The organism is Alteromonas sp. KUL17, assembly GCF_006538305.1.
Taxonomy (GTDB): Bacteria; Pseudomonadota; Gammaproteobacteria; order Enterobacterales; family Alteromonadaceae; genus Alteromonas; species Alteromonas macleodii.
Window position 1 is genome coordinate 1 of sequence record NZ_BJKJ01000023.1, and the last position, 57,671, is coordinate 57,671.

At 44.5% G+C, this 57,671-nt stretch carries 50 protein-coding genes, 1 tRNA gene, 1 pseudogene and 1 riboswitch; of the genes and pseudogenes, 31 read left to right on the forward strand and 21 right to left on the reverse strand.

From position 1 onward, the window contains the following. Window positions 1–182: 182 nt before the first annotated feature. Entirely contained in the window at window positions 183–2,444 is a 2,262-nt protein-coding gene (locus KUL49_RS16575; protein WP_131138003.1) for a GNAT family N-acetyltransferase, read from the reverse strand. A gap of 59 nt (window positions 2,445–2,503) precedes the next feature. Between KUL49_RS16575 and KUL49_RS16580 the strand changes: the two genes are divergently transcribed. From KUL49_RS16580 to KUL49_RS16625, 10 genes are all read left to right on the forward strand, one after another. After that, window positions 2,504–2,929, forward strand: coding sequence for an acyl-CoA thioesterase (locus KUL49_RS16580; protein ID WP_012517742.1), 426 nt, complete (start codon window positions 2,504–2,506; stop codon window positions 2,927–2,929). A gap of 130 nt (window positions 2,930–3,059) precedes the next feature. Next, window positions 3,060–3,163, forward strand: a riboswitch (TPP riboswitch). A 55-nt stretch (window positions 3,164–3,218) separates the two neighbouring features. Continuing rightward, entirely contained in the window at window positions 3,219–5,309 is a 2,091-nt protein-coding gene (locus tag KUL49_RS16585) for a TonB-dependent receptor (protein ID WP_131138004.1), read from the forward strand. 17 nt (window positions 5,310–5,326) lie between these two features. Next, window positions 5,327–5,590, forward strand: coding sequence for a hypothetical protein (locus KUL49_RS16590; protein WP_014948708.1), 264 nt, complete (start codon window positions 5,327–5,329; stop codon window positions 5,588–5,590). After that, entirely contained in the window at window positions 5,590–6,234 is a 645-nt protein-coding gene (pnuC, locus tag KUL49_RS16595; RefSeq protein WP_131138005.1) for a nicotinamide riboside transporter PnuC, read from the forward strand. The genes KUL49_RS16590 and pnuC overlap by 1 nt, the downstream gene beginning before the upstream one ends. Further along, the gene (locus KUL49_RS16600) at window positions 6,191–7,042 is read left to right on the forward strand and encodes a phosphotransferase (RefSeq protein ID WP_242633869.1); all 852 of its coding nucleotides are present in this window, start codon (window positions 6,191–6,193) and stop codon (window positions 7,040–7,042) included. Before pnuC ends, KUL49_RS16600 begins: the two co-directional genes overlap by 44 nt. Before the next feature lie 211 nt (window positions 7,043–7,253). Further along, window positions 7,254–7,330 (forward strand) — tRNA-Trp (locus KUL49_RS16605). A 307-nt stretch (window positions 7,331–7,637) separates the two neighbouring features. Continuing rightward, on the forward strand, window positions 7,638–8,366 hold the full coding sequence (locus KUL49_RS16610; protein WP_131138007.1) for an alanine acetyltransferase: 729 nt from the start codon (window positions 7,638–7,640) through the stop codon (window positions 8,364–8,366). Window positions 8,367–8,374: 8 nt separating this feature from the next. Beyond that, window positions 8,375–8,875 (forward strand): ribosomal protein S18-alanine N-acetyltransferase, encoded by a 501-nt coding sequence (gene rimI, locus KUL49_RS16615; protein ID WP_131138008.1) that lies wholly within the window; start codon window positions 8,375–8,377, stop codon window positions 8,873–8,875. Window positions 8,876–9,003: 128 nt separating this feature from the next. Next, the gene (locus tag KUL49_RS16620; RefSeq protein ID WP_014975948.1) at window positions 9,004–9,300 is read left to right on the forward strand and encodes a hypothetical protein; all 297 of its coding nucleotides are present in this window, start codon (window positions 9,004–9,006) and stop codon (window positions 9,298–9,300) included. Window positions 9,301–9,529: 229 nt separating this feature from the next. Beyond that, on the forward strand, window positions 9,530–10,459 hold the full coding sequence (locus KUL49_RS16625) for a DMT family transporter (RefSeq protein WP_014948714.1): 930 nt from the start codon (window positions 9,530–9,532) through the stop codon (window positions 10,457–10,459). Window positions 10,460–10,466: 7 nt separating this feature from the next. Here KUL49_RS16625 and KUL49_RS16630 read toward each other — a convergent pair whose 3' ends face one another. After that, complete coding sequence (locus KUL49_RS16630; RefSeq protein ID WP_131138009.1) at window positions 10,467–11,369, reverse strand: LysR family transcriptional regulator; 903 nt, start codon at window positions 11,367–11,369, stop codon at window positions 10,467–10,469. A 187-nt stretch (window positions 11,370–11,556) separates the two neighbouring features. On the opposite strand from KUL49_RS16630, the gene KUL49_RS16635 reads away from it, so the two are divergent. The 4 genes from KUL49_RS16635 to KUL49_RS16650 are packed head-to-tail and all read left to right on the forward strand — an operon-like array spanning window position 11,557 to window position 15,499. Then, the gene (locus KUL49_RS16635) at window positions 11,557–12,756 is read left to right on the forward strand and encodes an MFS transporter (RefSeq protein ID WP_131138010.1); all 1,200 of its coding nucleotides are present in this window, start codon (window positions 11,557–11,559) and stop codon (window positions 12,754–12,756) included. A gap of 10 nt (window positions 12,757–12,766) precedes the next feature. Then, a complete protein-coding gene (locus tag KUL49_RS16640) occupies window positions 12,767–13,675 on the forward strand; it encodes a TIGR03571 family LLM class oxidoreductase (protein WP_131138011.1) in 909 nt (302 codons plus the stop codon). Window positions 13,676–13,696: 21 nt separating this feature from the next. Beyond that, window positions 13,697–14,533: a 2,5-didehydrogluconate reductase DkgB gene (dkgB, locus tag KUL49_RS16645; RefSeq protein WP_131138012.1), complete on the forward strand. Its 837-nt coding sequence runs from the start codon at window positions 13,697–13,699 to the stop codon at window positions 14,531–14,533. Window positions 14,534–14,563: 30 nt separating this feature from the next. Then, on the forward strand, window positions 14,564–15,499 hold the full coding sequence (locus KUL49_RS16650) for an alcohol dehydrogenase catalytic domain-containing protein (protein WP_131138013.1): 936 nt from the start codon (window positions 14,564–14,566) through the stop codon (window positions 15,497–15,499). Here the strand turns inward: KUL49_RS16650 and KUL49_RS16655 are convergent. The 7 genes from KUL49_RS16655 to KUL49_RS16685 all read right to left on the reverse strand — a co-directional run bounded on the left by KUL49_RS16655 (window position 15,494) and on the right by KUL49_RS16685 (window position 24,260). Beyond that, window positions 15,494–17,251 carry a diguanylate cyclase gene (locus tag KUL49_RS16655; RefSeq protein WP_131138014.1) on the reverse strand — a complete coding sequence of 586 codons (1,758 nt, stop codon included), beginning with the start codon at window positions 17,249–17,251 and terminating at the stop codon, window positions 15,494–15,496. The genes KUL49_RS16650 and KUL49_RS16655 overlap by 6 nt on opposite strands. 162 nt (window positions 17,252–17,413) lie before the next feature. Further along, a complete protein-coding gene (locus tag KUL49_RS16660; protein ID WP_131138015.1) occupies window positions 17,414–18,445 on the reverse strand; it encodes a DUF2955 domain-containing protein in 1,032 nt (343 codons plus the stop codon). Between the two features lie 30 nt (window positions 18,446–18,475). After that, complete coding sequence (locus KUL49_RS16665; RefSeq protein WP_131138016.1) at window positions 18,476–19,549, reverse strand: HlyD family secretion protein; 1,074 nt, start codon at window positions 19,547–19,549, stop codon at window positions 18,476–18,478. Continuing rightward, a complete protein-coding gene (locus KUL49_RS16670; protein ID WP_014948722.1) occupies window positions 19,546–20,001 on the reverse strand; it encodes a MarR family winged helix-turn-helix transcriptional regulator in 456 nt (151 codons plus the stop codon). The genes KUL49_RS16665 and KUL49_RS16670 overlap by 4 nt, the downstream gene beginning before the upstream one ends. A gap of 220 nt (window positions 20,002–20,221) precedes the next feature. Beyond that, window positions 20,222–20,950: a two-component system response regulator BtsR gene (gene btsR / locus KUL49_RS16675; protein WP_131138017.1), complete on the reverse strand. Its 729-nt coding sequence runs from the start codon at window positions 20,948–20,950 to the stop codon at window positions 20,222–20,224. Between the two features lie 2 nt (window positions 20,951–20,952). Then, on the reverse strand, window positions 20,953–22,644 hold the full coding sequence (locus KUL49_RS16680; RefSeq protein ID WP_039233207.1) for a sensor histidine kinase: 1,692 nt from the start codon (window positions 22,642–22,644) through the stop codon (window positions 20,953–20,955). Between the two features lie 122 nt (window positions 22,645–22,766). Continuing rightward, a complete protein-coding gene (locus KUL49_RS16685) occupies window positions 22,767–24,260 on the reverse strand; it encodes a carbon starvation protein A (RefSeq protein WP_014948725.1) in 1,494 nt (497 codons plus the stop codon). Window positions 24,261–24,606: 346 nt separating this feature from the next. Between KUL49_RS16685 and prfC the strand changes: the two genes are divergently transcribed. From prfC to KUL49_RS16705, 6 genes are all read left to right on the forward strand, one after another. After that, on the forward strand, window positions 24,607–26,196 hold the full coding sequence (prfC, locus tag KUL49_RS16690) for a peptide chain release factor 3 (RefSeq protein WP_014948726.1): 1,590 nt from the start codon (window positions 24,607–24,609) through the stop codon (window positions 26,194–26,196). Window positions 26,197–26,229: 33 nt separating this feature from the next. After that, on the forward strand, window positions 26,230–27,960 hold the full coding sequence (gene argS, locus KUL49_RS16695; RefSeq protein ID WP_014948727.1) for an arginine--tRNA ligase: 1,731 nt from the start codon (window positions 26,230–26,232) through the stop codon (window positions 27,958–27,960). Window positions 27,961–28,163: 203 nt separating this feature from the next. Beyond that, window positions 28,164–28,796 (forward strand): NADPH-dependent FMN reductase, encoded by a 633-nt coding sequence (locus tag KUL49_RS16700; RefSeq protein WP_131138018.1) that lies wholly within the window; start codon window positions 28,164–28,166, stop codon window positions 28,794–28,796. 285 nt (window positions 28,797–29,081) lie between these two features. Next, window positions 29,082–29,252 carry a hypothetical protein gene (locus KUL49_RS20860; RefSeq protein ID WP_165477917.1) on the forward strand — a complete coding sequence of 57 codons (171 nt, stop codon included), beginning with the start codon at window positions 29,082–29,084 and terminating at the stop codon, window positions 29,250–29,252. Window positions 29,253–29,263: 11 nt separating this feature from the next. Further along, a complete protein-coding gene (locus KUL49_RS20865; protein WP_165477918.1) occupies window positions 29,264–29,419 on the forward strand; it encodes a hypothetical protein in 156 nt (51 codons plus the stop codon). Window positions 29,420–29,486: 67 nt separating this feature from the next. After that, on the forward strand, window positions 29,487–29,675 hold the full coding sequence (locus KUL49_RS16705) for a hypothetical protein (protein ID WP_131138019.1): 189 nt from the start codon (window positions 29,487–29,489) through the stop codon (window positions 29,673–29,675). A gap of 107 nt (window positions 29,676–29,782) precedes the next feature. Here KUL49_RS16705 and KUL49_RS16710 read toward each other — a convergent pair. After that, a pseudogene (locus tag KUL49_RS16710) lies at window positions 29,783–30,833 on the reverse strand (DUF2891 domain-containing protein). Window positions 30,834–31,067: 234 nt separating this feature from the next. Continuing rightward, window positions 31,068–32,117, reverse strand: coding sequence for a PLP-dependent cysteine synthase family protein (locus tag KUL49_RS16715; RefSeq protein WP_131138020.1), 1,050 nt, complete (start codon window positions 32,115–32,117; stop codon window positions 31,068–31,070). Between the two features lie 301 nt (window positions 32,118–32,418). On the opposite strand from KUL49_RS16715, the gene KUL49_RS16720 reads away from it, so the two are divergent. Beyond that, entirely contained in the window at window positions 32,419–33,633 is a 1,215-nt protein-coding gene (locus KUL49_RS16720; RefSeq protein ID WP_131138021.1) for an endonuclease/exonuclease/phosphatase family protein, read from the forward strand. Window positions 33,634–33,735: 102 nt separating this feature from the next. Next, a complete protein-coding gene (locus KUL49_RS16725) occupies window positions 33,736–36,594 on the forward strand; it encodes a diguanylate cyclase (RefSeq protein WP_308805573.1) in 2,859 nt (952 codons plus the stop codon). 61 nt (window positions 36,595–36,655) lie between these two features. Here KUL49_RS16725 and KUL49_RS16730 read toward each other — a convergent pair whose 3' ends face one another. After that, the gene (locus tag KUL49_RS16730) at window positions 36,656–37,534 is read right to left on the reverse strand and encodes a DUF417 family protein (RefSeq protein ID WP_131138022.1); all 879 of its coding nucleotides are present in this window, start codon (window positions 37,532–37,534) and stop codon (window positions 36,656–36,658) included. Between the two features lie 247 nt (window positions 37,535–37,781). Here KUL49_RS16730 and KUL49_RS16735 point away from each other — a divergent pair, with 247 nt between their 5' ends. After that, the gene (locus tag KUL49_RS16735) at window positions 37,782–38,240 is read left to right on the forward strand and encodes a hypothetical protein (RefSeq protein ID WP_131138023.1); all 459 of its coding nucleotides are present in this window, start codon (window positions 37,782–37,784) and stop codon (window positions 38,238–38,240) included. Here KUL49_RS16735 and KUL49_RS16740 read toward each other — a convergent pair. The 3 genes from KUL49_RS16740 to KUL49_RS16750 form a co-directional block, all read right to left on the reverse strand. Next, window positions 38,237–39,289, reverse strand: coding sequence for a hypothetical protein (locus KUL49_RS16740; RefSeq protein ID WP_131138024.1), 1,053 nt, complete (start codon window positions 39,287–39,289; stop codon window positions 38,237–38,239). The two genes, KUL49_RS16735 and KUL49_RS16740, sit on opposite strands and share 4 nt — an antisense overlap. 79 nt (window positions 39,290–39,368) lie before the next feature. Then, the gene (locus KUL49_RS16745) at window positions 39,369–39,827 is read right to left on the reverse strand and encodes a hypothetical protein (protein WP_242633870.1); all 459 of its coding nucleotides are present in this window, start codon (window positions 39,825–39,827) and stop codon (window positions 39,369–39,371) included. Window positions 39,828–39,982: 155 nt separating this feature from the next. Further along, the gene (locus KUL49_RS16750) at window positions 39,983–40,894 is read right to left on the reverse strand and encodes a LysR family transcriptional regulator (protein WP_131138025.1); all 912 of its coding nucleotides are present in this window, start codon (window positions 40,892–40,894) and stop codon (window positions 39,983–39,985) included. Between the two features lie 107 nt (window positions 40,895–41,001). Between KUL49_RS16750 and KUL49_RS16755 the strand changes: the two genes are divergently transcribed. Further along, the gene (locus KUL49_RS16755; protein WP_131138026.1) at window positions 41,002–41,859 is read left to right on the forward strand and encodes an SDR family oxidoreductase; all 858 of its coding nucleotides are present in this window, start codon (window positions 41,002–41,004) and stop codon (window positions 41,857–41,859) included. Window positions 41,860–42,002: 143 nt separating this feature from the next. After that, entirely contained in the window at window positions 42,003–42,440 is a 438-nt protein-coding gene (locus tag KUL49_RS16760) for a DUF2177 family protein (RefSeq protein ID WP_131138027.1), read from the forward strand. On the opposite strand, the gene KUL49_RS16765 is transcribed toward KUL49_RS16760, so the two are convergent. Together KUL49_RS16765 and KUL49_RS16770 are read right to left on the reverse strand one after the other, a co-directional pair. Then, window positions 42,418–43,572 (reverse strand): acyl-CoA desaturase, encoded by a 1,155-nt coding sequence (locus KUL49_RS16765; RefSeq protein ID WP_131138028.1) that lies wholly within the window; start codon window positions 43,570–43,572, stop codon window positions 42,418–42,420. The genes KUL49_RS16760 and KUL49_RS16765 overlap by 23 nt on opposite strands. Next, the gene (locus tag KUL49_RS16770; RefSeq protein ID WP_242633871.1) at window positions 43,569–44,627 is read right to left on the reverse strand and encodes a flavin reductase family protein; all 1,059 of its coding nucleotides are present in this window, start codon (window positions 44,625–44,627) and stop codon (window positions 43,569–43,571) included. The genes KUL49_RS16765 and KUL49_RS16770 overlap by 4 nt, the downstream gene beginning before the upstream one ends. A 289-nt stretch (window positions 44,628–44,916) precedes the next feature. Between KUL49_RS16770 and KUL49_RS16775 the strand changes: the two genes are divergently transcribed. Further along, entirely contained in the window at window positions 44,917–46,002 is a 1,086-nt protein-coding gene (locus KUL49_RS16775; protein ID WP_014975972.1) for an alkene reductase, read from the forward strand. Window positions 46,003–46,227: 225 nt separating this feature from the next. Here the strand turns inward: KUL49_RS16775 and KUL49_RS16780 are convergent, their stop codons facing one another. After that, window positions 46,228–46,446, reverse strand: coding sequence for a hypothetical protein (locus KUL49_RS16780; RefSeq protein WP_014948746.1), 219 nt, complete (start codon window positions 46,444–46,446; stop codon window positions 46,228–46,230). Window positions 46,447–46,757: 311 nt separating this feature from the next. On the opposite strand from KUL49_RS16780, the gene prfB reads away from it, so the two are divergent. Together prfB and lysS are read left to right on the forward strand one after the other, a co-directional pair. Next, window positions 46,758–47,856, forward strand: a protein-coding gene (gene prfB / locus KUL49_RS16785; RefSeq protein WP_101563798.1) for a peptide chain release factor 2 whose coding sequence is annotated in 2 segments (ribosomal slippage) — window positions 46,758–46,832 and window positions 46,834–47,856 — 1,098 coding nt in all. Because the reading frame shifts where the segments join, the coding sequence is not laid out codon by codon here. A 23-nt stretch (window positions 47,857–47,879) separates the two neighbouring features. Then, the gene (gene lysS, locus KUL49_RS16790; RefSeq protein WP_014948748.1) at window positions 47,880–49,448 is read left to right on the forward strand and encodes a lysine--tRNA ligase; all 1,569 of its coding nucleotides are present in this window, start codon (window positions 47,880–47,882) and stop codon (window positions 49,446–49,448) included. Between the two features lie 40 nt (window positions 49,449–49,488). Here the strand turns inward: lysS and KUL49_RS16795 are convergent, their stop codons facing one another. The 3 genes from KUL49_RS16795 to KUL49_RS16805 form a co-directional block, all read right to left on the reverse strand. Next, the gene (locus tag KUL49_RS16795) at window positions 49,489–50,427 is read right to left on the reverse strand and encodes a ketopantoate reductase family protein (protein ID WP_131138029.1); all 939 of its coding nucleotides are present in this window, start codon (window positions 50,425–50,427) and stop codon (window positions 49,489–49,491) included. A 92-nt stretch (window positions 50,428–50,519) separates the two neighbouring features. Beyond that, window positions 50,520–51,272 carry a pseudouridine synthase gene (locus KUL49_RS16800; protein WP_131138030.1) on the reverse strand — a complete coding sequence of 251 codons (753 nt, stop codon included), beginning with the start codon at window positions 51,270–51,272 and terminating at the stop codon, window positions 50,520–50,522. After that, window positions 51,272–51,838, reverse strand: a complete 567-nt coding sequence (locus KUL49_RS16805; protein WP_014948751.1) for an Hpt domain-containing protein — start codon at window positions 51,836–51,838, stop codon at window positions 51,272–51,274. The genes KUL49_RS16800 and KUL49_RS16805 overlap by 1 nt, the downstream gene beginning before the upstream one ends. 337 nt (window positions 51,839–52,175) lie before the next feature. Here KUL49_RS16805 and KUL49_RS16810 point away from each other — a divergent pair, with 337 nt between their 5' ends. From KUL49_RS16810 to KUL49_RS16820, 3 genes are all read left to right on the forward strand, one after another. Continuing rightward, entirely contained in the window at window positions 52,176–55,061 is a 2,886-nt protein-coding gene (locus KUL49_RS16810; protein WP_131138031.1) for a pitrilysin family protein, read from the forward strand. A gap of 74 nt (window positions 55,062–55,135) precedes the next feature. Next, the gene (gene gshA / locus KUL49_RS16815) at window positions 55,136–56,734 is read left to right on the forward strand and encodes a glutamate--cysteine ligase (RefSeq protein WP_131138032.1); all 1,599 of its coding nucleotides are present in this window, start codon (window positions 55,136–55,138) and stop codon (window positions 56,732–56,734) included. Between the two features lie 67 nt (window positions 56,735–56,801). Further along, window positions 56,802–57,440, forward strand: a complete 639-nt coding sequence (locus tag KUL49_RS16820; protein ID WP_014948754.1) for a hypothetical protein — start codon at window positions 56,802–56,804, stop codon at window positions 57,438–57,440. Window positions 57,441–57,671 lie beyond the last annotated feature (231 nt).

Consider the following 57,671-nt stretch of genomic DNA (forward strand, 5'->3'; position numbering starts at 1 on the left):
ACTTAATTTAGTAAGTGAGCTTTTCTCGAATAGGATTATATTTATAGGGCTTTAACACCAATCCGCATAAATCATTAGCCTTTCAGCGGTATTTAAAATGTTCGTAATCGCGGCTTGTTAACGCAGGTGTAGTGGCTCTACGCCAAGCTGTTTATTTGTACTTTCAGGCTACAGACTTTCTATTAATTGAAAGCAGGCAGAAGTGCTTCTCTTATAATAATAGTGACTTCTTTTAACCCACGTGCTTTTAGGTTTTCTTCGTTGAATGTAGAAACAAGTTGCTTCGCATTCATATCTGAATGTGTAAGTACTTTTCTGAGAAAGCGCTTCGTGGTAATGATTTCAACAAGACGCCATAGCGTATACAGTATTGTGTTATTTGGCTTGTTCAGTTGAGTATTTGCGCTTGGTGTAGGGTGAGTCTCTGCATAACGCGCAATTTTATGTAATATCGGCCAAACATCATCTAAAGTGCGTGTGCCTTGGGTAAAATGTACTAACTTTTCTACATAGATTGTCAGTATGCTAATGGGCACGTTGTCTAACTGGTTATCGAATTTAAAGCTCTCTTTTAGCGCTACCAATTCAGAAAGCAGTCTTTTTGCTCTGTTGGAATGAGGATATAACGCTAGTGCACTGGTTTCGCCACTGGCTTTATTAGGCTTTCGCCCATAGTCTACAATCTCAAATCCATTTCTTGTCCAAAAGCTGTCTAACTTTTGTGTCGTTCCATAAGAAGTACAGATAGCGTCAATACTTTGCTTTTTGGCTTCATTACTAACTCTTTGTAGCAAGTAACTGCCCATACCCTTACTCTGCGCCACCGTATCGACGGCAATACGATTAATACGCCAATATCTAAACGTTGCTGTTTTTGCATCAGCAGACAACAGAGCAAGTCGCTGTGCACCTAAATGCCCTTTAGGACGACGTTTTCCAGACGCAATGCCCAATGCGGTATCGCTCAGGTAGTCGCTACCTTCAGTGTTTATGATTGCAGCACCTATCACGTTGTCGCTGAATTTAAGTATGGCAACAAGTACATCCGGGCTATCCATCAAGCGCATAAAATCATCGGGCGTAGTTTGATAATGGGCTAATGAAAGTAGCGACATTATTTGCTGAAGCGATTCTTCGGAAATGCTTTTAAACGAACTTATGGAAAAATCGTAATCTATCTGTGGGTTAATACTGTTTTTGAAATTAATCTTGCCAATATTGCGCGCCGCATCTCTGTTCTCAAATAAACAAGTCGTATTGAAAAAGGCTTCAATGGGATCATGTTCGAACCATCGTAACGGCGTTGATAGTCTTAAATGGATAGCTGATGGCGGTAAACTAGGGATGAGCTTGTGAATAAAGCCGCTGCCTGAGCCTTCATAACCCAAAAGCGTAGTACTAAGCACCCACTGCTTGTGGTTGGCTATGATCCGGTATACATCCGGGAGGGGGATTGAAGCCGCTTCATCAACAATTACAACGTCATACTTTTCATCTTCTGTGGTATATAACAAGGCACTGTCAGGGGGCACCCATTTTACAATGCCAAACGTCGCTGTCTCATTCTTATCACCAAGGCTTAGTTGGGCTTGAATGTTAGCGGTGGATGGTTTTTGTGTTTTGACACCGGCTATTTCGTGCTGTTGAATACGTGAAAGCACGTTCTTCACATTATCGAAGCGTTCACTGGTTAATAGTACATTTTTACCCTGTCTGATTAGGCTTTCAATGAATATACCTAATAATGATGACTTGCCTCTGCCTCTTGGGGCAGTAATTAGCGCGTTTAGTTTATTAAGTGAGTGTGCTTGATATAAACGACTGTATGCCTGCTCTTGCTCTTCTGATTTAAATAGTGAGCCTCTATAGACGTTTGATGTTAAGCCTTCGCTAATACGGTACATAGCCGTATCTGGAAGCGTGGTTTTTTCTTCAGTGTGAAATGCCACGTAGTCGTTGTTGCGCAGGTGCTTTATAAAACGTTCGAGGTATCGACTCTGTGTAAGCGTAAACCCCTCCGACAGGAACGAGACCGAAATATTGTTAACCCATTCACTCAATGCAGGGCAAATAAGTATTAAACAACCACTGCGTTTAACGATACCCGCCACTGCCATCACGTCGCCAGGTTTGAATGAATCGCGACAGTCTAATGTGGCAATGTCACATTCGCTCCCCAGTACTTGTTTGCGGTTCTTTCCCTTAAGTGTATCGCCAGTAAAATTCACAACGCTTATAGATGAAACTTCATCTACAAAGGCTTGAATGTTATGTTTGGCAGCTTCACAAAAATCATCATTGCCAGATATTACAAGCATTCTCCGGTGAAGCGGGCAAGTCACGTTTGATAAGTGTGAAGCGTGAGAGCTTTTTTTGCAGCCATTTTCGCCGCTATTTTCAAAATAGGGGTCTAATAGCCATTCGCGTAATTGAGTTAGCGCCATGAATCAGTTTTTTCGGTATAATCTAACGCTATAGTAGCGATTTATAATGAGGAATTCGAATGCGCTTTCTTTCTCGGCGTCTAGTTATGCCAAACGACCTTAATTACGCCAATTCTTTGTTCGGTGGCCGCGCGTTAGAATGGATAGACGAAGAAGCTGCAATTTGGGCTATTTGTCAGTTAGAGACTAATTGCTTGGTAACTAAGCATATTGGTGAAATTAGTTTTGAATCACCGGCTATGCAGGGTGATATCGTAGAGTTTGGTCTAGAAACTAAAGCTGTGGGCCGCACATCTATTACCGTAAGCTGCTTGGTACGCAACAAAGCAACCAAGAAAACCATCTGTTTTGCAGACGATATCGTTTTTGTAAAAGTTGACCCTGATACGCGTCAACCGACGGCACACGGCAAAACGTTGGAAGGTTTAAAAGCACAAACTGACGATGAAGTACGTCGCCTAAATATGAATATTGACGCTGAATAGCCCTAAGCTTTCAACGCCTTATATCATATATAAAACCTTACGTTAGCTTAACGTCTTATCTGCTTGACGGCGTGTATCGAACTGGTAGACTCCGTCGCAGAAGTTGAGTTTGCTAGTTTTAGCAGCGCAACACTATACCAAGGGGTGTCCGTTTTCGGTCTGAGATCCACATTCGTGGGAACCCTTAAACCTGATCCGGATAATACCGGCGTAGGGATGGTTCACAATATAGCCTTATCACCTGCCGTTAGACCCGGATCTTTTTTCTTAAATAAGAATAAGAGATCCCATGTATAAAACACTTTTCACACTTTCACTGCTTGCTAGTTCCGTTGCGGCCTATGCGCAACAAACCAATGTAAGTAACACTTCAGATAGCACGCCATCAGATATTGAGCGCGTCATCGTATCTGGTGATTTTCGTCAAACTACACTCGACCAGTTAAGTGCTAGCGCGACCATTTTAGATCAAGAGCGTCTTCGCAGTAGACAGCCGAGCCATATCGACAGTGTGCTAAACAGTATTCCAAACGTAAACTTTGCAGCTGGTGCGTCTCGCGGCCGCTTCGTGCAAATTCGCGGTATTGGAGAGCGTAGTCAGTTCGCCGAGCCTATCAATCCTTCTGTAAGCTTTATCGTCGATGAATTTGAATTTTCAGGCCTTGCTGCGGCAGGTCTTATTTTTGATACTAAACAACTAGAGGTGTATCGCGGACCTCAGGCTACCTTATACGGCACAGGTGCATTGGCCGGAGCGGTTAAACTCTCCAGTAATGACGTGGGTAGCGACGCCCCTGACTACGTTGAAGCCCGCATTGGGAACAAAGAGAGTTACCGTATTGAAGGCGCCACTGGTGATGATATCAACACGGATTGGGGCTATCGTGTTGCGCTGGTTCATAATCGCAGTGATGGCTTTGTAGAGAATACGTTCTTAAATAGAAGCGATACCGCGAATATCGATGAAACCGCACTGCGCTTTGCCGTTGAAGGTAGTGTAGATGAGCGAACCACACTTGCGCTTACTTATCGCTGGTACGATATCGATAACGGTTACGATGCATTCTCGCTAGACAATGACAACAAAACGCTGTCTGATGAACCTGGATTTGACGAACACCAAACCCACGCTGTTAGCGCGCGCTCTACAACCAATACAGCAGCGGGCGACTTTATTCTAATTGCCACCCATGCTTCTCACAATATTGCTTATGGCTACGATGAAGACTGGACATTCACAGGGTTTCACCCGTGGGGTTACACGTCTTTTGACGCCTATTATCGCGATGTAGAAACACAGACCGGCGAGATGCGTTTCGTGTCGTCTGACAGTGCCGCACTTTTTGATGGTATGACTGACTGGACAATAGGCGTATTTTATAAAAGCACGGAAGAAAAGCTGCTACGTCAATACACTTATTTGGATAGTGACTTTGCCAGTGAATACACGCCTACGACGACCGCTATCTATGCTCAGACTGAAAGTCGTTTGAACGAAAATTTAGTACTGGTAGCAGGGTTAAGAGTAGAAAACTACGATTTTGATTACGCTGACAACAACCAACTTACTCGCGCGTTCGACACCACCATGGTAGGCGGGAAAGTCGCGCTTCAGTATACACAAGGCGATCACTTCTATTACGGCAGTATTTCACGCGGATATAAAGGGGCAGGCTTTAACCCCGACAGCCGCGTGAATGACAATCAGCGATTCTTCGACGAAGAATATAACTGGAACTACGAAATAGGCGTTAAGGGCCCATTACTTACGCCTGACCTAATTGCTCGCGCTGCAATTTTCTATATGGATAGAAAAGATACTCAGGTGAGCGATTTTGACGTTATCACTCGTGATGACGGTACGGCAGGGTTCGTAGATATTATTGATAATGCTGATTTAGGAACAAACAAAGGAGCCGAGCTGGAGCTTAGCTGGATTGCTAGTGATGCATGGCAGCTAGATGCAAGTGTTGGATATCTAAGCGCTACCTTTGAAGGGTATACGCTTGCAGACGGTACTGAAGTGTCTGAGCAAAGACAGGCTCAATCACCTAAGTGGACCGCAAACCTGTATAGTGAGTACACACTTACAGATAACATGCTCTGGCGTGTAGATGTAGATTACAAAAGCGAATACCGCTTTTCTGACGGCCATGATGTAACCTCGCCAAGTACTACGCTGGTTAATTCGGAGATTGTGGTGTTACACGGTGATTGGCAGACATCACTGTGGGTACAAAATGCGTTTGATCGTGAGTTTTACACCCGTGGATTCGGTGGTTTCAGCAACGACCCTCGCGATGAGTATGCCTTCGATGAGCCATATTACCAAATAGGTAACGGTCGTCAGTTTGGCGTTACTGTTAAGTACGCGTTTTAAAATAAAAGGAAACAGACATGCAAGTTATGGTTGAACTGTCGTTGTACCCATTGGTTAACGAATACATTCCACCTATTCAAGATTTCATTGATAGGTTAAATAGCTATAGTGATATTGCAGTTTCAACAAGCTCAACCAGCACGCAGGTTACAGGTGACTATGGTGTGGTTATGAAAGTACTTGGTGAAGAAATGCAAAGGACCCATGAAGAAGTGGGGCAGGCTATTTTCGTGGCCAAGTTCTTAAACTTCGATGCCATGCAATCTAGAAAGTCATCTTAATGGCTAGCTTTTTTTCTGAGTTTACCTCACAAATTGCCGCTACTTCGCTTTTAGAGTGGGTAGCGGTTGTCCTCGCTATTGCCTATGTGCTGTTAGCCGCAAAACAGAACAGCTGGTGTTGGCTGTGCGCCTTTGTGAGTACCGCAATTTACACCTGGCTATTTTGGCAGGTGACTTTGCCATTTCAGTCTGCGCTTAACTTCTTTTATATGATAATGGCGGGATACGGTTATTATCAGTGGTCGAAAGGGGCGGAAGACGGCGATGTTAAGCCAGTGCTTCATTGGCCGTTCTGGGCTCATTTGCTCATTGTGCCGAGTATGTTATTGCTCGCTTGGGTTTTGTCTGAGGTGGCAGGCTCACAGTTCAATAGTGAGTACCTACTATTAGATGCGAGCATTAATTTATTGAGTGTAGTCACAACATTTATGGTGGCGCATAAAATCCTGCAAAACTGGGTTTATTGGTTTTTCATCAATTTAGCGTCCGCCTATTTATACCTGCAAGTGGGTTATGCATTATCTGCTTGCCTGTTCTTAGGCTATGTTGGTTTTGCGGTATTTGGGTATTACCAGTGGCTAATACAATATAAAAAACAAGGTGAACAGGTTGGATATCATCGCCACGCTGCAAAAGGCGCTTAATCTTAGCGACAGTGCGAAAATTTCGTCACACCCTGCAGGAGCGGTAAATCACGTTTACCGCGTTCAAGAGCTCGCAGATAGTCAGTTACCCTTGACTGCAAATAACCTTCAAAGTAGTGGGCAACCAAAGCCGGATCATAACCCTGTCGACTTAGCGGTGAAATGGATGGGCGAAGATGACTTTAGTGGGGTTAATCGTGCGCACCAATTTGCTTTGCAGCAACAGCTTTATAGGTTGGGAGTAGCGCCGCAACCTATATGGTTAAGCGATGATGAAACCATCTGGGTTGAGCAGTGGCTAGAGCACAGTGAAAGTGCGACGCTTTCAATGCTTGAGCTGGCCAACACCCTCGCTCGTATTCATTCTTTGCCCATTACCGCTAGGCCATTAGATTTAGCATCAAGATGGCAGCATTATATTAATGTTGCACAGCTCGATATGAGCAGTGAGCTTTATCTAAAAGCCCAATCATTGCGGAAACAAGTAATAAAAAGTGAACAAGACGATGACGACTATGTGTTATGTCATAATGACTTGCTAACTAATCACTTATTACTGAGCGCAGATAACTCACTCAAAATTATTGATTGGGAATATGCCGCCATGGGAAACCGCTACTTCGATTTAGCAAGTTGCTGCCTTATCAATAAACTTGAAATCAATGAAAGTAGAGAGCTCGTTAAGCATTACGCCAAGCTAATGAATATCGATGAGCACGACGCGATAGCGAAATTTGATCTGCACACCGAGATTGTCGCCATCACTAATGACCTGTGGTTTGCTGCGCTTAACGCCAATAAGGTCTAATTGTCATAAACTGCTCCGCATTTAAAAGTGACGCTGCATAGAAGTCGGTTTAAAAGCGGGCAATAAGACAAAACACAGGTGATGGATAAAGCCTATTTGGTGTTATTCGATTGAAAAAACAGCGCATTGCGTGTTAATTAAGCATGCAGTGCATGGTAGTGATAAAAAGGCTTTACCTTTTTAATGTCATCCGTATAATGCACAGCGCGCTAGGGGTGTAGTTCGAATTGGTAGAACAGCGGTCTCCAAAACCGATGGTTGGGGGTTCGAGTCCCTCCACCCCTGCCACTTTCTCTTCTTGTGAACGTTTACGTTCAAATCCTAAATCGTTTCTTTGTTAAATTCTTCTTAAATTTTATTGGTTTCTGTTGCTAGTGCTTAATTTGCTGCAGCTGTTTTATTTCCTCTTATACCATGGACTAGGCATTATAAATTCGCGAATAACCCTTATGAATTAACGCTTATGAATTAGCGCTTGAGCATTAAAGAGCAAGTACAATCCAAGCAAAAGAACGCGATAGTTATTCAACCAAGCCTGCAACTTTAGTAAACTAAACAAATATAATGAACTATTCACGTTAGGTGTTTTTACGCAATGTCTCTTACTTCATATCAGCAGGCGGTTTTACAAGAAATGGGGATCCCTGTTTGGATCACCAAAGACGCCTACACTGAGCTAAAGCAGGAAGACCAAGCGAAACAAAACAACGCCAATGCAGCACAACGCAACGTCGGCAGTACAAATAGTTCATCGACACAGTTACCCTACAGCCAAAACGCTCAAACCAATAAGCCGCCTTCAACGCCAATATCTCAAGAAGAAAAGCAATCACGGCTTGCTCAGTTGCGGGCAAATGTTGGCAGTAGCACGAAAGATAAGGCTAAACCTAAAGACGGCGGGGCAGCAAAACTTTCCACACCTGGCGGGTCGCACAATGACGGGAAAGCAGGGCAAACCGAAACAGGTGCTTCACAGTCACACAACATTTCGCCGTCTTTCGACAATTCGGTTACCTCGCAAGAGTCTTTAACAAAGTCTATTGGCGCAAAAGGGCCGGTATCGCCAGAAGGTATCCCGTTAAGTGCCGAACAGAAAGCGAAATCACAGCAATGGCTAAAAGACTTGCAGCTAGCCTGTGTTCAGTTGGGTATACCGTCACAGTGGGCTAGCACCATAATGATTGGCCGTACGCTATCGGTAACCGAAACGGCCATTATATTGCCAGCCACACCGCTAAAACTCTCAACTGTACAAAAACGGGAACTGTGGGCGCAGCTTATCAGCGCAGCACGCGAATTAAACTACTCCGCTAACGGCCAGTAGTTTTGTCGATGAAGTTAACAATCGTACCGCCACAAGGCTTTAACGAGCACATTGAACTTGCGCATGCTATCCATCAAGAGGCACAAGTGTCGCCTTGGAAACTAAGTACCTTCGCGGATTGTTTCACCAAACCCTATTACGGGGTGTTTGCCTTTGAAAATGACAAGATTGTTGGCTATGCCATCATGCTTGAAGTCGTTGATGAAGCTACGCTGATGGATATTGCGGTAGACAGTTGCGCAAGAGGCAAGGGTGTAGGTCGCGCTTTAGTTGATTTTGTCATTGAGACATCGGTAAAAAATGCAATGCGTGAAATGTGGCTAGAAGTGCGTGAAAGTAACCATACTGCTATTGCGCTTTATGAGAGCTCGGGGTTTGAGCATATAGAAACCCGCAAAAATTATTACACCGTAAAAAATAATGATGACGGGCATGACAAGAGTAATGGAAACAGCGCACAAAAAGAAAACGCTAAAATCATGAAGTGGACAAATCCCACCTTAGCCTAGTTTTTATATTCCTAGGCATATACGTTTCGCGTATATCAAAGCATTATCTGAACTCAGCATACGCTTCCAGACCATAGCCGTGCGTGTTTAAATTAGAACACGTCCCCATCAATCAAGGTATAAATAGCATGGCTAAAGTGCTCAACAAGGCTTTAATCTCATCAAAACGATTTGCCATAAATGTGGTTACCTACAAAGAGGGTCATAGTGTGTTAGAACATAATGACCCTATGGGCAGCGGGCGTTACTTTAAATTTAATGTAGTACTAAAAAAGCCGAAGCGCGGCGGTCAATTTTGGGCAGAGAAAGTCATCTTTAATCTCTTTAACCGCATTTACTTTTTTCGGCCAGATAAGTACATGCACAGCGTTAGCAAAATAGAAAAAGGGGAGCGGAAGCTGCTGTCTGTTGCATTGTACCTGTAGGTTATAGTGTTTATCAGTGATTAACCACCCGTATAGCAAAGTTTCCACAAGGTTTTAAAAAAATTGACCATTTGGTCGATAAGTTGGCGTCTTTGCACGGTCAGGAAGGTTTTAATCCCTTGCTAATTCACTTATATTTGCGCCCTCAAAATTCTCCGCCTACATTCAGCTTACCAGGCGGTAGAAACTTCTCTTAACGCAGTTCGTGTAATTGGATTTTTTAAAACGCATGTCTTCATCATCGGTGGCGGAAAAAGAGCAATCAAAAGGCATTAAAATGCTTTTGGTTGCGGTGTTGTGTTTAGGACTTAACTGGCCAGGCATGAAATTAGGGCTTGAGATTGTAGGGCCTGTATGGATGGTGTGCTTGCGCTTCTTGTTAAGCCTTCCCGTACTCGCGCTGTTTGTACTTATCACCAAAAAACGTTTACCGGTGCTCAATCGTAAAGATCGCTCGGTGGTGTTTGTCGTTGCCTTTTTCCAGTTTATCCTATCAATGGGGCTTATTACTGTCTCACTGCAGTTTATTCCTGCCGGCACGGCCAGTATTCTTATTTACACTACACCGCTTTGGATGCTGCTTATCGACACTCTGTGGTATCGGCAACGCCCGCCTTCTAAGCGATTAATTCTAACCGGTATATCTACCATTGGCTGTGCAATGATTTTATTTGCTTCGGGACAACCGGGCGCATGGCTACCGCTCTTTGGTATGTTGCTGGCATCTGCATTGTGGGCGGTCGCTATTCGAAGAGTGTCTTTTCATAAGTGGAAGGGAAGCGTCATTGAAGCTGTCTTCTGGCAGTTTACCATCGCAGGTTTCGCCATGCTTGCTATTGCACTGATAGTTGAACCAACACCTAATTTTGGGGCTTACGATATAAGCGATTGGTTACTATTGGCGTACATTGGGCCAGTGGCAACGGGTCTCGGTTTTGGCCTCATGGTAGCGGCGGGGCCTAAATTACCCCCAGATAAAATTGTTCTTATTAGTACACTCACGCCGATAGTGGGTTATGTAAGCTCTGTGATATTGCTTAAAGAAACGCTGCTGCCTATGGTTATGGCCGGTGCAATATTGATGATAGCCGCGCTAATAGTAAATGGCCTTCCTCAAAGCACACTTAAAAAGATATTAGGTAAAGGCCACGCGAAATAAAGGTAAGTTAAAGAGTTAGTCGAGGCTGTATAAAATCTAAGAACGCAGAGATACGAGACGATACTGCACTATTTTTATAGTATACCGCTTGTACCGACTCTCTGCGGTTTGGACTGACGATATCGTCGCGAAATAGCGCTACCAGCGAGCCTGCACTGATATCTTTGTGTACCATAAAGTGAGAAAGTAACGCGATACCTTGACCTGCCAAGCACAGCTGGCGAATAGTTTCGCCGCTTGACGCACGAAGACTGTACTGCAAGTTAATATCTTGCTTGAGCGGCCATTTATTTAGACTTGGTGAGTCGCTAAAGCCAATCAGTTTGTGTTTGTTTAGCGTGCTAATTCCATCCTCACCTTCAGATATGGGATATTTTTCAAGATACTGTGGGCTTGCCACAATATGCAGCTTACTTTTTCCTAAACGTCTAGCGTGCAAGTTAGAGTCGCTTAAATCACCAATACGTATTGCGATATCGGTTTTATGTTCCAACAGGTCGATAATGCTGTCGTGACTGGTGATATCGAGTGTTATGTCAGGAAATGCTTCTCGAAATTCACCCACTAACGGCGCTAGCTGGTGGAACACAAACGGGCTCGCAGCATCAACCCGAAGTTTTCCAGAAGGAGCCCGCTTTAATAGCCGTAATGCTTCTTCACCTTTTTCTAATATATTTAGCCCGTCTCTGGCATATTGCAGGAAAAGCTCACCTTCTTCTGTTAATTCCAACCGTCTGGTAGTGCGATTCAATAAGGTTACATCTAAGCCATCTTCTAGACGGGTAACCGCTCTACTCACTTTTGCAACCTGCTGATTGAGTAGATTGGCAGCACTGGAAAAACTACCTGTATCCACAACGGTTAGGAACGCTTCTAAATCTTCAGTTTTTTGATGAGACTGGCATCGCACACCTTATATTTTCAAATATCGCAAAAGTATTTTGTCATTAGTGCTGTTTTTTGCAAATAAATTTATCGTCAAACTGTACGCACTTTATTAATGGCTTTCAAAAAACGGTGTAGTTGTTCGTTCTAGAAGCCAATGGTGGCGTTGTTAATCAAGCCATCTCGTTAATTACTTTTTGAGGATAATTGAAATGCCTATTGCATTATTTGCGTTAACGTTAAGTGCGTTTGCTATTGGCACAACAGAGTTCGTGATAGTGGGGCTTGTCCCCACCATTGCTACTGATCTTGGCGTTACGTTACCAAGCGCAGGCTTACTAGTAAGCTTGTACGCCGTTGGTGTTGCCGTTGGCGCACCGGTTCTTACCGCCCTTACGGGAAAGTGGAATAGAAAGCATGTTCTGCTTAGCTTAATGGCGCTATTTGTGGCTGGTAATATTCTTGCCTGGCAAGCGCCTAGCTACGAGAGCTTAATTTTAGCTCGCATTTTGACAGGCTTAGCGCACGGTGTGTTCTTTTCCATAGGGTCAACTATTGCTACAGGGCTAGTGGCGAAAGAAAAAGAAGCCAGTGCAATTGCCATTATGTTTACAGGCTTAACCGTAGCCTTGGTTACTGGCGTACCTTTAGGTACCTGGATTGGTCAAAACTTCGGTTGGAGAGCAACCTTCCTTGTGGTTTCCGCGCTTGGCACGCTTGCGCTAATAGGCAGTGCGTTGCTGGTACCGAACAATCTTAAACAAAGTAAACCGGCCACCTTGAGTGAACAAATGAAGGTGTTGGTTCAGCCTCGTCTGGTATTAGTGTATCTAATGACGATATTGGGCTATGGCGGCACATTTACGGCATTCACCTATCTCGCGCCTATATTACAGGAAGAGGCTGGGTTTGCGCCCTCAGCTATCAGCTTAATTATGCTGGTTTACGGTGTATCTGTCGCGGTAGGCAATATTTATGGCGGCAAGCTTGCTGACAAAAAAGGCCCAATCCGCGCGTTAACAATCATCTTTTCAGCCCTAGCAGTCATCTTGTTTGCCCTGACGTTTACCATGGGCAGTAAAGTTGCCGCAGTGATCACCGTTTTAGTCTGGGGCGCCTTTGCCTTTGGCAATGTTCCAGGACTTCAGGTGTACGTTGTTCAATTAGCAGAGAAGTTTACCCCTAATGCTGTTGATGTAGCGTCAGGTTTAAATATTGCGGCATTTAACATAGGCATAGCAGTGGGTTCAATTCTAGGCGGTGCAATTGTAGATGGTATGCAGTTATCTGATACCGCGTGGATTGGCGCAATTATTTCTGTTGCAGCGTTACTTGTTACACGTTACAGCGGCTATTTAGACAAGCGCGCACTTAGTACTGTGAATACGGCGAATAACACAACGAGCGCGTAGGGAGGTCACAATGACGACAAATACCTTTGATAAGCTTGCACAACATACGTTCTCAGTAGGTGTAGAGCTTCCGCTAGATAACGACTGGGCGCATTTCGACGCCACAAAAGGTACGCCATTCGGCGTACCTGATATGACCGAGCATCACAGCCGTATTCAATTAGCCGACAAACTAGGGTTTAAAGCAGCGTGGGTACGAGATGTACCAGTTTACGACCCTAGCTTTGGTGACGCCGCTCAGGTTTTCGAAACCTTCACTTACCTGGGCTATTTAGCGGGTATCACTGACAATATTTTATTAGGCACAGCCGCTGTTGTTTTACCTCTTAGGCAGCCATGGCTTGTTAAAAAGGCGGCAGCAACGGTGCAGCAGCTAAGTAACGACCGCCTTATACTCGGTGTAGCCAGTGGGGATAGACCGGTTGAGTATCCGTTGTTCGATGTCGATTTTGACAGTCGCGGCGAGCAATTCAGGCAGTCACTGGAAATTGTAAAGCACGGTGAGAATTCCCTTAAGCCTGGCATGTCACTGTTACCGCGCTCAACCACGCCGCCTTTGTACGTTGCAGGGCTCGCTCAGCAAAGCCCTCAGTGGGTTGGAGAAAATATGGACGGTTGGTTGGCGTATCCAGGTACACCGAACGACCATGCAAAGCGCGTAGAACTATGGCGAAGTGTCGCGGGCAACAAGCCTTACGTTAGTTTTATTCATCTTAATTTGGTTGAAGACGATGAAGCGCCCATAAAACGCCACCGATTCGGGGTTGAAACTGGTGTAAATGGGCTTATCAAAGAACTCAATGCAATGAAAGATGCGGGGGTTGATCATATTGGCCTGCACTGCAGACGTAATACGCAATCAGTAGAAGGCGCGATGCAGCGCATTGCTGACAACGTATTACCTCACTTTCATAAATAACGGAACCAACAAGGAGGCATCATGCCGAATGTAAATCAGTCACAATCTAAAATTCCTTCGCTAGGTGTAGGCACGTTTCGCTTAAAAGACGACGAAGCCTATAACAGCGTGACAATGGCACTTGAAGTGGGTTTCCGTCATATTGATACGGCGCAAATTTACGGCAATGAAGAAGCGGTAGGTCGCGCTGTTAAAGACGCTATTGCAAACAATCTTGTTGCACGCGAAGACCTTTACGTCACCACCAAGGTGTGGAATGACAAGCTGAATAAAGCAAGCTTTGTGGATAGCGTAAAAGAGAGTTTGGAAAAGCTTCAACTGTCGTACGTTGACCTACTACTTATTCATTGGCCGTCACCGGAAAACGGTGAAAGCATGGAAGAGTACCTAGGTGAATTGCTGCGCGTTAAGGAACTTGGCCTGACAAAAGAAATTGGTATTTCTAACTTTACCGTGGCACAAATAGAAGAAGCGGTGAGTATCTTGGGCGAGGGCGTTATTTCCACGAATCAAGTAGAGGTACACCCTTATCTTACTAATGAAAAAGTGCGTGCAGCCTGTGAGAAGCACGGTATCACAGTGACAGGATATATGCCGTTTGCTGTTGGTAAAGTACTAAAAGACGAGACCATCATTGCAATTGCAGATAAGCATGGCGTGAGCACTGCTGAGGTAGTGGTAGCTTGGGAGCTGGCCCATGGTTTAGTCACTATTCCATCGTCGACTAAGCGCAAGAATCTGGAAACCAATTTCAAAGCGCTTGAACTTACCTTGAGCGCTGACGATATCGCAAAGATTGACGCGCTAGATTGTGGCGACCGTCAAGCTAACCCAGATTTTTCACCTGCGTGGGACTAATCGGAAAAATCACTGTGTTAAGGAGCTTTTATGCAAGCTAACGTTTGGCAATTTGAACAAGCTGGCGCATCACTGGTAAAGCAGGTACGCGAGTTTTCTGAGCCGAAGGCAGGGCGTATTGTCGTGCGCAACTATGCTATTGGCATTAACCCAGTTGACTGGAAGTTTATCGATGATAACCCGCGCGACTGGGAAAAAGGGCATATTCCCGGTGTGGACGGTGCGGGTGTTGTTGCCGCTGTAGGTGAGGGCGTTGATAACAGTCTATTGGGTAAGCGTGTGGCTTACCATCATAGCCTAGGTGAAAACGGAAGCTTTGCCGATCATAGTGAAGTGTATGCTAGCCGTGTAATGGTCGTGCCGGAAAGCGTTGATTTTGCACTAGCTGCTGCGTTGCCATGTCCAATGCTTACTGCCTGGCAAGCGTTCAGTAAAGTGCCGGTCCGAAAGGGGGCTGACGTGTTAGTCAGCGGTATGGGCGCCGTTAACAAATTGCTGGCGCAAATGCTTTCTCAGGCCGGTTTTAATGTACATGTTATCTCAGGGAGCTTTTCGCAAGAGCAAGCTGCGGAGATGGGCGTAAAAGCCATCCATCGCGGTAAGCCTGAAGGGCAAACCTTTTACGCGCTTTTTGATGCAAATGGTCCAGACTATGCGGCGTCACTTGTACCGCTTCTTGAAGCTAATGGTCACGTAGTGAGTATTCTAGGTCGTATTGAAGTGCCTGTTGATGCGCCTTTCACGCGTACTATCTCTTATCATGAGATAGCGCTAGGTGCGCTGCATGATTATGGCGATTTGTCACAGTGGCAGCGTTTGGTGAAAGACGGTGAGGCTCTACTTGAGCAAGTTGCTGCGCAAACGTTGGTTGTCGAAATACCTAACGTGTTTGAATTCGATAATTTGAACAACGCGCTGCAATTTTCAAAAGAAGACAAGCGAAAGGCAGTGGTTGCGGTTTCATAAAGCCGGAATGATTAAGTTTCTTCCCTTATCTTTGGCTACGTAAAGGGCTTTATCAGCTCGTCTGAAGGCTTCGACAATATCGTCGGAGCCTTCACATAAAGTCCAACCTATACATGCCCCTAACTTTCTATCGTCAATCGATGCAATGGCTAACTGGTTGATGGCACTGTGGACAGTTTCCAGTTGCTTTGCAAACTCGTCGGCTTGGGTGGTCTTGCTTGTATTGAGCGCTTTTACGCGCTTTGCAATGGCAAATTCTTCTCCACCATAGCGCGCTGCAACTTGCCACTCATCATTAAGCGGCGCAAGAATCTTAGCAATGCCTTTTAGTACTTCATCACCGACATCGTGACCAAATGTATCGTTGATACTTTTGAAGTGATCTAAGTCGATTAGTGCAATGGCTAGCGCATCATGATCGTTAAAGGTTTTATCAAACGTATTGTCTACGAACATATCCAGCGTACGTCGATTGGGCAATTCGGTTAAACTATCTTTGGAAGCTAGTTCGGCCAACGTGCTATTCGTTTGTTCAAGTGCAAGGGTGCGCTCTCTTACCAGCGCTTCTAATTTTGATGCCTGCTCACTTTTTAACTTAGCAGCTTCTTTTTGGGCGTCTCTTTCCCTTTGGACAACTTTCACCATATAGCTAGCGGTAAGTGCAACCATAAATAGGAATGTCATAACTAGCCCAGTCATAAAGGTGGCAACGGGTTCGAGGTAAAGGTCTACTTCAAAAAGTGCAATAATGGTAAGGATTAGCGTGCTAAAGGTTACAGGAAGCATAGCGGCGGCAAGCCATTTGGCTCTATCAGAGCCCCGTCTATGCTCTACAAAGATAACGATACCCGCTATCAGTATATAAGGGAAAAAGAGGAGTACAGGCAGTTTTAAGGCAATATCTAACCCCACTGTTTGCCATAGTAAAATACCCATCAGCGGAAGCACTATGCAAAAAGCTTTAATTGTTTTTGCCCCGTAAACCTCGTGGTTGTTTCGCGCGAGTGTCTGAAACAATACCCAAAATGCAGTAATCAATACCGAATAAATGCTTATGGCGTAGCTAATATCGTTCAAACCCGGCGTATTTGGCCACAGTAGTTCAAATGCGTAACCGAACACGCGGAAAAACCAAAATGTTGTCGCAAAAATAAATGATGCAAAACTCAAAAAAACTAAGTTACGGCTAGCAATATAGCCTAATACACAAAGTAGGGTAAGCAGCCCCATCGCGCCGAAAAATGCCATATCCCGCTGCAAGGTTTTCATGTAAAGGTTGCTGTAATACTCAGGCGTGGCGACCGAGAAACTGTATCTTAAAATCTCACCAGACATAGTGCCGGTAAACTCAGTATAAGAAGACGGCTGCAATACAGAGGGGAAATGATAGTTGGGCGTATTCACCGCTCGAGTACTGTAAGGTGCACTGTCGCCGGTTTCCCATTGATAATTGCCATCGGTGACAACTAACGTTTTCATTGCAGGGAAACTTATTGAAAACCAGACGGGAACTTGCGTATCTAACTGATTGTAAATACGAACTTTGAAATGCAAATACTGTGACGGCGACCTATCAATAACATCAGCGCTATAAAACCATTTTTCTTCGCCGGTTATAGTTGCTGAGTTACTTACCGCAAAAACTACATCGTTATCTAAAGACAACATAGTTTGTGAGTTATTGAAATTAGCTGCGTTGGCCGTTTGGCAACAGCATGCTATTACAAGCCATGCGAGCAATATTCGCAGCATTCATCGTCCTTGTTTTATTGGTTTTTTTATCTACAACTCAATATAGCACATAGTTTCAAAAATTTAGTACGCATTAAATAAAACATAAGTATAGGTAAATCGCCTATTTCTTGTAGCGTTTTTAGCGTGGATAACTAACTAAGGTCGTGAGAGAACGCGAAGCTAATAAAATGTGTGATGTCGTGTCGCTTGATAGGCATTGAGAGCGCGATGTACAACGTAAATAACACACAGGCTAAATGCAATGGCAACCACTACCGATGAAAAGCGATACAGCGCTCTATAAATAATATCCTGCTGAGGTGAGAGTGACTGGCCGTACAAAATGCCAAAGGTCGTTAGCACACCGAAGCCAGTACCAGCACCACCTCCGCCTAAGACATGTTGGCGGCTGATGAAAAACACCAATATCCATAAGCTAAAGCTAGCAAAAAATAACGTATCACTGTAATTGAGCAAAATGAGCTGGGCGAGCAAGGCAAGATTACAACCAATGAGTGTACCCAGTGTCCGTTGCCATCCACTCATCGTTGCGCCTTTCCAACAAAGTGGAAATAGTATCAAGACGCTCGCAGCTTGTGCTGATATCGAATCTACTAAGTCAAAGGTTTGAAACACAGCAAAGGATAATGTGGCGACTGTCGTACATAAGATAACTTCGTGACGAATACTCGCTTTATCTTTTGTCGCTTTGGGCAAAGGCGTGCGCGGCGCTTCATCGGGAAAAGCAATATGTAAGGCGAATGCAATTATCAATGCCAACAGAATTGCACCTATATTTGATATGACCAATGCATAGATATCTATTCCATCATTACTGTAGCTGGCAAAATGAAGTTGCAGCGATAGTCCTACAAGGGAAAAGGCCCCGAATAAATACAGCGTACCTTTACTCATCTGCCAAAACAAAAAAGCAAAAGTGGCGGCAACTAGCGGTGTGATCAGCAATGGGTGGCTGCCGAACAAGCCGTAGATCACTAAAACAGTAGCCGCAGGAAAAATGGTTGCGGCAAGAAATTGTCGAACAATGTGACCGTTTAAAACGGCTACCAGTCCAAGCAATAGAATGGGATACAAAGTGAAAAATATCGGATTAGGCCAATCCAACGCTTTCGATATAGCAAACCCTAACGTGGCACCTGACGAAATCCGAAGCATCTGCTGAACATCATTTTTACTTAGCTGTGATTCCATATTTTATGTCTGGTAAACCATAATTTAAGTTTAATAAATAAAGTGCAGCAGGCTTATAAAGTGGATTTGAATATTCGCTGCCGCCCTTTCAATAGGATTGTCTGGCACTATTTGTACGGTAGCGCGAGCACCACTGCTGAGATGTTTTAACGATATTTTTTGTTCATCAAGCTTAATATGGACACGTTGGCGCTGCGCATCGCGTACCCATCGGTTCGACTTCTCAACGCTTGCAAGGGTGCCGTTGGCAGCGAGTTGACCGTCACTTACACCAGCTTCAAACTCAGTTACTTTCGCTTTAAACACTTTGCCAGGTAGCGCATCGAAAACCACGTTAGCTTGAATGCCTTTCTTTACATTGGTTAGCGATTTCTCTCGAAAGTCTGCAACCACATCTAACGTGTTATCGACTACCGAGGCAAGCGGCGTACTTTGTTTAGCATAAGTACCCTGAGTTACCTGCATGTTTGCCATGACGCCGTTATGCGGTGCTTTAATTTTTGTATAGGCTAAGTTTAATTCTGCCCGTTTGACCGCATTTACCGCGTCTAAATATTTCAGGTTTTTGTCACCTTGCTTACCTCTTGCAACAACTTGCTGGTTTAGATCGGCTTCAAGCGCACTAATTTCAGCTTCAGCGCTTTTAAGTTGCGCGTACGCTTTGTCCACGTTTTGTTGAGATACCGCTTTAGTTTGAACTAAGGAATTGAGTCGTTGAAATTCACTGTTGCGTTCGTCGTAAACCGCCGATGCAGCCTCTATTTTGGCTCTAATCGCTTCCGCTTTCGCATCTATCTGGGCGTTCTCTAACTCCACATTTGCCAAATCAATTTGGGCCTTTTCAAGGGCAATTAGGTAAGGTGTCTCATCAATAACAAATAAAACCTGCCCTTCCTTGACGGTTTGGTTATTTTTGACAAGCACCTCATTTATCGGCCCATTTATCTGAGGAGAGATTTGGGTGACCTGATGATAGACTCTCGCCTGTGGTGTCATTGGCATGCGTATATCTGCAATAATAAAGTAGATAAAACAAATGACAAAAGCGACCAAAGCCAGCTTTATATACCTAGCAAATTCCTGATCTGGGGTTCGTTGACTCACTTAAGTGACTCCAATAATTTTGCGGCATTAACTTCAATTTTTTGAACACATTTAGCCATAATGCGTAACTCTTCTTCCGATACTCCAGCGTACACTTCATCTCGCAGTGCCATCAATGTACTTTCGATATCATTCATTCGACCTTTGCCCATATCTGTGAAGTAAAGTAAGCGACTTCGTTTGTCGTTAGTATCTGTAACGCGTTTGATTAACCCGGTAGTTTCGAGCTGTTTAATTGTGCGAGTTAAGCTAGGCATTTCTATTTCCAAGCTTTCTGCCACCATCTGTTGCGTACAGCCCTCACCAAGTAACGACATATGAATCATTACGCGCCATCTAGACTCTGTAAGGTCGAGATGAGCGACCGATTCAGTGACAGTTCTTCTGCACTTTTGGGCAGTGCGAGCAAAAAGCGCAATAAGTTGAAGTGGCATAGGTTCTGAAAATGACATGTAAAAACCGTTGATCTACTTAGCATGCTAACTATTTTATTTGTTTAGCATGCTAAGTAAATGCCATTGAGATGAGAAAGAGATTTTGCAAGTTGAGCGTGAATTGAACGGGTGAAGGCTCTCCATCGAGCAGGAAAATGTGGCTATTTGTCTTACGGTGCCTGAAAATCAGGCATACTCTCTCAGTCCTTTTTAAGTTAATACAGCCTTTGTGGTGTGATTAAAGCGTTAATAACGACTTTAGCTTTTTGAGATATCGACGGCTCACGGGAACTGAATCTCCCGTCTTCATTAGAAGCGTAGCAAGGCCATTATCCAAGAGTTTAATTTCCGCAACGCATGATAACCTCACCAAGTATTGCCGGTGACACCGAACAAGCGCGGTTCTCTCTTCTAAGGTTTTCAATGTGAGCTGCGTGTCTGCTTGTTGTTCTAGCGATCTAACATGTACGCCCGCCATATCGCTGTAAGCAAACTGAATATCAGATTCGGGTAGAAGTAATATGCGCTGATGACCTACGCAAGGAATATGTACTAACGTGGAGGAGGCAATAGCGTCAATGTCAGTTTGGGGCTGAGTTCTCTTTTTAAGCCTGGCAAGTGTTTTATCAAGCCGCTCTGGTTCCACAGGTTTGAGCAAGTAATCAAACGCGTTATCTTCAAATGCCTGAAGGGCATACTGTTCAAATGCGGTGACCAGCACAACATAAGGCATGGTGTCTAAATCAAGCATAGCCAGCATATCGAGGCCAGAGAGCTGGGGCATTTCTATATCAAGAAATATAACATCCGGACGGTGTTGTTTAATTAATGCCAACCCCTCTATTGCGTTCGCGGCTTCCCCTAAGACATGTACTTCATTGGTTTCGTTGAGTAACTGGCAAAGCTCCTCTCTGGCGAGCGGTTCGTCGTCAATAACAAGCGCGCGAAATGCTGAGTTCTTAGTCATTGTTAGCCCTGATGAGAATGGTAATGAGTGTGTGGAATGGAAAAGGACATCCGAGTGAACTGGTTAGTTCGACATTCGATCACCAGGCCTGCTTGTTGACCAAACTGATGAATAAGTCGTTTATCTACAATATCCATTCCTAAACCTGCGTGTTGCTCTTTTTTGGGTTTGTACAAGCCAGCATTATCTTCAACGAGAATGTGAATGTGGTTATCTGTTGTACATCGTACATTCAAAGTTAAATGCCCACCCTCTATTCGTTGGGCGATACCGTGTTTAACCGCGTTCTCTACCAGTGGCTGTAACGTAAAACTTGGTAGAAGCGCTGACATGGCAGCATCGTCACATTTGATGGCAACCTGCAGGCGTTCGGCAAAACGCGCCTTCTCGATTGCCAGATAAGCATTAACGTGGTCAATCTCTTCTTTTAGTGTCACCACCGCGGTGTTTTGCTTTAGGTTTATTCTAAAAAAGCGTGACAAGCTTAGCACGAGCTCTCTGGCCCTTTTGGGATCGCGACGAATAATTGCGCTAATCGTATTGAGCGCGTTAAATAGGAAATGAGGGTTGACCTGTGCATGCAGCAGCTTGATTTCAGACTGTGAGAGCAGATCTTTTTGCTGCTGATACGCGCCGTAAACAATCTGACTAGACAGTAATTGAGCGATACCTTCTGCCATTGACAGGGTAACCGTCGACATAAACTTCCGTTTGGGTTCGTAAAGCTTAATGGTACCTACCACCTCAGAGCCTGAGTGAAGTGGAATAATCAACACTGAACCCAGCGGACAATTTTTGTTTAATGTGCACTGATAAGGGCGCTCAGCGCCATCTAAATGGACTATTTTGTTATTGTTCAGTGACTCCATCGTACTTGATGACGATATGGGGGTGTTTGGTAGGTGATGATCGGCACCCGTTCCGATAAACGCCAGAATCTTTTCTTTATCAGTAATCGCTACCGCACCCACATTCGTTTCTTCATAGATAATACGTGCTACTTTTTCTGCATTAACTGGGGTGAATCCAGATGTGAGCACGCCCACTGAGCGATCTGCTATGGATAGTGCACGTCGTGAAAAAGTGGCAGAGTACTTTTCAAAAATCGTTTTTTTGTCAGATAAGATACTGATAAAAAGTGCGGCCCCCACAGAATTTGCAATGACCATAGGTGCGGCTATAGCGCTGACCAGTGCGTAAGACTTTTCAAAAGGCTCGGCAACGGTAAGCAGTATAGCCATCTGAAACAACTCTGCTATGAAGGTAATGACACCAACTTTCCATGGGTTGAAAAGATCTAGACTTTTGTTCTGGCGAACATAGTAAACGTGCATGAGGCCGCCGATAAGACCTTCCAGCGTGGTGGAAATAGCGCAGGCAACATCAGTAAAACCACCCAATGAATAACGATGGAGGCCGCCGGTCAATCCTACGGCAAACCCAACTACTGGACCGCCTAGTAATCCTCCTATAACTGCCCCAATGGCTCTGGTATTGGCAATGGCGTCGTCTATTTGCAGACCAAAATACGTGCCCAGAATACAAAAGGAAGAAAAAACTACATACACCAAGTAGCGGTGTTTGCGATGAGAAGAAATGCTGAGAATAGGAAGAAAAAGCGGTGTTTTACTCAGCATATATGCGAGCACAAGATACACACACATTTGTTGAAGTAGCGAAAGTATGAGTTCCATGCTTGCCAATATTACCGCCGGTTAAAAATGAGCCTCATTATAACCCATGTCAAAAGTACAAATTAAATAGCCGCCCTATATAAAGGGCGGCTCATCATATTACACGTGTTTAGTGTAGGCAGTTAAGCGTCTACCGGTTGGGAGGGCTTTTCAACATTCACAGATGATGGCTCAAGCGGCGCTTCACCTTTCCCCTTGGAAATTCGAATGACGTAAACCGTGGTTATTAGCGATGCGATAAGCCCGATGGTTGTCGATACATTCATCGCCATACCGAAACCCAAGGTGTCGTTGTTTAGAATAAAGGTAACGCAAACGGCCGTCATAAATATTGCTGGTACCGTAGTTATCCAGTGCAGTTTATTATGTCTTAGTAAGTATGCAGATGCGGTCCACAGCATCATGACGGCTGTTGCTTGGTTGGCAAATCCGAAGTAGCGCCAAATAACGCCGAAATCGACTTGGGTAAGAATACCGCCAAGCACAAACAATGGGGCGGCCATGAACAAGCGGTTACGTATACCTTTTTGTTCAACGTTAAAGTACTCGGCCATGATAAGACGACTTGAGCGAAATGCGGTGTCGCCAGACGTAATAGGAAGAATAACCACGCCAAGAAAAGCCAGTACGCCACCAACAACACCTAAAAGACCGAATGATGAGGCATAGACAACGTTTCCAGGGCCACCATTGGTAATAGCTGCCGATAGTCCTTCTAAATTGTCGAAGTAAGAAAGGGCAATGGCACACCAGATAAGGGCAATCACACCTTCACCTATCATTGCACCAAAAAACACAAAACGTCCGTTCTTCTCGTTCTCCATACAGCGAGCCATAAGCGGGGACTGTGTGGCATGAAATCCAGAGATAGCGCCACAAGCGATAGTGATAAAGAGCGCTGGCCAAAGAGGCATATCGTTAGGATTTAAATTCGTCAGCATATCACTTGCCGTGAATTGGCTAAGTATCGAGTGCTGGTCAGAATAGCTGGCCGCGGCTAATAATCCCACCGACATGAAAATAAGAAGGGCTCCGAAAAACGGATAAAAACGACCAATAATTTTATCTACGGGAACAATGGTAGCCAAAATATAGTAGGCAAAAATAATGGCGACCATGGTGCCAACTTCAACATGCCATGATGTCTGATCATTAACGAGGTTTGTGATCATGCCTGCGGGCGCTGAGACAAAAACTACACCTACCAATAGAAGCAGCACAATAGCGAACAAGTTCATAAAGTGCTTAGCGCCTCGGCCCAAATAACGGCCAGATAAGCTAGGCACAGATTCGCCATTGTTGCGAACTGACAGCATGCCTGAAAAATAGTCGTGAACAGCGCCAGCAAAAATGCACCCTAAAACAATCCAAAGCATGGCAGCTGGGCCATATAGTGCACCCATAATAGGGCCAAATATAGGGCCTACGCCAGCAATGTTGAGAAGCTGAACGAGATACACCTTCGGTGTAGACATGGGAACAAAGTCTACGCCGTCTTTTTGGCTATGTGCAGGAGTGGGGCGTGCAGGTGTGACGCCAAATACCTTCTCAACAAAGGCGCCATATATAAAGTAGCCAGCAATAAGCGCGGCTACGCAAATTAGAAACAATATCACAGGGCGTTGTCCTTATTTTTATAAATAGGGTTTATAAAAAGGGTCTGTCACTTGTGTTGTAAACGGTGTGTACAACAATGTTTGAAATAGGTTAACGATGTGAAAGTGTGTATGCATGAAAAAAAGCAGTGAGTGGTCGCATAGCAAATTAAGCGGTAGGGAGTATGTAATTTCGCTCTACTGTTACGTGCAGTAAAATGCTAAAATCCGCGCAATTAATTACCAAGCCGTATCAAGCGTTTTACCGCAATACTGAATTTGCGCGGAAAAGCATTGCTTATCCGTTATAAAACGCGCCTGTAAGTAATTGGTTTACAGGGATAATAGATAACGAAGATAAGTATTGATGTCAGATAAGAAGCTTCTAGAAGAGATTAAAAAGCGACGTACGTTCGCAATCATATCGCACCCGGATGCGGGTAAAACCACGATTACCGAAAAAGTATTGTTATTCGGACGCGCCCTGCAAACTGCCGGTACCGTTAAAGGTAAAAAGTCAGGTCAGCATGCTAAATCTGACTGGATGGAAATGGAAAAAGAGCGTGGTATCTCGGTAACCACCTCGGTCATGCAGTTTCCATATAGCGATCACTTAGTAAACCTGCTGGATACTCCGGGGCACGAAGACTTTTCTGAAGATACCTATCGAACACTGACGGCGGTTGACTCATGCCTTATGGTTATCGACGCAGCGAAAGGTGTAGAAGACCGAACCCGTAAACTTATGGAAGTCACCCGTTTGCGCGATACGCCGATTGTGACTTTTATGAACAAGCTTGACCGTGATATTCGCGATCCTATGGAACTGCTCGATGAAGTAGAAACCGAGCTTGATATCCTGTGTGCACCAATTACTTGGCCAATTGGCTGTGGTAAGAGCTTTAAAGGTGTATATCACCTTCACCGCGACGAAACTATTTTGTATCAAAGCGGCCAGGGTCACACTATCCAAGACGTGCGCATCATCAAAGGGTTAGATAACCCTGAGTTAGATACTGCAGTAGGAAGTGACCTCGCTGAAACCTTGCGTGACGAGCTTGAGCTTGTACGCGGTGCATCTAACGAATTTGAACAAGAGCTTTTCTTGGAAGGCCAGTTAACGCCAGTATTTTTCGGTACAGCATTAGGTAACTTCGGTGTTGATCATATGCTTGACGGTTTGGTTGAGTGGGCACCTGCGCCACTTGGTCGCGAAACCGAAGAAGGGACTATCGAAAGTACCGACGGTAAGTTCAGTGGCTTCGTATTTAAAATTCAGGCCAACATGGACCCGAAACACCGTGACCGCATAGCATTCTGTCGTATTGTGTCGGGCAAGTACGAAAAAGGCATGAAAATGCGCAACAGCCGTTTAGGTAAAGATGTGCGTATTTCTGATGCATTAACCTTCTTGGCTGGTGACCGTTCATTGCTAGAAGAAGCCTATGCCGGCGATATCATCGGCTTGCACAACCACGGTACCATTCGCATAGGGGACACCTTCACGTCAGGCGATAACTACCGCTTTACGGGTATTCCAAACTTTGCGCCTGAGCTATTTAAACGCATCCGCTTGAAAGATCCGCTTAAGCAAAAGCAACTGCTGAAAGGGCTGATCCAGCTTTCTGAGGAAGGGGCGGTGCAGGTGTTTAGACCCCTTGCCAACAACGATTTGATTGTTGGCGCAGTAGGTGTGCTTCAGTTTGACGTAGTTGTCGCTCGCTTGAAAGCCGAATACAACGTAGACGCGCTTTATGAGCATATTAACGTGAGCACTGCCCGCTGGGTTTACTCTGACAATGAGAAGAAGCTTGATGAATTCCGCCGTAAAGGTGAGCAAAACCTTGCACTAGATGGCGGCGATAACTTGACGTACATCGCACCTACTATGGTGAATTTACAGCTAGCGCAAGAGCGCTACCCTGATATTCAGTTCAAGAACACGCGCGAAAACTAAGCTAATAAAGATTAAACAAAGACACAATATATTATGAATATACATGCACTATTAGTTAACCGTTTCACTGAAGCTCTACAAGAAATGGGCGTAGAAAATGCGCCAGTGCCAGTTTCGCGCAGCGCTCGACCTGAATTTGGTGAGTATCAGTTTAACGGCGCGATGGCGCTAGCCAAGCAGCTTAAGCAAAAGCCGCGCGATATTGCAGAGAAAATTGTTGAGACTGTAAAGCTCGACGATATTGCCAGCAAGCTAGAAGTGGCGGGCCCTGGTTTTATCAACGTTCATTTAAATGACGAATGGCTGTCTAATCAGTGTGAGTTGTCACTAACCGACCCACGTTTAGGTATTGCTAAGTCAAAAGAACAAAACATTGTTGTTGATTACTCATCGCCTAACCTGGCCAAAGAAATGCACGTGGGCCATCTGCGTACTACTATCATCGGCGATGCTGTGGTTAAAGTACTTGAGTTCTTGGGCCACAACGTTATTCGTCAAAATCACATGGGCGACTGGGGCACACAGTTCGGCATGTTGCTTGCGCACCTTTCAGACAAGCTACAAGATGAAGTGGCTGAAACTGCACTCTCTGATCTAGAAGACTTTTACCGCGAAGCCAAAGTACGCTTTGACGAAGAAGAAGGTTTTGCCGACCGCGCCCGTGAATACGTAGTTAAGCTGCAGGGCGGTGACGCTCAGTGTCTGGCGCTATGGGAAAAGTTCATTGACGTGTCTATTGCTCACTCAGAAGAAGTGTACGACAAGCTAAACGTAAGCCTGACACGTAAAGATATTATGGGTGAGTCGGCTTACAACGACGATTTAGCCAACGTAATCAGTGACCTTAAAGCGAAAGGCCTTGCAGTAGAAGACCAAGGTGCGCAGGTGGTGTTTATACCTGAGCTTGCTGATAAAGAAGGTAACCCTGCGGTTTACATCGTTCAAAAGTCGGGTGGCGGCTATTTATACGCAACGACAGACCTTGCGGCAATGCGCTATCGCAGCGGCAAGTTAAACGCTGACCGTACGCTGATTCTTACCGATGCTCGCCAAGCACTGCACTTCAAGCAAACTGAAATTGTGGGCCGTAAAGCGGGCTTTATGAAAGAAGAGCAAACTTACGAGCATTGCCCATTTGGAATGATGCTAGGCAGTGACGGTAAGCCATTTAAAACCCGTACTGGCGGTACAGTTAAATTGGTTGAATTACTTGATGAAGCCGTTGAACGTGCTGGTAAACTTATCGCAGAGCGCGACAACGATTTAAGTGAAGACGAGCTTAAAGAAGTCGCTCACAAGGTGGGTATTGGCGCTGTGAAATACGCTGACCTATCTAAAAACCGCACAACTGATTACATGTTTAACTGGGACTCCATGCTAAGCTTTGAAGGTAACACCGCGCCTTACCTTCAGTACGCCTATACCCGTGTGAAAAGCTTGTTCAGAAAAGCGGGTGTGGATATGGCCACCATGCCAGTAGATATCAATATTGCTGAGAAACAAGAGCACGCGCTAGCTGTATTACTTATGCAGTTTGAAGAGGTGATTGGTACAGTATCTCGTGAAGCCACGCCTCATGTACTGTGTACTTACCTCTATGATGTGGCTTCAGCATTTATGTCATTCTACGAAGCGTGCCCGATGTTAAAAGACGGTATTGAGCCAGCCGTACGCGATAGCCGTCTAGCGTTGTCAGCTCTGGTTGCCAAGACGCTAGAGCAAGGATTAACCCTACTTGGCATCGAAACACTAGAAAAAATGTAGTGTTCGCGGTACAACATACATATTGATAACAAAGAGGCTGACATTGATTGTCAGCCTTTTTTTATGCCAATCGCATATGTACAAAATACGCAGCGTGTCGGTACTTATTGTTATTTTGCTATGTTAAACAGAACCGATAGAACGTTAGATTCTTATAAAAAGTCGATTAAAAATACATTTCAATATTAAAACAGGAAACCCTAATGACTAAGATCCTTGCACTAGCAGGTAGCACCAGAAAGGGCTCGTTCAACCAAGCCATCATGAAAGTAGCCGCTGACGGCGCGCGCGAAGCGGGGGCTGAAGTCACCGTAATTGACCTAGCCGATTACCAAATGCCGATTTTTAATGAGGATGAAGAAGCGGAGTTTGGTATGCCTGAAAAAGCGCAAGCATTCAAAGAACTATTAATGAGCCATGATGGGTTTCTTATTGCTTCACCAGAATACAACTCAAGCTACCCAGCACTTCTTAAAAACGCTATAGATTGGGCATCGCGTATGGGTGAAGGTGAAAAGCCACTACAGGCATATCGCGGTAAAGTAGCGGGTATTATGGCAGCTTCTGCTGGTGGGCTAGGCGGTATGCGGGTGCTCGTTGTACTTAGAATGCTACTTGAAAACCTTGGCACCATGGTACTGCCAAATCAAAAAGCAATCGCAAAGGTAGATACGCTAATGACAGATGGCGTTATTACTGATGAAAAAACGGTTAAGCAGCTTAAAAATTTAGGTAAGGAAACCGTTGAGTTAGCCAGCAAACTAAAAAGTAAGCAAGTAATTGCTTACCCTGTTCGAGGGCTAGCTGCTAAAGCAAAACCTTACGAACATGACTGAAATGTCAAAAAATACCAGCTCGTTTTAAGGGCCGTTTATACCCTCAATAATAAATGTGCCCTTAAACATGCCATCTTTGTCTCTCTTCATAACTGCTATTTTCTTGCGCGGCTGTTAGTCAGGTTTTTCATCTGTGAATTCCTTTAATTCGAAAGTTCTTTAATGCTGTGTTGTCTAAATATAATTGTGAAAAACACAACATAAGTACAGTCGCGACAGGTGCTGTTATGACATAACCTAGCAATGTGCATTTGCACATAATCTTATTTTAAAAGGAGTTTAATTATGGAAGTATTAAGTGTAAAAGAACTAGATGCAGTTGCAGGCGGCGGAGCTGTTGGCGAAATTATGTCTAGTATCGGCTATGGCGCAGGCTATGCAGCTGGCTATTTTTACAGCAATGTAATGACATCAAATCGATGGCTTGATGACCTCGCGAAACAGATTGCACTATAAGGAGAGCGAAGATGACAGTATTAAGTCAGGCCGAGCTAAGCGAGTGCAGCGGTGGTTTTTGGGGGCATGTGCTTACGTACATGGCAGTTGTTGACCTGGCCTACGACTTTGGCTCTGGCTTCGGTGACGGTCTGTACAATGGTATGCACCAGCATCAAAGTCAATAACTTCAAATAAACAGGCGTATGCCTGTTTATTTACTTTTGTATTAACTAAAAAATTTAGGCAGTTCTTATGGACAAGCAAAAGCTTAACAAAGCAACATTCTGGTTTTTAGTGGGAATTAACTTTATCTCTCTATTCCTAGATATTGTCACAACAAACGGCGCGTCAATTCTCGAACAATCAGAATTTCAAAACATACTGCTATTAGCCATTCTCTATAAGCTGTCTAATAAATTAAACGAGAAATGGCTTATGTAAGTCAGGTTTTAATCGGCATCGTGCTGAAAAGTTTAAACTGAAGTACACGACGAACAGAATTCATATGCTGCACCAAGCAGTGCAGCATATTCTTACTTCACCAGGTATTATTTAATGCCGCGCTTTGTTTCTAGGTATGCCGCAAAGCTTCCCAACCAGTGGCTTCCCATATAATGCATGTCAGAAAGGACCGCGTTTAATCCGGCATCCCGGTGTGCGTTCAGCGCTCGTTTTAGTACAGGAACGCGTTTATCGTTTGCGGGTAAGGCATGCATAATGCCCTCAATCATCCATGCTCTACTGATATTCAATCCGTCAAGGTGGGCCAACTTTCCGTCAGTTTTATCTGTGACGGAAGCTGGGGCTAACCACGTCGATGTGCTGTCATTTAGGTTTGGAAAGAAAGCGTTGAGCCATTGGCCGTAGTCTTATCTTCGATAAAACACGGCGCATTAAATCGGCCTGTGCTAAACAAGGTGAAAGAAAATCTTGACCTGAAGGTTCATAAGCAAGTGGGCAGTTTTTATCGCTTAAATAGTAGTGTTTCACTCTTGAGGTAAGTAATGCTTCAAATTCACTGTCGCCTGCAGCTTTAGCCCAATCTAGCATTAAACCAAACGCGAACGCGGTTTGACTGTGCTCGCCAGTGCGAATCGGATAGGCCAGTTTAGGAAGCCACGTACTCAATCTGGCTACAATTTCTTTTTCTAAAGGAAGCAGTGTTTGTAGCCAAGCTTTTGCTTCGGGTTGCGCAGACTGTCGTAGCTCTGAGGTTAATTGCAGAAACCAAGCTAGGCCGTAAGGGCGTTCAAAAGATGCATTATTGTCACGTTTTAGGCTTGCCAACTCCTTTTCTATATTATCTTTCGTGAAGCTGATATTTAATTTATCGACGATTAAATTAGCGTCGACCTTATCGTGTGCAGTGTTGAGCATTCTTACCAAAAGCCAGTGGCCATGAACCGATGAATGCCAGCCTAAGCAGCCATAAAAAGCGGGATATAGTTTGCTCGGAGCTTTAACATCTGCATCACTATTCATCATATGTTTAACGACATTAGGAAACTCTTGATGAATACAATTAAGAGCAAGGTTTGCAAACACATGCTCATAGTTATCGGCAGAAGCGCTTACCGTTGAGCTAGCAGAATAAGCAATGCTATTTGTAGCAGCGCCAGATTTAAAAGCATTAGTTGCGAAAGCAAGTGGTCCATAACTGTTAATTAAAGCAGCGGTGACTAATGTGCACGAAAGATTTTTTTCATTTTCATTGTAGGCTTATCAGAGCTTGTTTAAAGGCAATGTATATGGCTAATAACTGTGAATAAAGTGCTTCGCGATGGTTGGCGCGTAAGCACTTTAAATAGCATATTGCAGTTAACTTATGAGCAGTTAGTACGCTAATTCAATGTTGCTTAACTTATCTTCATAAGTCTGAGTACTTCCAATGGTTTTCGCTACCCATAGCGTGTCGTAATAGGTATTCGCGTAACGTTCGCCGCTGTCACACATCAACGTCACTATTGAGCCTGACTCACCTTTACTAATCATTTGCTGGGCAACGCTGAGTGCCCCCCACAAGTTCGTGCCGGTGGACGGCCCCGCCTTAATTCCCATAGTGTTGTTTAACCAGCGCATAGTCGCAATACTGGCGGCATCGGGAACGGCAATCATGTCATCTATTACGTCATGTTGAAAAGAGGCTTCCACTTTAGGGCGTCCTATCCCTTCTATGCGGCTACCACGGGTAGCAGTAAGTGTATGATCGTTGTTTTTGAAGCTATCAAAAAACACACTGAATTCTGGATCTACCACGACAAGCTGAGAAGAGAGACCTTTGTAGCGAATGTAACGCCCTATGGTGGCTGATGTTCCACCTGTACCTGCACTCATAACCACGGTGTGTGGAATAGGGTGGGGCTCGGCTTTCATTTGCTCAAAGATACTCTCAGCAATATTGTTATTGCCTCGCCAGTCTGTAGCGCGCTCTGCGAAAAGGAACTGATCCATAAAATAACCATTAAGCTCGTGAGCTACTTTGGTTGCTTCGCTGTGCATTTGCGTAGGGCAATCTACAAAGTGGCACTGCCCGCCATATCGCTCAATAAGCGCGATTTTACTTTGGGCGGTAGATTTAGGCATAACCGCAACAAACGGAACGCCAATCATTTTAGCAAAATAAGCTTCAGACACCGCGGTGCTGCCTGATGAGGCTTCAACCACAGTAGTTCCTTCCACAATTTTTCCATTACAAAGGGCGTACAGAAAAAGGGACCGGGCTAGACGGTGCTTTAGGCTGCCTGTTGGATGGGTGCTTTCATCTTTAAGGTAGATATCAATATCTCTAAAAGCGATCTGCTCTAATTTAATTAAGTGCGTATCAGCCGAACGTTGATAATCTGCATTGATAATATTGATCGCTTTTGAAACCCAGCTTTTCATAACTTTCTCTCATTCACCCAAAACGCGAAACGTTAAGCGTAGTTCGCTTAACGCTATCTGTATAAAACAAAATTAGAATACCAGTTAAGAACGAGTATTTGATTCTATTATTTTAGCTTTAGGGTATCATAGTAAAAAATATTTCTTTCATAGGTCTTATTATTGAAAATAAATTCCGTTTTTTGTAAGGGCGAGAGCATGGCCATCTTGTTGATACAACTATCTTTAATAAAACAAAAAAGTTCAGATAAGTCGCTAAAGTTGCTATCTTTGCATTTCGTTTTTACTTACAGGTAACAACATGAAAAATAGGGCGCTTTTCTGTGCGATAGCTCTTCTACCCGCATTATTCGTATCTACGCTGGCTAGCTCGCAAGAAGAGCAAATGCTTAAAGTTGCAACGTTTAATGTAAGTATGGAAGCCACTAACTACAAAGCGTTGGGTATGAAGCCAAGCGAGCAGGTACTTCAACACGTTCTTTCAACGGGTGAGCAAAGCCAAGTTAAAAACATTGCTGAAATTATTCAACGCGTTAACCCCGATATCTTAATGTTGAACGAATTTGACTACATTGCAGATAAGCGTAAAGGGGTAGAAGCATTTGTTAAGAAGTACTTAAATGTTTCACAAGGCGGCCTTGAGCCTGTGGATTATCCATACACGTATGTGGCCACAGTCAACACAGGGGTGCCCACGAAATTCGACTTAGATAACAATGGCAAAGCAGAAGGTTTTGGTGGCGATGCATATGGTTTTGGGCTTTATCCCGGGCAATATGGCATGGCGCTTTTGTCAAAATACCCTATTGATGTTGATGGTATTCGCACCTTTCAGACGTTTAAATGGCATCACATGCCTCATCCACAGTTTCCTATTATTCCCGATGAGAGCGGAAGTACTGATAAGGGCAAGCCATGGTACGACGTAGAAGAGTGGGCCGCGCTAAGGTTGAGTTCTAAGTCTCACTGGGATGTGCCGGTGAAAGTAGGAGGTAAAACCGTACACATACTTGCTATGCATCCAACACCACCTAATTTCGATGGAAGCGAGGATCGCAACGGCAAGCGCAACTTTGACGAAATTAGGCTTATGGCAGATTATCTTTCTCCGGATAAAGGGGCCTACATTTACGATGATAATGGCGAGAAAGTCAGCCTGTCAGAGAACGCGCGTTTTGTACTTGTTGGTGATTTTAACGCGGCGGATATTGGAGATAAACATCGCGAGGGTGTTATTGAACAGTTGACCGAGCACCCGTTAGTTAATAATGACGTCATTCCAACAAGCGCAGGCGGTGCAGGCGCGTCAGGTGCAGAGTTTAGTAACCGCTTTACTGCCTATTGGGGAGCCAGAGCTGACTATGTTTTGCCATCTCGATTTGGCTTCGATGTGAACGATGCTGGCGTTTTCTGGCCTGCAAAAACCAGTGACCTATATCGATTAGTTAAAGACCGTGAAGCCAGCTCAGATCACAGGTTAGTTTGGATTAGCTTGTCGTTGACCGACGATAACTAAAAACCACAATTTTTGTGTTAGTTAATAGATAGGGGTATTATTACACCGTCTATCTAATAACGTACCGAGAAGCCATTGAAGTTTGTGTCTCTCACTTTTGTGATGTGTTTGCTGTGGGTGATACCCATAGATGGCTTTTCGGTAGAGTCTTCTCAGCTCATGCCGCTCAACCGGTATTTCCCTCAATCGTGGGGAACGAAAGACGGGCTTCCTCACAATAGTATTCACGCATTAGCACAAACGTCCAATGGGTATCTATGGGCGGGTACTTGGGAAGGTGTTGCTCGGTTTAATGGTCAGCAGTTCACTGTATTTACCCGCGGCGCGCAAACAGGATTACCAGACTCCGGCATTCGAAGCTTGTATTACAACAAGCCTCGCGACGAGCTACTTGTGGCAGGAAACCGAGGCGGTGTAACGTCGCTTATCGCAGAGCAGTGGCATGCTCAAGCGCCCCTGTCTTCAATGGTTAATCATGCATTCAGAGACAGTAATAACGTGTTGTGGTTTGCGCTGGAAGACTCGGGGATTGCAATGAGAACGCCTGACGGCACGCAAAAAGAATACATTGTAAATTCGAGTGCTTACCGCATAATCGAAGACGGATTTGGCGTAATCTGGTTTGCAACAAATCAAGGCTTGTTCAAATACATAAACGATAAATTTCAGCTAGCTGTACCCGACCACAACATACTCTCTGGTCCATCATTTACTCTCGCTCTTGATAGCAAAAAACGTGTTTTAGTTGGCACAGAACACGGTGTTTGGCAGCAAAAAAACGGTACCTTTGCGCTACTTCACAGCTCACTTGCCGACAAATCAATTAGTAGTATTTTGCTTGATCATCAAAATAGCATTTGGGTAGGCACCATCAATCATGGCCTTTATCGTCTAAGTGACTTAGGCCTAGAAAAACTGGATGCGACAGCAGGTCTTCCCAATAACCGCGTTTTTTCACTGCTTGAAGATTTGGAAAAAAATATCTGGATTGGCACTAATGGTGGTTTGTTTAGGCTGCGTCGTGCGCTATTTACCACATTCTCGCAAAGCCAAGGAATGAGTGGAGACTTTTTGCGAACTGTTTTGCAAACGTCTGATGGCAAACTTTTATCAGGTGGAAGTGCTGGATTAGATATATTTTCCAATGATGCGTTTTCCAGCGCATCGCTCACTACGGGGGAAGCTTTTTCTGTACTCAGTTTGGCAGCAGTAACTGAAGAGGTAACGTTAGTTGGCACCTATACAAAAGGTGTGCTGCGATATGAAAATGACCAACTTACTCCTTACCTCAATAGACATTTAGGGTTACCGAGCAATGAAGTAAGGGCCATTCTTTTAGCGAGTGATAACAGTATTTGGTATGCCACGGCGCAAGGTATAGTTCAACAAACACCAGATGGAAAGCTAAGTCATTTTAATGAACAAAATGGGCTACCTGCCCATTTTTCGATGGGCTTGGCAGAAGATCGTGAAGGACGAATCTGGATTGCTACAGGGATAGGGCTCGCCTATATCCAACAGGGTATTGTGCACGTAGTTTCGTTTCCTGAACATTCAGATGCGCAGCACGCGTTCAGTTTTAGCGTTGTTGAAAAGGGAACTTGGATTACAACCGATCGAGGCCTTGCGTATTTTGACAATGCTACTAAGGCACTTAGTGTAATCGAAAAGTCGCAGGGGCTTCCCGTAGATAAACTGTTTTCAATCGGTATAGATCACAACAGCGGTGTATGGCTAAGTTCAAACCAAGGGGTCATTCTCACTTCACTATCAAGTCTTAAGGAGTGTCTGACATATCCAAGTGCATTATTGGAATTTGAACATTTTAAGGAAGAAAATGGCCTGGCGAGTATTCAAATCAATGGTGGATCACAGCCATCTCAGATTGTCGATGTAGACGGAAATGTTTGGCTTCCTACTGCGAAAGGGCTCGCTACAGTGACGCCTGCAAACCTTGCCATGTTGAGTGAATTCCCTATTCCGGTAAGTATAGAGGCGGTACTACTGGACGGTGCTGACCAGCAATTTGATACGGATAAAAGGGAAGTAGACGTAACGCCGTTAACCACGCGAGTTGCGTTTCAGTATGCAGGGTTGGGTTTCGCTATGCCTTCGCGTATAGAGTATCAGGCTATGTTAGTAGGATATGACCAAGATTGGGTTAACCGTCATCAATTTAGAATGACTGAATACACTAATTTAGCACCTGGTCGTTATCAGTTTAAAGTACGTGCTCGTTACATTGGAGGCACCTGGCAAGAGATTACGTCACCATTTTCTATTCGCGTGCTACCAAGCATTTATCAGACATTTGCTTTTAAATTCTCGGTTTTTCTTTTCTTCTGTTTTGTTATCTATGCACTTTATAAAGTACGTTTTCATCACTTGAAAAAATCAGAAATGATTTTAAAACAAAGGGTCGATGAACAAACCAGATCACTAGAATTACAAACCAAGCAGTTCGAGTTCCAAGCAACTCACGATGATCTAACCGGCATTGCAAATAGACGAGCATTCGACCGCTGGCTTGTACAATATTTTGAAGAGGCTAAAGCGAAACAATCTCCTCTATGTCTTGCCGTTATCGATATCGACCATTTTAAACAGGTAAATGATCAGTACTCTCACTTAGTAGGGGATAAAGTCATTACTGAGGTGGCCCGTATATTAAATCGCGAAGTTCCGCATTATGCTAAATGTGCAAGGTGGGGCGGCGAAGAGTTTACTGTGTTGTTACCTGAATATGACTTGGTAAATGCAAGGGTAGCTATGGATCATGTTCGAAAAATCGTGGCAGCACATGATTTCAGTTTTATAGCGCAAACGCTGAAAGTCACAATCAGTATTGGTGTAGCAAGTGCAGATGGCGCGAGAGATCACGACAGAATGTTAACCCATGCCGACCAAGCACTTTACACTGCAAAAGAAAATGGCCGCAACCAAGTGACCATTTTCGAATAAACGATAAGTGGGGTAGTGGTTAATTACTACAACATCTTTAACCTGACTTTGCCGTAAAGCCTTACTGTGGCGATTGGCCCAACTGCGCTTCTTCGCGATCTCGTGAAACTGCCTCGAACAGCGTAAAGTAAGCCACCACAGCAAGATTAGCGACAAACCAAAGGTCTTTAATAACGAATTGACCTAGGCGGTTGACGATAGTCGTGCTGTTAAAGGTATCCGGCACAGTAAACAAAAACGTTTGTGTCATCAGAAAAACCGATAAACAAGCCAGTCCGCTCGCAATGATCACCGGCTTGTTCTTAGTAAAGATGCCCGCACCCAATAGCAGTGCAAAGAGGACATCAAACCCACCAATTACATTCGATGCTCCTTGAACGCTAAACACAGCATAGAGCCACGACATAAACGGTGATGTTTCAACTAGCCCCACAATCGCATTGGCTTCAAACTCGAAAAACTTCATGCCTCCTATCCATAATAAGACCATGGCTACAGGAGCAAAATTAAGGTATGTCAGTTGCTTGTGCGAAAATTTTTCGCGATAAAACAAGAATAGGAAAAGCGGTAATACTGCGAAGTACTTAATGATGCCTTGACCGCTGCCAATAATCGGGAAGCCCCCTAAATCGGCCATCCATCTTGTTGGTGACAATAACGTCAGCAATGGAATGGCAGTGACAAAAGCGGCATATAGTGTTATTGCTTTTGCTGAAACAAGGTTAAAACGTGCTGCAATGGTCATTAACGGTAGTAACAGCAATGCGATACCAGAAAAAGCACCAAGGGCACTCTCGCTCAACACAGTGTCTAACGAGTAGAAACTAAATGTAGCGATAAGTGCATTGGGGTTTGCACCCAATAAAAATGTTAGGCCAAGAACTGCGAAGCTAAAAGTGAGCAATGCGGTGACCATGTTTTCGGTTTGGTTTAGTGTCATAAAGCGTCCGTAAATACTGCTAGTTTTGCGAAGTGTATGTAGAGACCCGTCGAGGTAGCACTAAAATTTCATAGGTTTGATAATTTATTAGGCATAGCGCAATAAGCAAATAAGGATTTATCGACAAAATAAGAACTTATCTAATAGCGGTTGTCATAAGTAGCAGCGGTCTTAAATAAATTAGGTCTTAAGTAATGTGGGGCTTAAATAGTAGTGGGTTAAAAAGTAAAATAAAGTGAGAGAAAAAATGAAACAAGCAAGCAGTAGAGCACAGAAGCGTTTTAGGATCTGGTTAATAGCAGGCGTGTGTGCAGCGTTGTCTGCTTGTGGCGCTCAGCCCCCAGAACCTATTGATGAGCCAATCGCGAGTGTTGAAGACGTCGAAAGATTAGAGCAAGTTGTTGATACCTCATTGCCTTTGGTACAGCAGGCCTATTCCATTGAGTCCGAAAAAGTGTGCGATAAACACGGTGGTAACTGGAAGAAAGTAGGCCGACAGCAGGCGCATGCTTGTGTGCTCCCAGCAAACGATGCCGGTAATGCGTGTAATGACAGCAGCGAGTGCGAAGTGGCTTGTGTTACAGGAAACAATCAGGTAGAAGCAGGGCAAAAGGCCAGTGGCGTGTGTTTAGAAACTACCGACCTTTTTGGCTGCAGAGCCTATGTTTCAAAGGGCGTTGTGGAGCATACTCTTTGTGTTGATTAAATCAAAAGGGACGAGAGGCGTTTTATCCACGTATGACTCTGTCTTAACTTTTTGATTGATGCTTCAATATCTTTAGTCGTGTACTCATTGAAAACCTGAGAACTGGGGTATATTGCCGGCAATTCATTTAGCATTTGCTTCTGGTGCTCTGTTGCATCAAAAAGAACTGGCGTGCCTTTGGCAAGAGGAAATATCAATCGTTCATGAAGTGCAAATAGAAAGCCGGGAGAATTGTGAACGACATACTTGGCTTTCTCCATTTTTTTGAGCAGATCTGTGTAGGGTATTTCTTCATGATAGTCATGTTCAGGGTACTCTTCTGCGTATTTTCTAACGTTTCTTCCATAAACTGATAGACGTACACCCTTATCTTGATAATTGCTAAGCACCTGATTACGAGACAATGCTCTAATATAGCGATCTGCTTCGCATGTGATTTTATATACCTTCTCATCTAACGCTGTCGTAGGAGGTCTATTACCGTTGGGCAAAACGCCAATGGCCATTAAGAATTCATTAATACTTTTCACTTGCTCTAATGCTGGCTTTATTTGTTCGAAAACACCAAGTTCGATTAGAGCTTGTTTGGCGGCGTTCAAATCCATATAGCTGGCTGGAAATAATACTTCGTCCGTTCTATCAATATTCGCAACAACCGTATCGGTGATATCTTTGCTGCTGACAGCGTGGAAAAAGTCTTTCGCTGGGATATTAAGCAAGTTAGCAAACGCAGTATGTTCTTTTGCAATGCAGAGCAATTCATATCCCTTATACTTTTGCAGGTGTGGTAAAAGTAAAAGCGGATGGTCAACAGCTAGAGCATAGGTTTTGCCAAGCGCAAGCGCAGTATCCAAGCCAGAACCGTTCATGCAAATGCTAAACTTTATCTGACTATGATCTATCTTGTTAAGAATATTTGCTGCTAATTCACCGTCGTTCACAGGTAATACAGTGCATTGTTCTCCCAGTATGGCTAAGTCTTCTTGAATACCTGAGCTGAAGTGTGACAATACACCGTATTGATTGATAACACCGAATATTAGAATCATCCTAATCCTTCTTTATAGAGTTGGTTTTATTTTTTAGTTGAACATTAAAACATTCACTAAGCAATTTAGTGGTTTTGCGTTATGGGCTATTTTTTCTAGTAAAATTAAAAACATCATTATCTGAAGCTGTTTCATTACATTCGCCTAATAGGTGCAGTCTATCTTCGGTTTGATGTGTATCGATTTCTATATAGCCTGTTTGGCAATAACCTGTTTCATCCAATTTTTCATTAAGAGAGGCATAGAGTTGCTCAGTCATTCTATCACTGCTATCAGAAGATTTTTGTGATGAGCCTCCTCGGCTTTCTTGCCCTCCACGGCCGCCACGACCACCACCATCACCCCCTTGACCGCGACCGCCTCTGCCGCCACCGCCTTCTCGCGGTTTCATTAGAGGAATGCTAAAGGCGAAGAGCTTGGTACCGTCTTGCTTGATCTTCGTTTCAAAAAATATTTCATCCATGTCTAAAGGTGGTGGCCTATGAGCGCACGCACTGACAATCAAAGAGGTCGTTATTACTAATAGTGTTTTATTCATTTTATTTAACGCTTATTTGAACCACGTCACTTTGAGATTCAAACGCCTCTTTAGTTGCAGCACCCAGTGTAAGTTTTAAGTAAAGCATTTCGGTATGCAAACTTCATAACGAGCGTATCGTTACAAGCAACACTCATTACGTTATGCATTTTACATCAAAAAGAAGCGGCATTGCCGAAGCGACAAGTCTCAACCAGATAGTCAATAAGTGCTCGGGTACGGCTTGGCACATGCTTACGAGAAGGATAAACCAAGGTAAACAACAAGGTTTCACTTCCAAGTGACGGGAAAACTCGTATAAGTTCGTTAGATGCGACTTCTTTTTGCACAGTTGAAGGTAGCAGCGTAGATATTCCCAACCCTGCTTTGACCATTTCTTGAACAAGGTGAGGAGAATTACACAGCTCGTAATGTTTGGGTGTAACGTCGATTGGTGTGTTGTCCAGCGTTAGGTAATGCATGATTCGTGAATTTAACTGAGATAGCAAAATCCAGGTATGATTATTAAGTTCTGCAATAGTCTTAGGTTCACCATATTTTTTGAGATAATCAGGGCTAGCATATAAGGCGAATTGTTCTTGATATAAGACCCTACCGACGAGCGAGTCGTCTCGTGGCAAACCAATTCGAAGTCCTACATCAATATTCTGAGCGATAAGGTCGAGCTTATCCTCACTGCTCACTATGTGTAAATCTATTTCAGGATAGCGGCGCTTGAACTCAGGCAGCAACGGTAATAAAAACTTGTGTGCAATGTCGTTGGTGACTGTTATTGATACTCTTCCTTTTGGCGCTGTTTGACGCAGCTCTTCATCAATACCATGCAAAATCTCGTGGCACTTTTTCGCATGGGAAAATACAGCATTTCCCTCGTCAGTAAGCATGAGCTGTCGAGTAGTTCTTTGCAGTAATCGCACGTCAAGAGATGCTTCTAAACCAGCCACTTGCTCGCTAACTCTAGATCGACTGGTGCCTAAACGGCGGGCAGCTTCCGCAAAGCTTCCACATTCTACTACGCTGGCAAATATGGCGAGTGCCTTAAGATGTGAATAGTTAATTGTACTCATATTCGTGACAATTCGTTCTGTATATGTCTACTTATCATAACAGTGTTTCACGCACATAATCACCTCTGTGTTCAACCAGTACTCATTTAATTGATAGAGGATAGATTATGATTGCAGTAACCGGCGCTAACGGACAATTAGGTCAAAAAGTTATTCAAACACTGCTTAATACAGAGAAGGCAAACACAATTGTTGCACTAGTGCGCAACCCTGATAACGCACACGCATTAAAGCAGTTGGGAGTAGTAGTACGACAGGCCGACTATAATAACCCGGAAACGCTTAAGTCAGCTTTTGAGGGTGTTGAGAAGTTGTTGCTAATATCAGGTACAGAGTTTGGGAAACGCTTTGAGCAGCACAAAGCGGTAATAGATGCAGCTATGGCACAAAACGTTAGCCTCATTGCTTATACCAGTTTGTTGAAAGCAGATACGTCTCCTTTGCTGTTAGCGCAAGAACATAAACAAACCGAGGCTTACTTTAAAAATGTGTCAGCGCCTTTCGTGTTTCTTCGAAATGGGTGGTACACGGAAAATTACACCGATAATGTAGACAGCGTACTGCAGATGGGAGTGGTGGCAGGCGCTGCAAAGCAGGGAGTTTTGTCTACCGCTAGCCGACAAGATTATGCAGACGCCGCAGTGGCCGTTCTTCTATCATCGCAAAATCAAACAGGCAAAATTTATGAGCTTGCTGGCGACACGGGCTTTACGCTAATGGAGTATGCTTCCACCCTATCTGAAATTACCGGCGAAGATATTGGTTTTTTAGACATGGATGAGAGCGCTTATAGAGAAGCACTCATTAAAGCTGGGCTGCCTGAAGGTATGGCAGCAGCATTAGCAGATTCAGAGCATTACGCCGCCTCGGGGTGGCTCCAAGATAACAGCGGCACCTTATCATCACTACTTGGTCGTCCAACTGCAACTCTGCGTGCAACACTTGCTGCGAAAATGAAAAGCTGAGTATTTAAAAGCTAAGTGAATTACCATCCCATGCGCATTACCTTGAATTATCATTCAAGTGGTGCGCTTATTGTGCAACACTTGCGTATTCATATTTTAAATCACTTGCATCCGCAATTTGCTTATTTACAGGGATAGGTTCCATGCTTTCCAACATCACTCGCTTTGCGAAAAACATCGTCGTGTCGTTAATTGCAATCTTTGTGTGTTTTGGTGTGCTCGACTTCTTGTGGCTTGGCGTTATTGCGGATGGCTGGTATCAAAGTGAAATGGCTCCTCTGCTTAGAAGTCAATTTATCACGTGGCCTTGGGTGGTTTTTTACCTCATGTATGGATGTGTGGTGTTTGTACTTGCTGTGGTGGCGAACAGAGATAAGTCGTTACTTTATGCAGGGATCGATGGCGCGCTTCTAGGGTTGGCCAGTTATGGCGCCTACAATTTAACGGCGTACAGCATAATTGAAGGTTTTACTTTGTTTATCATGTTGATTGATTGGGCGTGGGGCACGTGCCTAACCAGCGCAAGCGCCATGGCCGGCTGGTTAGGGTTTCAACTGGTTAAGGGAAAGAGTAGCGAATAATGCGTTTTAACACGCTGGCGTATTGTTTTAAAAAGCCGCCAGTGTTGTAGTGCATGCCGTGTTCTTCGAATACGGCTTTTACCTTGGGTGCCATCTCTCGGTAGCGTCTGGCTGGGATATCTGGAAACAGGTGGTGCTCAATTTGAAAGCTTAAATGCCCAGTAAGCACGTGAAACAGGTTTCCGCCCTTTATGTTCGATGAGCCAAGCGCTTGTCGGTAGTACCATTGCCCTCGGGTTTCATTAACACAATCTTCTTGTTTAAACGTTTCCACGTCGCCAGTGAAATGGCCGCAAAAGATAATAGTAGATGTCCATAAATTGCGTAGTAAATTGGCGATAAGGTTGCCGGTAAATACCCATAAAAATAACGGCCCAGCTAACAAAGGAAATAGTACATAATCTTTTACTAACTGACGTGCGCCTTTACTAAAAAAGCGTTTCTTAAGTTCATTATGGGTAACCTGATTCTTACGGTTGTCCTTCTTTTTTCCAAAAAAGACCCGCTCAGCGGCCATTTCGTGATACGACACACCCCACTGAAATAAAACACTAAGTACGATGTAAGTCGCAAACTGCCATAGGTTTTTTACACGCCATCTAAAATCGTTAGACAGGCGAAGCAAGCCGTAGCCAAAGTCTCTGTCTTTCCCAATAATATTGGTATACGTGTGATGCTCGTAATTATGAACGCGATTCCAGCTCGCACCATCGCAGGCAATATCCCACTCATAGCCTTTCGAATTAATGTGTTTGTCGTTCATCCAATCGTACTGGCCGTGCATTACGTTGTGGCCTATTTCCATATTATCGAGAATTTTTGCTGTAGCTAAACTCAATACGCCGGCAACCCAGAGCAGCGGTTGAATGAACCCCAACATTAAAAGTATCCGTCCGCTCCACTCGCAAATTCGCTGAACAAGAATAATACGTCGGATATAGGCCGCATCTTCAGCACCCACTTTTCGTTTAATGTCAGCTTTAATTTCATCAAGCTGAGCGGCAAGTAACTCGTAGTTCGGTTTCTCTTTAGTGCTCGTTGACCGAATAGCTTTGGTTTCACTTATCGGAGAATGCGCCTGTTCGATGGCTTCTTCACGGTGTTGGTTGTCTATTGCAACGCTGGTGTTCATAGTTGAATCTCCAAATCAGTAACGGCTTGTGATACACACAGCTGAATAAGTTGCTCTGCGCTATCTGAAAGCTCACCCGTGCGGGTATCTCTCACTACGCCCCGTTTCTTAACACATTGGCATTGATGACAAATTCCCATGCCACAGCCATAAGTCACAGGTTGTTCTGCTTGCTGAAGTTGTATAAGTAGGGTTTGCTGATTGTCGACAGTTAAAGGTTGGCCGTTGTGTACCAAGGAAAAGGTTTCACTTTGGCTAAGACTAGAACTGCTTAGGACAGGAAGCGCAGCGAAGTGCTCGCTCGAAACAGGGACGTTGATCGTATTTGCATAACTTTCAACTTGCTCGAACATGGCATGTGGACCACACACTAACCAGTGTGCATTGGCAAAGTTACACAGATGCGCTTCTACGTCTCCGTCTTTTTGCTTGCTCAAAATATCATAGGTGAAGCGCTCACAGCGCTGACTGAACGCTGATAATTCATTGAGTAATACATGCTCGTCCGGCTTAGCAAAATAAAGTAAGTGTACCGGTGTATGGTTTAGCTGCGCGTTGTTGACGGCATCGTCAAGCATGGCAATGAAAGGAGTTATACCCGAGCCGCCCGCTATCATAAGTAGGGGCTTTTCAACCTTCGGCCAGATAAATTCCCCCATAGGGGCTGAGATATTTACCCATTGATTAGGCACACAAAAGTGAAGATAAGGTGTTAATGCGCCCTGAGCTTTAACCTTGGTTACAAGACGAATCTGCTTTTCTTTTTGTCGGGTGTTAGCACCACTCGCTATGGTAAACACGCGAGTGGTGAGCCTGCCATTAATTTCTATGGTTAATGCGATATGTTGCCCTGCAACATGCGTTGGCCAAGACCTCTCTGGTATAAGTAACACCTCGAGCATATCCGTGCTCAGTTTTTTTACGGTCACGACCCTAGCTCTGAAATACCCATCGCGCCACGCGGGTCTAACTTGCTGCATTAGCACTTCCCAGTAGCCCTTCCAAGAGGCATGGTGAAAAATGCGATCAGTGAATTTATCTAGTAATAGTCTCAATGTAGAAATCACACCTGTATTTCGTCGGAATATCTTAAATACAAAAAGGATGAAAATATTTTAGCTTACACTTGTACGCTAACTCAGCGCACAAGTGTAAGCTTAATTTTTTCTGCGTCAAGAGGAGATGCATGAAATTTGGGATAACGTCGTCGAAATACACCGGTACTTTTGTGAAAAATGCAAAAGTGCTTTGTTAAAAATGCGGGTTCTAACCCAGCTTTAGGGCCTTATATCTACCGTTATCCAAACGTGTAAATTGCAAGAATAAAGTTTAAAGGACTGTATTATGAAACTATTTGAAACCCTATCGCTGGCTGGAAAAACGCTGAACAATCGGGTTGTTATGCCGCCAATGACCCGCTCCCGCTCAACGCAGCCGGGAGATGTGCCCAACACCCTTATGGCTGAATATTACGCTCAGCGCGCAAGTGCAGGGCTTATTGTGAGTGAAGGCACACAAATTTCGGCACTCGGTAAGGGTTATGCGTGGACGCCGGGGATTTATACCAAGGCGCAAATCGATGGCTGGAAGTTGGTAACAGATAAAGTCCATGAAGCGGGTGGTGTGATGTTTGCGCAACTTTGGCATGTGGGTCGCGTATCCCATCCTTCAAATACAGAGGGGAAGCAGCCTATTAGCGCATCGGCGATTCAAGCAAAAGGCGTAAAAGTATTTGTTGATGAAGGCGGCAACCCTGGCTTTGTTGAGTCGGTCATGCCCCGAGAAATGAGCATTGAAGATATAAAAGCCGTGGTAGAAGAGTATCGCGTTGCGGCGCGCAATGCCGTAGATGCCGGATTTGATGGCATTGAGTTGCATTCGGCTAATGGTTACTTGCTTAACCAGTTTATCGATTCTCAAAGTAATACAAGAACTGATGAATACGGCGGAAGTGTACAGAACCGTATTCGTTTCTTGAAAGAAGTGGTGCAGGCTGTGTCTGAGGAAATTGGCGCTGATAAAGTAGGTGTACGTTTGGCGCCCCTAACAACATTAAACGGGACAGTCGACGACAATCCCGAAGAGACATATCTTGCGATTGCTTCCATGCTTAATAGTTTCAAGATTGGCTATATGCATATTGCCGAAGCCGACTGGGATGATGCGCCGCAAATGCCAATATCATTCAAGATGGCTATTCGTGAAGCCTATAGCGGTCTGCTCATTTATGCCGGAAAGTACGACACAGAGCGTGCCGAACAAGCTCTAACTGAAGGGTGGGCAGATATGATTGGTTTTGGTCGACCTTTCGTGGCGAACCCAGATTTACCCTACAGACTAGCGAATAATGTACCCCTGAATGAGCACAACCCCGATACGTTATTTGGCGGTGGTCAGAAGGGCTACACAGATTATTCTTTTGCTAAATAGCCGGAAATTCCAGCGGGTGTGTAAAAAACACTTTGCTCAGGAAAAAGGGGCAATCCATTAAAAATGAGCATGGCTCTTTTTTACCAGAACGAACAGCACTTAAAACATGTTGTTCGTTCTAAATCTTACTTTCGTCAGTCAGCAGTTAGACTCATTACGTAACAGTTATACGCAGTGATATGTTAACACCGTTGATACTCACCGAGTCATTTCTGCACTTTACGGTTAATATTTACGATTGCGATATAGCCAAGTGAAAATTCCGCTTCCCGCTATTAACATTGACGTGGCAAGCCACAATTTAGAAATGGGCGTGCCGTTGGGGCACTGCAACGCCATCGTTGCCCCCGCAAGGTTCTGGCAATCGACGAGTTGGCCCAAGGCCAATACAAAAAGACCGAGAAGTACGCCGATAACGGCATAAGACAAATTATTGAACGACATACTTTTCCTAAAAGATTTTCCAAACAATTCGCACTCTAAACGCACGCGACACTAAGCAATAATGCTCCAAACTAGTGCAGCTGTAGGCTGCCTTTAAAAACATTTACTCTATTTGTATGGGCTAAGACAGCCTACCCAACAGTATGTGCGCGCCATTGAACGGTGAAAATACTCGCTTCAACGAAGGTGCTTAAAATCCATACGAAAATTAGCACAAGCTCAGTGTCGCAATATTTGCGCCAACCCCTATCAAAATTCCTTCAAATTCGGTACTATCCGCGGTCTTAAATTTTTAACGAAATAAGCGGACTATGTTTGAAATAAACCCCGTTATGAATGCGATAAAAGATATCCGCGAGCGCACTGAAGCGCTTAGGGGGTATCTTTGACTTTGATGCAAAGTCAGAGCGTTTAGAAGAAGTTAGCCGAGAGTTAGAAAGTCCTGACGTTTGGAACGAGCCAGACAGAGCGCAGGCCCTTGGCAAAGAAAAAGTGGCCTTGGAGCAAATCGTAGAGACGATCCACAAGCTCGATCAGGGAACTGAAGACGTTGAAGGTCTCGTTGAATTGGCCGTTGAAGCCGAAGATGAAGATACCTTCGTTGAGGCCCAAAGTGAGCTTGAAGGCTTAATTGAGCAGCTAGAAGTGCTTGAGTTTCGCCGCATGTTTTCTGGCCCTAACGACGAAAACGACTGCTATATTGATATTCAGTCGGGCTCTGGTGGTACAGAAGCACAAGATTGGGCCAATATGCTGCTGCGCATGTATTTGCGTTGGGGCGAAGCGCACGGTTTCAAAACGGAACTTATTGAAGTGTCGGAAGGTGAAGTCGCGGGCATTAAAAGTGCTACGCTGCGCGTTCAGGGCGAATATGCGTTTGGCTGGCTACGCACAGAAACAGGCGTACACCGCTTAGTACGTAAATCGCCGTTTGACTCGGGCAACCGCCGTCATACGTCGTTTTCATCTGCGTTTGTATATCCTGAAATTGACGACGACATCGATATCGAAATCAACCCGTCTGATTTACGTATAGACACCTATCGCGCATCGGGCGCGGGTGGCCAGCACGTAAACAGAACAGATTCAGCGGTACGTATTACCCATGAACCTACGGGCATTGTGGTGCAGTGTCAGAACGACCGCTCGCAGCACAAAAACAAAGATCAGGCGATGAAGCAGTTAAAAGCCAAACTTTATGAGTTTGAACTGCAAAAACAAAACGCCGAAAAACAAGCGATGGAAGACAGCAAGTCTGATATCGGCTGGGGAAGCCAAATACGCTCTTACGTTTTGGACGATTCCCGCATTAAAGATTTGCGCACTGGCGTGGAAACACGTAACACTCAAGCCGTGCTGGATGGCGACTTGGACAAATTTATTGAAGCCAGCCTGAAATCTGGGCTGTAAACCGAACAACGAAGTGAAAGGTTATGACTGACCAACAAACAGACGATAACAAATTGATTGCAGAGCGCCGTGCTAAGCTAAGCGCTATTCGCGAGCAGTGCCGTGCAAACGGTTTCCCAAACAGCTTCCGTCGCGAAAACTATGCGGATGAGCTTCAAGCTAAGTTCGGTGAATTCGACAAAGAAACGCTACAAGAGCAGGGTAACAAAGTAAGCATCGCTGGCCGTATTATGGCAAAGCGTGGTCCTTTCATGTTGCTTCAAGATATGACTGGCCGCATTCAGGCATACGCAGATAAAGACACGCAAAAAGCCCTTAAAGCAAAATATGGCGCACTAGATATTGGCGACATTATTGGCGTGGCGGGTGACCTGCATAAGTCAGGTAAAGGCGACCTTTACGTGAACATGGAGCAATACGAGTTGCTAACCAAAGCACTTCGTCCATTGCCAGAAAAATTCCACGGTTTGAGTGACCAGGAAACGAAATATCGTCAGCGCTACGTTGATTTGATCACAAGTGAACAAACGCGCAAAACGTTCATGATCCGTAGCAAGATCGTAAACGGTATTCGCAATTATCTTACCGAGCGTGACTACCTTGAAGTAGAAACACCGATGCTTCAGGTTATTCCTGGCGGCGCGACGGCGAAGCCATTTGTGACTCACCACAATGCGTTAGACATCGATATGTACCTGCGTATTGCACCAGAGCTTTACCTTAAGCGCCTAGTGGTTGGTGGTTTTGAGCGTGTGTTCGAAATTAACCGTAACTTCCGTAACGAAGGCTTATCAACTCGTCACAACCCAGAGTTTACTATGCTTGAGTTCTACCAAGCGTATGCAGACTACAACGACCTGATGAACCTTACCGAAGATATGCTGCGCACGCTGGCAGAAGATATTCTTGGTACAAGCATTATCAAAAACACAACTAAAGACGCTGAAGGTAACGTAACGTCTGAAGTTGAATACGATTTTGGTAAGCCGTTTGACCGCTTAAGCATGGGCGAAGCTATTCTTAAGTACTGGCCAGAAGCTAACGAAGAAGCTATTCGCGACCCAGAGGCGAACCTTGACGCGCTTAAAGCAATGGCAAAACAGCTTCACATTAAAGAGCCTGAAGTTGATGGCATTTGGGGTGCGGGTAAGTACCTTTGCGAAATCTTCGAAGCAACCGCGGAAGAGAAGCTTATCCAACCTACGTTTATTACAGAATATCCGTGGGAAGTATCGCCGCTTGCGCGCCGTAACGACAACAACCCATTCATTACAGACCGCTTCGAGTTCTTTGTAGGTGGACGTGAATTAGCGAATGGCTTTAGCGAGCTTAACGACCCAGAAGATCAGGCGGAACGTTTTGCAAAGCAGGTTGAAGAGAAAGACGCTGGCGACGATGAAGCCATGCACTTTGACGATGACTACATCCGCGCCCTTGAATATGGCTTGCCGCCAACGGCGGGTGAAGGTATCGGTATTGACCGTCTAGCTATGCTATTTACTGATAGCTCTACCATTAAAGATGTTATCTTGTTCCCACACATGAAGCCTCAGGCGCCAAAAGACGCGCAAGAAGCGGGTGAACAAGAATAATCTTAATCCTTAAATAGCGTGATTTAGGTGTTCGGCGCCGTTAAAGCTTCAGCGCCTTAACACGCTCTACTAAAAGGGTATTCTCGGGAACGGGAATACCCTTTTTTGTTGCCATATCTACAATGTAACCGTTGATGGCGTCTATTTCTGTTTGTCTACCGTGAGCAACATCCTGATGCATACTTGAGTAGTTTTCTCCGGTCGCCTTGGCGACAGACAGCACATTTTCATGAACTGACAGTGCATCAAAATCTAGCCCGTAAGCATCCGCTACCTGTGTGAACTCATTGCAAATTGAAATACGGCTTTGTTCAAATTCAGGCTTAGCAATGTGCTTATTTTGGATATTGTGAAGCGCCGTTAGTGGGTTAATCACGGCATTAACGGAAAGCTTCGTCCACAATGCTCTTAGAATATTATTTTGGTATTGCACCGGCGGAAGTGCGTTATCTAACGTCGCAATTGCGCTGGCTAGCTGTGGCGCTATTTGTGAGAGGGCGGCCAATGTTTGAGGTGATGGCTTATCTACATTAGGCGCTCCAATTTGCGTTGCGCCAACGCCAGTATACTTAACATGAAAACCACTTGATGTACTTACCTTTAACGCGCCATGACTGGTTGTAGCAAGAAGCAAAGGATAATCGCCGCCAAGTAAATCTCTTGCGACCTCAAGCCCGCCCATACCGTTGTGAAGTAGCACAACGGTAGGTTGTTGTGTAAGATAGGGAAGCCATTGAAATAGGGCGGCTTTAAGTTGATATACTTTAAGGGGGAATATCAGCACATCACTTTTAGGTAACACGACAGGTGAAGGCTTCGCAGGTTTTAGCGCAGTGGTTTGGCCGTTTTGCCAGTGTGCGCAAGAGGGCATGGTTTTCATGTCTCTGGGGTAGCAGTCATACGGCACGCCATTTTTCTGGGCGCTTGCAGCAATGAGGCTTCCTATGGCACCGCCGCCAACTATATGTAGTTTACCCATTAGCACCTATTAAACATTCAAAGTAGCTTCTATTTTCTTATGACTATTAGCACCTATTAGGTTAGCACCTATTAGGCCGTTCGCGTTTTCCCCTAGCACGCCGGCAAAAAGCGTGCGGGCAGGGAAGGCCATGGATAAGTCTCAGGCGCATTAAGCCCATTGTACCAAGTCTGCACATCGGCTTCGTTTATGACTTCACCTGTATCGAAAGGTGCAGTAACCGCTAATTCACCAGAAGACAAAGGTAGGCGCAAATGCCATGCATGAAGATACAGCCTGTCTGATGTCTCACCCCCATAAAGTGTATCACCCAAAATAGGTGCGCCAATGCTTTTAAGCGCCACACGAATTTGATGGGTTTTCCCCGAGTGAGGCTTTACGATAAAGCCTCGGGTACCGGGCTTAGCCGCGCTACTGAAAAACTGAGTGATAGCCGGGTTTTCTGTGGTTTTTAGCAAAATCCGCTGGCCGCCTCGACGATTTTTCATATCGCCCATTATCATGCCTTGTTTCTTTTTAGGCTTGTGATCACTTAGCGCCAAGTAGTATTTGCTCACACGTCGTGATGAGAAAAGCTCGCCAATTTCTCCGGCTACAGCTGCATTTTTAGCAAGACACAAGCAGCCCGACGTGCCCGTATCTAAGCGGTGGCATAGATGCAGTTCTGTTACGGCTAACTGCTTTTTTAATCGGGTGACAATGCCGTCTATTTTTTCTGGTTCGCCGTTTTCGGCAATATTTTCTCTAACATCTGCCTCATTAGTGGCATCGTGCATAGCAATGCCAATAGGCTTGTTAACAATAATGAGGTCTTTATTTTCAAAGAGAACGGGGATCGGCTGCACTAGCTATTTTCTAACTCTGAAATGGCTTCTTCATAGTCAAGTTCGTCTACCGCATCGATAATAGCCGAGCGCTTTTCTTGTGGTAGGGCAAGGGCATCTAGCCATTCATCCAGTTTGTCCTGGGCGATAAACTCGCTCGCTTTCAGCGCTGTCATTAACTGTTTTCGCGCTTGCTCAGCTGCTGCTCCATTCGCCGGTGCCGGGGCAGAAGCTGTGACTTCTGGCTCTTTGATCAACGCATCAACCGCAGCAATGGTTTCATCAAGTACTGCGATAAAAGCAGGGTATTGTTCAGCAACGCGTTTGTCGTTTCTAAAGCCGCTTTCTACAGGCTTGCTCGCATTGTGCAAAGCAAAAAGCCCTAGGTTTCCTGTCACGCCTTTTAGTGTGTGAACAAGAGAGTAAGCCTCATTAAAATCGCCCTTAGCAACATGCGCCTGCAAGTCAGCATCAAGAGAACGGTATTCGTCTGTAAACTTACCAAGTAGGGTGAACAACAGTTTTTTGTTTCCACTTAGCTGTGACATTCCAAAATCAATATCGACTACTGTTGTTGACTGATCCATGCAACTATCCTTTTTATTTCGCAACTTCTATTGGGCTATTTCTATTCCAAATGGAAACCGTTTGTCAGTTCATTCGTACCACTTAGCGAATTCAACTGGCTAAAGCCTATTTTACAAAAGACTATGAAGTGTAAGTGTATTTCAGAAATACACAAATTAATACAATCATAGCAAAGTCGAAGCAAGTAAAGCGCTAAAAAGTCTGGTAGTCTTCGAAAATTCGCTTGCGCTATAGAGATAGCAACCTCTGTTTTCACCCAATAAGCCAAGTACCACTCAGTGAATATAGAGTGAAAAGGCAGAGTGAAGAATGTGTAGTAATTTAAAAGGAATCATCATGTCAGGAAAACTGACCCTACGTACCTTCGTTATGACCATAGGCGTCATTGCAGTAACAGCGTGTCAGCACGTACAGGAAGAGAAGACGAATAACCAACTAAGCACAGTAGCTGATTCGTCGAACACCGTGTCTATTCCTTACGAAAAGTACACATTAGAAAACGGACTTACCGTCATTCTCCACGAAGACCATTCTGATCCACTGGTTCATGTTGACGTTACCTATCACGTTGGCTCTGCGCGAGAAGAGGTAGGTAAATCGGGTTTTGCTCACTTTTTTGAGCACATGATGTTTCAAGGCTCAAAACACGTTGCCGATGAGCAGCATTTTAAGGTTATTACAGAATCGGGCGGTAACTTAAACGGCACAACCAATACCGATCGCACTAACTATTTTGAAACCGTACCGGCTAACCAATTGGAGAAAGTCCTTTGGCTAGAATCTGACAGAATGGGCTATCTTTTAGAGGCCGTAGATCAAACTAAGTTTGAAAACCAAAGAGAAACGGTTAAAAACGAGCGTGCGCAACGAGTGGACAATCAGCCCTATGGATTGCGTTTCGAGCTTAATGGTGAAGCGCTATATCCTGAAGGGCATCCATACTCATGGATGACTATCGGCTATGTAGAAGATTTAGACCGGGTTGACGTCAATGACCTAAAAGCCTTTTTTAAGCGCTGGTATGGCCCGAACAATGCGGTCCTAACTATTGGTGGCGATATCGACGTAGCCAAAACCAAAGCGTGGGTGAACAAGTACTTTGGGGAAATCCCAACAGGACCGAAAGTAGAAGAGCCTGAGCCTCAGCCAGTAACGCTAGACGAAACCCGTTATGTAACGTTAGAAGATAAAGTTCATCTTCCGCTTCTGCAAATAACTTACCCTACAGTGTATGGTCGCCATGAAGACGAAGCGCCACTGGACGTGTTGGCCGATATTTTAGGCGGTGGAAAAACCTCACTGTTTTACAAAAACCTAGTGAAAGAAGGTATGGCGGTGCAAGCCGTGGTGTCTCACCCTTGCCGCGAACTTGCCTGTGAATTTCAGCTACTCGCTTTGGCTAACCCTGCAAAAATTACCTCACTTTCTACTCTTCAGAACGTACTGAATGAAACCCTAAAAGAGTTTGAGACACGTGGTGTCACGGCAGATGATTTGGCGCGTACAAAAGGACAAATTGAAGCGCGTACGGTATTTGGCTTACAAAGTGTGTCTGGAAAAGTGTCAGCCCTCGCCGCTAACGAAACCTTTTACCAAACGCCAGATTTGATTGCCGAAGATATTGCGCGCTACAACGCCGTAACTGCTGAAGACGTTATGCGTGTTTACAATAAATACATTAAAGACGCCAACAGCGTTGTGTTAAGCGTGGTGCCAAAAGGGAAGGTTCAGCTCGCTGCGGCTAAGCAGACCTTTGAACGTCCGGTGAGAAATATTGAAATCGATACGGTAGATGTGTCTGATGACGAAGCCTTTTCCAGTGCCCTATCTACCAATACCGCCCCTAGCTTTGATAGAAGCGTAATGCCGAAAGCCGGTGAGGCACCGGTTGTGGAAGTTCCTGATTATTGGGAGTCTGAACTTGCTAACGGCATTGAAATACTTGGCGTAACCAGTACCGAAACGCCAACGGTAACGCTTACATTAGGTATGGATGGCGGCATGTTGCTAGACCCTGAGGGGAAAGCGGGTACGGCCTACTTAACCGCGTTACTTATGAATGAAACTACAAAGCATTACAGCAACGAAGAATTAGCCAGCGAACTTGCAAAACTGGGTAGCGCTATCCGATTTAGTACTGCAGGTAGATACTCACAAGTTTACGTGTCTACTTTAACCAAGCATTTAGATGAAACCCTAGCGCTGTTAAAAGAAAAGCTGTTCAACCCTGCGTTCACTCAAGAAGATTTCGACCGCATGAAAGAGCGTGTTGTACAAGGCTTGCAGCAACAAGCGAAAACGCCGTCTAGCTTAGCTCGCCGCGCGCGTGACCTCGTTCTTTTTGGTGAAGATAACCGCGTGAGCCTGCCGGATGAAGGCACGCTGCAAACTGTGCAGAATATCACGTTGGAAGATGTTAAAACGTTTTATGCCAATTACTATTCGCCAGATAAAGCGAGTATCGTCGTTGTTGGTAACTTACCGAAAAAAGACATGGTGAATACACTAGACTTTATTGGTCAGTGGAAGGGGAATACCTATGAATTTGCTGATTACAGCGACTTTCCCAAGTACGAAGAAAACCAAATTTTCCTAGTGGATAGCCCAGAAGCGGTTCAGTCGGTAGTATTTATTGTTGATAGAAGTTTACCTTTTGATGCGACAGGCGATCACTTTAAGTCTCGCCTTATGAACTTCCCATTAGGGGGAGCATTTAATAGCCGCATAAATCTGAACCTTCGAGAAGATAAAGGCTACACCTATGGAGCAAATAGTGGTTTCGTTGGTGGCAAAACCCTTGGCTGGTTTGAAGCAAGTACCGACCTCACTGCTGCTAACACAGGTGAAGGTATCGCTGAAATTTTAAAAGAGATTAATCGCTACCGCATTGAAGGTGTAACCGAGGAAGAAATTGCGTTCATGCGCAATGCCTTTACGTTAAGTGACGCACTTGAATTTGAAACACCTACCAGTAAAGCGCGCTTTTTAAGGCAATTGCTTAGCTATGGTCTTGATAAAGGCTATCGTGAAGAGCAGCTTGCTATTATCAACAATATTGATAAGAAAACGATGGATACCTTGGCAAAGCAATATTTGAATCTTGATAAGATGCAAATTATTGTAGTAGGCGATAAAGCTAAAATTTTGCCTCAGTTAAACGCGCTATCGATGCCAATTATCGAGTTATCAGTAGAGAGTAACACCCGAGAAACGTTAAACTGATAGATTGATTTTTGTTGAATTTACATTATTGCCCCCCATAACAGGGGGCTATATTGACATAACGGACCACCATTTTGACTGTAGACTCATCCCGTTTTGAAGCGCGCATTGCTGCGCTTAAGTCACCCGAATTTCTCGCTGCGCTAAAAGATATTAAGCGCGGCGTTGAGCGCGAAGCCCTTCGTATAAACCCGAACGGTACGTTGGCACAAACACCCCATCCTAAACCGCTGGGATCTGCGCTAACCCATGATTCAATCACCACAGACTTTTCTGAATCGTTGCTTGAATTCATTACGCCGCCAGAAAACAGTGCTGCCAAAACGATTTCTCAGTTAAAAGATATCCATAAATTCGTTATTGATAATATTGGTGAAGAGCAAATATGGCCGCTAAGTATGCCATGCTTTATAGATGATGAAGCGCACATTCCCATCGCCTATTTTGGTGAGTCAAATGTGGGCAAGATGAAGCGTGTATATCGCATTGGTCTTAAAAACCGCTATGGCAGTATGATGCAGGCAATTGCCGGCGTGCATTTCAACTTTTCTCTTCCCGAAACGTTTTGGAAGCTATGGGCTGAACTGAACGGAAAAGAACATTCTCAAGAGCAGACTTCAGCCGATTATTTTGGGCTTATCCGCAACTACCGCAGGTTGTGTTGGCTTATTCCTTATTTGTACGGTGCATCCCCTGCATTATGTGGATCGTTTTTAAAAGGAAAGCAGCATGCGTTACCTTTTAAAAAGGTAGGTAAGGGCACGGTATACATGCCATACGCGACATCACTTCGCATGAGTGATTTAGGCTACACAAGTGCAGAGCAATCGTCGCTTAAGATTTGTTACAACAAGCTAGACAACTATGTCACCTTGCTGCGCGATGCGATGAATACGCCGTCATCCCGGTTCAGCCAGTTTGCTGCAGGCGAAGAGGGCAATTATCAACAGTTAAGTCGCAACATCATTCAAATTGAAAATGAACTGTACTCGCCTATACGCCCTAAGCAGCCCACTCAGTCAATGGAAAAGCCAACAGACGCTTTGGTTAGACGCGGTATCAGCTACATTGAAGTGCGCGCTCTAGATGTAAATCCATTTTCGGCAATTGGTATTTCACAGACGCAATTCGATTTCTTAGATGTTTTCTTAGTGGCGTGCTTACTAATGCCAAGTGCAGAACTTGACGAAGCGCAGCTTAAAGAAGCTAAAGAGAATATGAATAAAGTGGTGTTAGAAGGGCGAAACCCTGATTTGCTCCTGCAAAATGGCGGAGAAAATATTTCACTACCTAAATGGTGTGCCTCGCTGTTTAAGTCCTTCGAGCAAGCTGCCGAATTACTCGATTTAGCCAATGATACGTCGCGTTATACACAAGCGGTGAACGTCGAGGCTGAAAAAGTGGCGGATCCGGCGCTAACACCGTCAGGTAAACTACTTGCTACTTTGCTAGAAAGTGACAAAGATAATGGCGTGTTGGGCTTAGAACTGGCACAAGCTTATCAAGCTGAGATGAAGTCTTTTGAATACACGGATACGGATGCTGCTGGTTTTGCTGCCCAAGCTGACGTGTCGTTTGCTGCTCAAAAAGAAATAGAAGCTGCTGATGTTAAAGACTTTGATACATTTATTCGTGATTATTTCGCTGAGGCCCCAGCAAAAAAAAATGCCTGACATAGGTCAGGCATCGAAGGGTTCCAGGGAAACACACATTTTACTAGAACATTAGTTAAGACAAGCTATGAACCAAAAGTTCAAAAAATTGGTTGTTTTTTTATCAACTCTCATCGTTCTTTTTCCGCTGTTTATCGCTGGGTGTGCAACTACGCCTCCTAAAGACATCAGTAATTTGTGCGAAATATTCTACGAAAAGGACGATTGGTATGATGCAGCTGCTGATGCCCGCGATAAATGGGGTGTGCCTATACATGTTCCAATGGCCATGATGTATCAAGAAAGTTCCTTCCGCCACGATGCGCTTCCACCGCGTGATTACGTTTTCTTCGGGCTTATTCCCTGGGGGCGTGTTAGTTCGGCTTATGGCTATTCACAAGCGAAAACACCTACCTGGTCTGACTATATGAGAGAAACAGATAACAGTGGTGCGGATCGTGATGATTTCGAGGACGCTATCGACTTTATGGGATGGTTTATTTACAAGTCGCAAAAAGTGAACGGTATTTCTAAATGGGACGCCTACGCGCAATACCTTAACTATCACGAAGGATGGGGCGGGTACAAACGCAGAAGCTATGATAGAAAGCCGTGGCTAAAGAAAGTGGCGTCAAAAGTTAAAGCGCGCTCGCTGCGCTATGCTACGCAACTTAAAACCTGTGAGGAAGATCTCCAAAAAGGTTGGTTTATGAAGCTGTTTAGCTAAATTAAAGAAGCGAGAAAAAGCGACGTGATAGTCGCTTTTTTTATGCGTCTATGAACGTTGATTAAAATAAGTAGAAAAATATATTGAAGAAAAAAATTGAGGGATAGACGGGCGTCTATCCCTCAGCGACGCTAAGCCAAGACCGTTTTTTACCCAACGTCGAACAGGCATTTACAAGATAGTGTAAATGAGAATGATTTGCAATACCTTTTTTGTAAATTAATTCTATCC

Excerpts from the sequence above, each read along its gene's own strand:
- KUL49_RS16820 (WP_014948754.1), top strand. The coding sequence starts at position 56,802 with ATGAACCAAAAGTTCAAAAAATTGGTTGTTTTTTTATCAACTCTCATC.
- KUL49_RS16705 (WP_131138019.1), top strand. The coding sequence starts at position 29,487 with ATGGACAAGCAAAAGCTTAACAAAGCAACATTCTGGTTTTTAGTGGGA.
- KUL49_RS16670 (WP_014948722.1), bottom strand. The coding sequence starts at position 20,001 with ATGTCATTTTCAGAACCTATGCCACTTCAACTTATTGCGCTTTTTGCT.
- KUL49_RS16580 (WP_012517742.1), top strand. The coding sequence starts at position 2,504 with ATGCGCTTTCTTTCTCGGCGTCTAGTTATGCCAAACGACCTTAATTAC.
- KUL49_RS16620 (WP_014975948.1), top strand. The coding sequence starts at position 9,004 with ATGGCTAAAGTGCTCAACAAGGCTTTAATCTCATCAAAACGATTTGCC.
- KUL49_RS16635 (WP_131138010.1), top strand. The coding sequence starts at position 11,557 with ATGCCTATTGCATTATTTGCGTTAACGTTAAGTGCGTTTGCTATTGGC.
- KUL49_RS16655 (WP_131138014.1), bottom strand. The coding sequence starts at position 17,251 with ATGCTGCGAATATTGCTCGCATGGCTTGTAATAGCATGCTGTTGCCAA.
- KUL49_RS16760 (WP_131138027.1), top strand. The coding sequence starts at position 42,003 with ATGCTTTCCAACATCACTCGCTTTGCGAAAAACATCGTCGTGTCGTTA.
- rimI (WP_131138008.1), top strand. The coding sequence starts at position 8,375 with ATGAAGTTAACAATCGTACCGCCACAAGGCTTTAACGAGCACATTGAA.
- KUL49_RS16805 (WP_014948751.1), bottom strand. The coding sequence starts at position 51,838 with ATGGATCAGTCAACAACAGTAGTCGATATTGATTTTGGAATGTCACAG.
- KUL49_RS16640 (WP_131138011.1), top strand. The coding sequence starts at position 12,767 with ATGACGACAAATACCTTTGATAAGCTTGCACAACATACGTTCTCAGTA.
- KUL49_RS20860 (WP_165477917.1), top strand. The coding sequence starts at position 29,082 with ATGGAAGTATTAAGTGTAAAAGAACTAGATGCAGTTGCAGGCGGCGGA.
- KUL49_RS16650 (WP_131138013.1), top strand. The coding sequence starts at position 14,564 with ATGCAAGCTAACGTTTGGCAATTTGAACAAGCTGGCGCATCACTGGTA.
- lysS (WP_014948748.1), top strand. The coding sequence starts at position 47,880 with ATGACTGACCAACAAACAGACGATAACAAATTGATTGCAGAGCGCCGT.
- KUL49_RS16725 (WP_308805573.1), top strand. The coding sequence starts at position 33,736 with ATGTGTTTGCTGTGGGTGATACCCATAGATGGCTTTTCGGTAGAGTCT.
- KUL49_RS16755 (WP_131138026.1), top strand. The coding sequence starts at position 41,002 with ATGATTGCAGTAACCGGCGCTAACGGACAATTAGGTCAAAAAGTTATT.
- btsR (WP_131138017.1), bottom strand. The coding sequence starts at position 20,950 with ATGACTAAGAACTCAGCATTTCGCGCGCTTGTTATTGACGACGAACCG.
- KUL49_RS16750 (WP_131138025.1), bottom strand. The coding sequence starts at position 40,894 with ATGAGTACAATTAACTATTCACATCTTAAGGCACTCGCCATATTTGCC.
- KUL49_RS20865 (WP_165477918.1), top strand. The coding sequence starts at position 29,264 with ATGACAGTATTAAGTCAGGCCGAGCTAAGCGAGTGCAGCGGTGGTTTT.
- KUL49_RS16660 (WP_131138015.1), bottom strand. The coding sequence starts at position 18,445 with ATGGAATCACAGCTAAGTAAAAATGATGTTCAGCAGATGCTTCGGATT.
- KUL49_RS16780 (WP_014948746.1), bottom strand. The coding sequence starts at position 46,446 with ATGTCGTTCAATAATTTGTCTTATGCCGTTATCGGCGTACTTCTCGGT.
- argS (WP_014948727.1), top strand. The coding sequence starts at position 26,230 with ATGAATATACATGCACTATTAGTTAACCGTTTCACTGAAGCTCTACAA.
- KUL49_RS16575 (WP_131138003.1), bottom strand. The coding sequence starts at position 2,444 with ATGGCGCTAACTCAATTACGCGAATGGCTATTAGACCCCTATTTTGAA.
- KUL49_RS16610 (WP_131138007.1), top strand. The coding sequence starts at position 7,638 with ATGTCTCTTACTTCATATCAGCAGGCGGTTTTACAAGAAATGGGGATC.
- pnuC (WP_131138005.1), top strand. The coding sequence starts at position 5,590 with ATGGCTAGCTTTTTTTCTGAGTTTACCTCACAAATTGCCGCTACTTCG.
- KUL49_RS16730 (WP_131138022.1), bottom strand. The coding sequence starts at position 37,534 with ATGACACTAAACCAAACCGAAAACATGGTCACCGCATTGCTCACTTTT.
- KUL49_RS16700 (WP_131138018.1), top strand. The coding sequence starts at position 28,164 with ATGACTAAGATCCTTGCACTAGCAGGTAGCACCAGAAAGGGCTCGTTC.
- KUL49_RS16735 (WP_131138023.1), top strand. The coding sequence starts at position 37,782 with ATGAAACAAGCAAGCAGTAGAGCACAGAAGCGTTTTAGGATCTGGTTA.
- KUL49_RS16810 (WP_131138031.1), top strand. The coding sequence starts at position 52,176 with ATGTCAGGAAAACTGACCCTACGTACCTTCGTTATGACCATAGGCGTC.
- KUL49_RS16765 (WP_131138028.1), bottom strand. The coding sequence starts at position 43,572 with ATGAACACCAGCGTTGCAATAGACAACCAACACCGTGAAGAAGCCATC.
- KUL49_RS16775 (WP_014975972.1), top strand. The coding sequence starts at position 44,917 with ATGAAACTATTTGAAACCCTATCGCTGGCTGGAAAAACGCTGAACAAT.
- KUL49_RS16715 (WP_131138020.1), bottom strand. The coding sequence starts at position 32,117 with ATGAAAAGCTGGGTTTCAAAAGCGATCAATATTATCAATGCAGATTAT.
- prfC (WP_014948726.1), top strand. The coding sequence starts at position 24,607 with ATGTCAGATAAGAAGCTTCTAGAAGAGATTAAAAAGCGACGTACGTTC.
- KUL49_RS16590 (WP_014948708.1), top strand. The coding sequence starts at position 5,327 with ATGCAAGTTATGGTTGAACTGTCGTTGTACCCATTGGTTAACGAATAC.
- KUL49_RS16745 (WP_242633870.1), bottom strand. The coding sequence starts at position 39,827 with ATGAATAAAACACTATTAGTAATAACGACCTCTTTGATTGTCAGTGCG.
- KUL49_RS16740 (WP_131138024.1), bottom strand. The coding sequence starts at position 39,289 with ATGATTCTAATATTCGGTGTTATCAATCAATACGGTGTATTGTCACAC.
- KUL49_RS16585 (WP_131138004.1), top strand. The coding sequence starts at position 3,219 with ATGTATAAAACACTTTTCACACTTTCACTGCTTGCTAGTTCCGTTGCG.
- KUL49_RS16680 (WP_039233207.1), bottom strand. The coding sequence starts at position 22,644 with ATGGAACTCATACTTTCGCTACTTCAACAAATGTGTGTGTATCTTGTG.
- KUL49_RS16720 (WP_131138021.1), top strand. The coding sequence starts at position 32,419 with ATGAAAAATAGGGCGCTTTTCTGTGCGATAGCTCTTCTACCCGCATTA.
- KUL49_RS16795 (WP_131138029.1), bottom strand. The coding sequence starts at position 50,427 with ATGGGTAAACTACATATAGTTGGCGGCGGTGCCATAGGAAGCCTCATT.
- KUL49_RS16625 (WP_014948714.1), top strand. The coding sequence starts at position 9,530 with ATGTCTTCATCATCGGTGGCGGAAAAAGAGCAATCAAAAGGCATTAAA.
- dkgB (WP_131138012.1), top strand. The coding sequence starts at position 13,697 with ATGCCGAATGTAAATCAGTCACAATCTAAAATTCCTTCGCTAGGTGTA.